Source organism: Burkholderia sp. AW33-5, from assembly GCF_053427615.1.
The window spans coordinates 1-55,995 of sequence record NZ_JBSAXA010000015.1 but is presented as its reverse complement, the minus strand read 5'-3'; the positions used below and the strand labels follow the sequence as shown (position 1 = coordinate 55,995).

Below are 55,995 nucleotides of genomic sequence, written 5' to 3'. Positions count from 1 at the left end.
CGTGGTCGCCGCGCTGAAGGGCGGGCCGGTCGCGCTGCTCGCCGCCATCGGCGCGGTCGCGATCTGCGCATGCTGCATCGCGGTACTCGTGCGCACGGGGCGCGACGACACGGCCTTCGCGGGCGTGCCGCAATTCGAACAACAGTGACGGAGGCCGCCATGCTGCAGATGCTCGAAAAAACCGTCGCCCACAACGGGCTCGTCGCGTCGTTCGCGCTGGTCGGCCTGATCATGTGGCTGTCGTCGATCGCGTCGCGCAAGCTCACCTTCGGCCGCGTGCACGGTTCCGCGATCGCGATCGTGATCGGCCTTGCGCTCGCGTATGTCGGCGGTGCGTTCACCGGGGGCGAGAAGGGAATCGCCGACGTGCCGCTGTTCGCGGGCATCGGCCTGATGGGCGGCGCGATGCTGCGCGATTTCGCGATCGTCGCGACCGCGTTCGAAGTGCAGCCGACCGAGGCGCGCAAGGCCGGTCTCGTCGGCGTCGTGTCGCTGCTGCTCGGCACGGTGCTGCCGTTCATCGTCGGCGCGTGCATCGCGCGCGCGTTCGGCTACACCGATGCGGTCAGCATGACGACCATCGGCGCGGGCGCCGTCACCTACATCGTCGGGCCCGTCACCGGCGCCGCGATCGGCGCGAGCTCCGACGTGATCGCGCTCAGCATCGCGACGGGCCTCGTGAAGGCGATCATCGTGATGATCGGCACGCCGGTCGCGGCCGGCTTCATGGGCCTGAAGACGCCGCGCTCCGCGATGATCTTCGGCGGCCTCGCCGGCACCGTGAGCGGCGTGAGCGCGGGCCTCGCCTCGACCGATCGCCGGCTCGTGCCGTATGGCGCGCTGGTCGCGACGTTCCATACCGGCGTCGGCTGCCTGCTCGGGCCGTCGGTGCTGTTCTTCACGACGCGCGCGCTGGTCGGCGCGTGACCGCGCATGGCGCGTCGCATGCGGCCGGCGCGCGCGGTGCCGCGGCGGCCCGCATCCATCGCGGTGTCCTCTGAGTCGGATTCGTCAACATCATCAATCGGCGGCGGCGCCAGGCTTAGAATGCCGCTGAACCATCGAAGCGGGAGAACTGTTCATGACGGGATGGAATCACGCGCGGCAGGCGCGCGATGCACGCCTCGCGGCCGGCGCGGCCTTCGCGCGCGGCAAGCGGGTCGATGCGCGCGACACCGTCGCGTTGCTCGAAGCGGTGCTGCGGCCCGGCGATCGCGTGTGCCTCGAAGGCGACAACCAGAAGCAGGCCGACCTGCTCGCGACGGCGCTCGCCGACGTCGACAGCGCGAAGATCCATGACCTGCACATGGTGCAGTCGGGTGTCGTGCTGCCGGAGCATCTCGACGTGTTCGAGCGCGGGATCGCGAAGCGCCTCGACTTCGCGTATTCGGGCCCGCAGTCGCAGCGGATCGCGAAGCTGCTGTTCGGCGGCAAGATCGCGCTCGGCGCGGTGCACACGTATCTCGAGCTGTTCGCGCGCTACTTCATCGATCTCACGCCGCAGGTCGCGCTGATCGCGGCGGTCAGCGCGGATGCCGACGGCAATCTGTATACCGGCCCGAACACGGAAGACACGCCGACCGTCGTCGAGGCCACCGCGTTCAAGGACGGCATCGTGATCGCGCAGGTCGACCGCATCGTCGACAAGGTGCCGCGCGTCGACATCCCGGGCGACCGCGTGCATTTCGTCGTCGAGGCCGGCCGGCCGTTCTACGTGGAGCCGTTGTTCACGCGCGACCCGGCCGCGATCACCGAGACCCAGATCCTGACCGCGATGCTCGCGATCAAGGGCATCTACGAACCGTACGGGATCAAGCGCCTGAATCACGGGATCGGCTTCAACACGGCCGCGATCGAGCTGCTGCTGCCGACCTACGGCGCGAAGCTCGGGCTGAAGGGCAAGGTCTGCACGCACTGGGCGCTCAATCCGCACCCGACGCTGATTCCCGCGATCGAATCGGGCTGGGTCGAGCAGATCCACTGCTTCGGCTCAGAAGTCGGAATGGACGACTACATCCGCGCGCGCTCCGACGTGTGGTTCACGGGCCCCGACGGGTCGCTTCGCTCGAACCGCGCGTTCTGTCAGACCGCCGGCCTTTACGCGTGCGACATGTTCATCGGCTCGACGCTGCAGATCGACCTGTCCGGCCATTCGTCGACGGTCACCGCCGAGCGCATCGCCGGTTTCGGCGGCGCGCCGAACATGGGCAGCGACGCGCGCGGCCGGCGTCACCCGAGCGAGCCGTGGCTGAAGGCCGGCGCGGAAGCCGACCCGGACACGCCGGCGGCGCTCAGGCGCGGCCGCAAGCTGGTCGTGCAGATCGGCGAGACCTTCGGCGACAAGAACGTGCCGATGTTCGTCGAGAAGCTCGATGCGCTGAAGCTCGCCGACAAGCTGCAGCTCGACCTCGCGCCGATCATGGTCTACGGCGACGACGTCACGCACATCGTCACCGAGGAAGGGATCGCGAACCTGCTGATGTGTCGCGACAAGGACGAACGCGAGCACGCGATCCGCGGCGTGGCCGGCTATACGGAAGTCGGCCGGGGCCGCGACCGCAGGATGGTCGAGCGGCTGCGCGAGCGCGGCGTGATCCGCCGCCCGGAGGATCTCGGCATCGATCCGCTCGACGCCGATCGCCGCTGGCTCGCCGCGCGCTCGATCAAGGATCTCGTGCACTGGTCGGGCGGCCTGTATGCGCCGCCGGCCCGGTTCCGCAACTGGTGAGGAAGAGGGCATGGAACAGTTGAACTATCGCTTCACCGCGCGCGGGCGTGCGCGGGGCGAACGGGCCACGGCGCTCGTCGGCGTGGTCGCGTCCGGCAATCTCGAAGTGCTCGTCGAGCGCGTGCTGCCGGGCAACGAATGCGAGATCGACATCCGCACCGCGGCGGTCGGTTTCGGCGCGGTGTGGCAGGCGGTCGTGTCGGACTTCGTCGAACGGCGCGCGCCGGGCGGCCTGAAGCTGTCGATCAACGACGGCGGCGCGCGGCCGGACATGGTGTCGCTGCGGCTCGCGCAGGCCGTGCGCGCGATCGAGGGGGAGGCGTGATGACCGACGCGATCCACGACGCACCGGCGTTCGTCGCGAACGCCGCGAGCTGGTACGAAGCGTCGGCGCGCCAGCGCGTCGACGGGCTGCTCGACGCGGGCAGCTTCACGGAGTTTCTCGGGCCGGGCGAGCGCGTGACGAGCCCGCACCTGCCGCTGTTCGACCTGCCGCAGCAGTTCGACGACGGGATGGTGGTCGGCCACGGCCGGCTCGACGGCAAGGCGGTGTTCGTCGCCGCGCAGGAAGGCCGCTTCATGGGCGGCGCGTTCGGCGAGGTGCACGGCGCGAAGCTCACGGGGCTGCTGCGTGCGGCGCGCGAACGCGGCACGCCGGTGCTGATCCTGTTCGACACCGGCGGCGTGCGGCTACAGGAAGCGAATGCGGGCGAGCTCGCGATCGCCGAGATCATGCGTGCGCTCGTCGAGGTGCGCGCGGCCGGCGTGCCGGTGATCGGGCTGATCGGCGGGCGCGCGGGCTGCTACGGCGGCGGCGGGCTGCTCGCCGCGTGCTGCTCGGCGCTCGCGGTGTCCGAGCAGGGGCGCATCAGCGTGTCGGGGCCCGAGGTGATCGAGACCAACCGCGGCGTCGAGGAGTTCGACGCGAAGGACCGCGCGCTGATCTGGCGCACGATGGGCGGCAAGCACCGTCGGCTGATCGGCGGCGCGGATCGCTACGTGGCCGATACGCCCGATGCGTTTCGCGCGGCCGCGCTCGACCTGATCGGCCGTGCGCCGACATTCGACACGGCGATGCTGCGCGCGGAGCAGGCGCGGCTCGAAGCGCGCGTCGCGCGGTTCGGCACGTGCAAGGATGCGCTCGACGTGTGGCGCGCGCTCGGCGCGAGCGAGCCGGAAGCGATTCCCGGCATGTCCGACGACGCATTCGCGAAGCTCGCCGACCAGTTACAGGAGCCGCAGCATGACGCTCGATGAAGTTCTGAACTCGCTGTTTCCCAAGGGCCATTCGATCGAGCGAAACGGCGGCCTGCTGACGGGCCACGCTGAACTGACCGGCACGCGCGTCGACGTGATCGGCGTCGCCGACCGCCTGCCGTTCGGCATCGACGAAGCCCTCACGCTCGCGTCGCACGTGCTCGACACGATCGAGCGCGGCGGCGGCACGCCGCTTCTCGTGCTCGTCGACAGCGACAGTCAGCGGATGAGCAAGCGCGACGAACTGCTCGGCCTGAACGAAGGGCTGTCGCATCTCGCGAAATGCCTGATGCATGCGGAGCTCGCCGGGCACCGGACGATCGGGCTGCTGTACGGCCATACGGCCGCGGGCGCGTTCATCGCGACCGCGCTCGCGACGCGCACGCTGCTCGCGGTGCCGGGCGCCGAGCCCGAGGTGATGGACCTGCCGTCGATGTCGCGCGTGACGAAGCTGCCGATCGACGTGCTGAAGGAGATGGCGCGCTCGACGCCGGTGTTCGCGCCGGGACTCGACAATCTCGTGAAGATGGGCGCCGTCGACGCCGTGCTCGATCCGGCCCGTGCGCTCGACGCGCAGGTCGGCGAATGGCTCGGCAAGCCGGCCGATCACACCGATGGTCGTGCAGCACGCGGCCGGCCGGTCGCGGCCGACGTCGCGCGGCGCGTCGAGGCACTCGCGCGTGCCGCACGCTGACACGCCGCTGCGCCGCCACACGCTCGTCACGCTGACGGCGGCCGGGTGGGGCGCCGCATGCGCGCGCGATCCCGCGCTGGCGGCCGATCCGCTCGTGCAAGCGTGGGCCGCTCGCGGCTGGCCGCTGATCGTGCGTCGCGCGTCGCCCGACGAGGCCGATGCGCGGCGCGTGCCGCTCGGCGTGCCGCTGCCGCCTTCCGCGGGCAAGCGGCGCATCGCCCTGAACGTCGCCGCTGACGCGGTCGAGTCGGTCGGCCCGCTGCCCACGCTGGCCGACGTGCTGGTCGCCGCGCCCGACGCCTGGCACGCGACGCTGCGCGAGCTGGACGCGCTCGGCACGCGCTGCGGCGTGCAGGGTCGCGTGTTCGGCAGTCTCGCGTGGCAGGCGCTGACGGGCGAGTGCTATCTGAGCCCGTCCTCCGATCTCGACATCGTGTTCCCGCTGCCGGCCGCCGCGTCGCTCGCTGCGCTGCTCGACGGCTTGGCGGCACTCGACGCGCGCGCACCGATGCGCATCGACGGCGAACTGCTGCGCGACGACGGCGCGGGCGTGAACTGGCGCGAATTGCATGCGCGGCTGCCTGAAGTCGCGGTCAAGACGGCGGTGGCGGTCGAATTGATGTCTGCCGACGCATTCACGGGAGGCACGCGATGAGTGCATGGGCCGCCTGCCGCGCGACGGCGCCGTCCGACGCCGAGCGCATCGCCGAACTCGCCGAGCGCAGCCTCGTGCTCGAAATCGAGACATATCCGAAACCGGGCCTCGTCAGTCACGTCGACACCGGCAGCCATGCGGACATGGATGCCGCGACGTTCGCGCGCAGCGCGGCCGTGCTGCGGCCGTACTTCGCGGAGCTCGCCGACGCCGGCGCGCGCGACGCGGGCATGGCCGTGCTGCGCAAGATCGGGCTGCGCGCGGAACACGCGATGCTCGCCGCGACCGGCGGCGTCAACACGCATCGCGGCGCGATCTTCGGGCTCGGGCTGCTGTGCGCGGCCGCCGGCCGCCGCGCGGCGCCCGGCACGGCGGCACGCACGATGACGCTCGGCGCGCTCGTCGCGCGGCGGTGGGGCGCCGAGATTCTCGGCGGCCCGCGGCTGCCCGACAGCCACGGCGAGCGCGCGAGCCGCCGCTACGGCGTTGGCGGCGCGCGTCGCGAGGCGGCCGACGGGTTCGCGACCGTGTACGGCGTCGGTTTGCCGGCACTGCGCCGCGCGCAGCGCCGCGTGCCGGACGATCCGGAGGCCGCGCGCGTCGACGCATGCTTCGCGCTGATCGCCGCGCTCGACGATACGAATCTGCTGCACCGGGGCGGGCAGGCCGGCCTCGATTTCGCGCGGGCCACGGCGCGCGCATTCGTCGCCCGCGGCGGCATACGCGCTCGCGACTGGCGATTGCGCGCGGCCGCCGCACACCATGCGTTCGTCGCTCGCCGGCTGAGCCCGGGCGGCGCGGCCGATCTGCTGGCGATGAGCGTGTTCGTCGACGCACTCGAAGCGGCCGGGGTGGGGCGATGACGCTGGCGATCCTGTGTTCGGGGCAAGGTGCGCAGCGGGCGGACATGTTCGAGTTGACCGGTGCCGCGCCACAGGCTGATGCGCTGTTCGAGCATGCCGGCCGGCTCCTTGGCGACGATCCGCGCGACTGGGTGCGGCACGCCGAACCGGACGCGCTGCGCGAGAACCGCGCCGCGCAGATCCTTTGCACGGTGCAGGCGCTCGCGGCGGCCGCGCTGCTCGAAGCGGTGTGGCCGCGCCGGCACTGCGTCGCCGGGTATAGCGTCGGCGAAGTCGCGTCGTGGAGCGTCGCGGGGATGATCGATCCGCACGACGCGCTGGATCTGGCCGACGCGCGCGCGCGCGCAATGGACGCCGCGAGCGGCGGCGACGAACGGATGGCGTTCGTGCGCGGGCTGACGCGCGCGCAGCTCGCGCAACTGTGCGACGGCCGCGATGCGGCGATCGCGATCGCCAATCCGGGCGACGCATTCGTGGTGGCCGGACGGCAGGCCGACGTCGCCGCGGTGGCCGACGACGCGGCACGCGACGGTGCGCTGCGCGTCGCGCCCGTGTGCGTGCGGATCGCGTCGCACACGCGCCGGCTCGCGACGGCGGTGCCCGCGTTTCGCGCGTCGCTGGCTGCCGTGAACGTGCGCCGGCCATTGCCCGGTACGCGGCTGTTTTCGGGGATCGACGGCGCGTCGGTGCTCGATGTCGGCGCAGGGCTCGACAAGCTCGCACGGCAGATCGCGGAGCCGGTCGAGTGGGCGGCCTGCCTGGCCGCATGCGTCGAGGCCGGCGCGACCGCGTTTCTCGAGCTCGGCCCGGGCCGCGCCCTGACCGAGATGGTGGGCGGCGCGTATCCGGCGCTGCCGGCACGCAGCGTCGCGGATTTTCGTTCCGTCGACGGTATCGCGAGCTGGCTCGCACGCGTCGCGGCCGGCTGACGGGCGGCCCGCGAGCGGCCCGGAAACGCTCCGAAATCCCGGCAACACCGATTCCGGAACCGGCCCGCCGGGCGCGCGTTGCGCATCGGGTGTTGCGCCGGCGCAGCAGCGTCGCAGCAGGCGCTTGCCACGCGAATTGGCGTCGCTACAATGGCGCCCGCCATGAGATCCGCCGCCTTCCTCCTCGCCGTGCTTTGCTGCGCGGCGACCGCCCACGCCAGCCCGATTCCGTCCGATGCCGCATCGGTCGGCACGTACTTTTCGTATGACAATGCGGCGGCCGACGCGACCGTCGACCTGATCGGTCAGGCGCAGCGCCGCGTGCTGCTGGCCGGCTACGCATACGTGCCGCCCGCGGTCGCGGCGGCGCTGCGTGACGCGCGTTCGCGCGGCATCGAAGTGCGCGTCGTGCTGGTGCGTTCGTCGCGTGCGGGCAAATACAGCGGCGCGGGCTATCTGAAATCGGCCGGCATCAACGTCGCGATCGATTCGCGGCACGGCGATCCCGCGCCGCGCTTCGTGATCGTCGACGACAGCGTCGCGTTGACGACGCTGTCCGACGGCGCGCCCGCGCACGCGGAAACGGTGAACGTGTTCCAGCGCGCACCGGAACTCGCGCAATCGTACGCGCAGTCGTTCTGGCGGCTGTACCGGCAGGCCGGCGGGCTTTGAGCGCCTGACGGCGGTTCGCTCGGGCGAACGCCATCCATCCTTTTTCCGCCACGATCCGCATGCCGCGCGCGCCGGTATGACCCCGCTTGCATCGGCGCGTCCGATGAACCATGCTCGTTGAACAGGGGCCGGTGCGGGTGTCGCGCATCCGGCGCAACGGCAGGGAGCCGATCGTGACCGAATGTTTTGTCGATCGCGCCGACGCGGGTCGCCGGCTTGCGCACGCGCTGCAGGATTATGCGGGGCGTCGCGACGTCGTCGTGCTCGCGCTGCCGCGTGGAGGCGTGCCGGTCGCATTCCCGGTCGCGCAGGCGCTGCGCGCGCCGCTCGACGTGCTGGTGGTGCGCAAGCTCGGCATGCCGTCCGATCCGGAATTCGCGATCGGTGCGATCGCGACCGGCGGAGCGATCCACCTGCAGCATTCGGCGATCCGCGCGATGGGCGTGACCGATGCGCAGCTGGCCGACGTGATCGCGCGCGAGACGGCCGAACTGCAGCGCCGCGAAGCGCTGTATCGCGGCGCCCGGCCGCCGCTGCCGGTCGACGGCCGTATCGCGATCATCGTCGACGACGGCGTCGCGACCGGCGCGTCGATGCGCGTCGCGCTGCAGGCGCTGCGCGAGCGCCATCCCGCGCGCATCGTGGCCGCCGTACCCGTCGCACCGGATGGTGCCGGGCGGGCGTTCGACGATCTGGCCGACGCGTTCGTGACGGTGTTGCAGCCGCTGTCGTTCTTCGGGATCAGCCAGTTCTACGCGCGTTTCGACCAGACCGGGGACGACGAGGTGCGTGCGCTCCTCGACGCGGCCCGTGCGCCGGACGACGGCGTCACGTCCGTCTGATACGGCGCCGGCGCGATCCCGGGCGTCCGGCTTCGGCCTGCGCGAATACGCGCTGCAGCGCCGGATGGACTTCGCTGCGCCAGCGCGCGCCCGTGAACAACCCGTAATGATCGCAGTCGTCGACATCGAGGCGCTGGCGCTCGCCGGCCTTGAGGCCGCGGCACATGGCGAGCGCCGCATGCGTCTGGCCGGTGCCCGTGACGGCGTCGCAACCGCCTTCGACCGTCAGCAGCGCGACGCCGCGCAGCGCGGCCGGCTCGACGCGCTGCCCGCCGACGTCCCACGTGCCGTTCGCGAGGCACATTCGCTGAAACACGATATCGACGGTATCCAGGAAATACTCGGCCGGCATGTCGAGCAGCGCCGTGTATTCGCGCAGCGCACGCCGCGCGTCCGCCAGCGCCGTCAGGTCGAAATGCGACGCCGCGCGCGCGTAGTCCTCGATCAGCGTCAGAAAGCGTTGCGGATACAGCAGCGCGATTTCGCCTTGCTGAAGATAGGTCGGGAACACGTGCCGGCCACGGCCGGGGAAGCGCGGCGGCACGATGTCGATCAGATGGCGGCGACACCACGCGAGCGACCGGGACGCGGCGGTGGTGCCGAGCGTGGTCGGGTTGACGCGCGCGTCGAGCGGCCCGCCGATCAGCGTGACGCTCGCGGGCGGTGCGAGGCCGCGCGCGGCGCGCAGCGCGAGTGCGCCGAGCGCGGGAACGGTGGCCTGGCACACGGCGACGACGTGCAGCGGCCGCGCGTCGCGGGCGAGCGCGTCGACGAAGCCGTCGAGCGTCGCCACGTATTCGTCGAGCCCGAAGCGACCCGCCGCGAGCGGGACGTCGCGCGCATTGACCCAGTCGGTCACGCAGACGTCGCCGTCCGCGAGCAGCGCCTCGACGGTCTCCCGCATCATCACGGCCGCATGTCCGGCGAGCGGCGCGCACAGCAGCACCGTGCGCCGCGCGTCGTCGCGCGCGAAGCGTCGCAGCTGGCAGAACGGCGTGCGCGCGACGATCCGCTCGTCGACCGCCGCGCGCCGAATCTCGAAGCGCGGCGGCCCGGCGGCGGGCCCGAGCAGCGGCTCGAACAGGTCGTCGTAGCACGATGACGCGGCGTGCGCCAGCGTCGCGGCTGGCCACACGTCGAACGCGTGGCACGTCGCCGCGCGCCAGGCGCGCATCCATTCCCGCTGCTGCTCGACGACGGCATACCACATGGCGAACCTTGGGCGGAGGGAGCGTGAATCTGCATTATGGTCACTCTGGCCGCGCAGCGGGTGTCGGAAACGTGACCGGGCCCTAGGCGTCGACATATGGCGCTGCTACAGTCGTCGATTCCATTCCCTCAAGTGGAGCGTTCGCGATGAAGCTGATCGGCATGCTGGATTCCCCGTTCGTGCGCCGTGCCGCCATTTCGGCGAAGCTGCTCGACCTGCCGTTCGAACACGAGTCGATCTCGGTGTTCCGTCAGTTCGACCAGTTCCAGACATTCAACCCGGTCGTGAAGGCGCCGACGCTCGTGACCGACGACGGTGCGACGCTGATCGATTCGTCGCTGATCGTCGACTATCTCGACCATCGCGTCGCGCCTGAGCGGCGTCTGCTGCCCGACGCCGTCGACGCGCGGCTGCGCACGCTCGTGCCGGTCGGATTCGCGCTGGCGGCGGCGGAGAAGACCGTGCAGGTGGTGTACGAGCACGCGCTGCGGCCGGCCGAGAAGCTGCACGCGCCATGGCTCGAGCGGGTGCTGGGCCAGATCGAGGCCGCGTATGACAAGCTCGAGCCGCTCGTCGCGGCCGCGAATGGCTGGCTCGGCGGCGCGCGCCTGCTGCAATCCGACGTGACCGTCGCCGTCGCGTGGCGCTTCACGCAATTCACGAGCGCCGAGTACCCGGCGCTCGCGCGGATCGATCCGGCCCGTTATCCGGCGCTCGCCGCACATTCGGCGCGGGCGGAAGCGCTGCCGGCGTTTGTCGAGACGCCGCTCGACTGAAGCCCGGCGGCTGTCGCGTCGGCACGGGAGCGAGGGCGGCGGGCGATGCAACCGGCGTGCGATGTCGTCGCGACTCGGGCCGGCATCCGGCACGGATCGACTCGGCCGCCATCGGCCGCGTGGTCACTCGTTTTCGCCTGGTGCGGCGTCCGCAAGACCCCGTCGCGCACCGTCCGCCTTGCGTTCCCGGGCCGTCCGCCGCCGCCCGCTCGGCCCTGTCCGCCAAAGGCGCGGCCGATTGTTATCCGCCGCTGACAAGTGACTTCGCATTCGCGCTGTTTATCCGGTTGCGGCCGATCCCTAGAATCCACTCCATCGAATATGCATTGCCTGATGGAGCCGATGATGAGAGCGCTGATCGAATCGAGTCTGTACCACCCGTCCGTCGTGTTGCCGCTTGCCGCGTTGACGCAGCTGATGGTCGAGCGCGATTTCAATCTCGGCCAGGTCGGACTGATCGTCGCGGCGCGCGGTGCGCAGGCTGCGGTGTCGCGTTCGCGGGCGCTGATCTTCTGCCGCCACTGCGAAGCGCACGCATGATCGCGCTTCCAGCCAACAGATGAAAAAAAGCCCGGCCGGCGCAAGCCGGTCGGGCGGATCGGGTTCGATCGAGCCCCGGCTTGTGCCGGGGCTTTTTCTTGGGCGATGCTCAGGCGCGTGCAGTCGACACGACGCCGTAGATTTCCGCGTCGTCGTCGTTCTCGCGCATCTCGCGCACCAGCTGGTGCGCCTCGCGGCGCGTCGCGACGGCCGGCGGCGAGCCCTTGAGCGGCTGGCGTGCGGTTTCGGCAAGCGCGACGACCGACACGATGCCGATCACGGCGGCGCCCATCATGTAGTACGCGGGCATCATCAGGTTGTGGGTCACGTCGACGAGCCATGCCGTGACGAGCGGCGTCGTGCCGCCGAACAGCGACACCGACACGTTGAAGCCGATCGCGAGCGCGCCGTAGCGGATCTCGGTCGGGAACAGCGCCGGCAGCGCCGACGGCATCACGCCGGTAAAGCACGACAGCAGCACGCCGAGAATCAGCAGGCCGCCGAACACCGACGCGGTGGTGCCCGCGTGGATCAGCATCATCGACGGGATCGACAGCACCAGCAGGCCGACGCAGCCGGCCAGCATCACGGGCTTGCGACCGATCTTGTCCGACAGGCGGCCGGCGGCGAGCGTCAGCGGCATCATCAGCACCATCACGATCAGCACCAGCACGAGGCTGTGCGACTCGTCGAAGTGCAGCGTCGACGACATGAAGCTCGGCAGGTACGACAGCACCATGTAGTCGGTCACGTTGAAGATCAGCACGAGGCCGACACAGAGCAGCAGCGCGCGCCAGTTGCGCATCAGCGTTTCGCGGAAGCGTGCCTTCGGCACGGCCTTGTCCTGCGCTTCGCGCTCTTCGGCCTGGCGCTTGAACGCCGGCGTTTCCTCGAGCTTCATCCGGATGTACAGGCCGATCAGGCCGAGCGGGCCCGCGATCAGGAACGGCACGCGCCAGCCCCACGACAGCAGCGCTTCCTGCGACAGCGACGCGGTGAGCAGCGCGACGACGCCGGCGCCCATCACATAGCCGATCAGCGTGCCGAATTCGAGGAAGCTGCCCATGAAGCCGCGGCGCTTGTCGGTCGAGAATTCGGCGATGAAGGTGGCGGCGCCGCCGTATTCGCCGCCGGTCGAGAAGCCCTGCACGAGGCGGGCGACGAGCAGCAGCACGGGCGCCATGATGCCGATCGACGCATAGCTGGGGATCAGGCCGATCGCGAAGGTGCCGACGGCCATCATGATCATGGTGGCGGCGAGCACGCGCTGGCGGCCGATGCGGTCGCCAAGCGGGCCGAACACCATGCCGCCGAGGGGGCGCACGAGGAACGCGGCGGCGAACGTGCCGAAGGTCGCGAGCAGCTGCGCGGACGGGCTGCTGGACGGGAAGAATACCTTGCCGAGCGTGACGGCGATATAGCTGTAGACGCCGAAGTCGAACCATTCCATCGCATTGCCGATGGCCATCGCGCTGACGGCGCGCTTGAGCAGGCTCTGGTCGACGACGGTAATGTCGTCCGCGGCGAGCGGGGCCTCGCCGGACGAGGTGGAGGAAGAAGCAGCGGTCGGGCTGACGTGTGTTGCGGTCAAGGTCATGCACTCCTTTGACTGCGCCGGAACGGGCGGGCCGTCCGACACGGTTTGCCGGCGAGCGCGATGTCGCGTGCTGCGCGTCGGGGCAGGCCATTTAAGCGCTTACTGCACATGAGGCGGTAAAGGGCCGTAAGGGACTGCTTCGACGCGGGCCCAATGGGCCATCACGACGGTGCGCTCATGAAGAATGGGCCGCGTGATGCGAGCGGCAGATGCCGGCGCGGACGTGTCCGGCGATCCGGCAAGCGCCCCGGAGGGGCAACGAAACGAGAAAAGCGGGCCTGTCGGGCGGGCTTTCCTGTGGATGCAATTTCGGCCGAAGCACCGGCCCGCAACGCGCGGACGGACTTCTTTCGAAATTGAGTAGACAGAGATTGAATGTTGAAACAGGCGACATGATAGCACGATGACAGACGATCGTGCAAATTGCCCGGAATCCCCGGTCTGGCGGCGGTTCCGGCGAGGCCGGCTCCGGTATGATCGGCGGCGCGCGGCGGGGTCGCGCGGCCCGCCGGACGGGGGCCGAATCTGCGAGGAACCGGATGACCGAACTGATCAGGATTGCGGCGCTGTTCGCCGTCACTGCACTGGCCGAAATCGTCGGCTGCTACCTGCCGTGGCTCGTGCTGAAGGGCGGCCGGCCCGTATGGCTGCTGGTGCCGGCCGCGCTGTCGCTGGCCTTGTTCGCGTGGCTGCTGACGCTGCATCCGAGCGCGGCGGGGCGCACGTATGCGGCGTACGGCGGCGTGTATATCGCGGTGGCGCTGATCTGGCTGCGGGTGGTCGACGGGATCGCGCTGTCCCGCTGGGACGTGGCGGGCGCGGTGCTCGCGCTTGGCGGGATGGCCATCATCGCGCTGCAGCCGCGCGCGTGAGCGCGGCTGCAGGCGCCGGTCGGGAGACGCCGCGTCAGGCGGCCTCGGCGGCGTCCGCGTCGGCGGACTTGCGCCACACGCAGGTTCCCTTGACCGATTTGTCGAGTTCGTCGAGCTGGGTCTGGTGGGCGGCGAGTTCGTCGTCGCTCGCCGCGAGAACCGGCAGGTCGAGCGACGCGAGCGACACGCGCTGGCCGTTCGCCGCGCCGCCGTCGGCGCCTGCGTCGTCGAGCATGTCGATCACGAGGCTGTCCTGGCCGCGCGTCATCGCGAGATAGACTTCGGCGAGCAGTTCCGAGTCGAGCAGTGCGCCGTGCAGCGTACGGTGCGCGTTGCTGATGCCGAACCGGTCGCACAGCGCGTCGAGCGAATTGCGCTTGCCGGGGAACATCTGCTTGGCCTGCACGAGCGTGTCGATCACGCCGCCGCAATGCTCGGTGAACGGCGGCAGGTCGAGCCGCGCGAATTCCGCGTCGAGAAACCCGAGGTCGAACGGCGCGTTGTGGATGATCAGCTCGGCGTCCTTCACGAAGTCGCGGATCTGGTCGACGACTTCCGCGAACTTCGGCTTGTCGCTCAGGAATTCGGTCGTGAGGCCGTGCACGGCCAGTGCGCCCGGATCGCTGTCGCGCTCGGGGTTCACGTAGATGTGCAGGTTGTTGCCGGTGAGCCGCCGGTTCAGCAGCTCGACGCAGCCGATTTCGATCAGGCGGTCGCCCGTGCGGGGATTCAGGCCGGTGGTTTCGGTATCGAGAATGATCTGGCGCATGTCGGATAAATCGGGAAAGACAGTGGGGCGGCCTGCGTTCAGGCCACGAGCGATTCGACGCCGCGATTCGCGAGCGCGTCCGCGCGTTCGTTTTCGGGGTGGCCCGCGTGGCCCTTCACCCAGCGCCACTCGACCTCGTGCTGCGCGACGAGCGCGTCGAGGCGCTTCCACAGGTCGGCGTTCTTCACCGGGGTTTTCGCCGCGGTGACCCAGCCCTTCTTCTTCCAGCCGTGGATCCACTCGCTGATGCCTTTCTGCACGTATTGCGAGTCGGTATGGACGATCACGCGGCACGGCCGCTTCAGCGCCTCGAGCGCGGCGATCACGCCCATCAGCTCCATGCGGTTGTTGGTCGTGTCGGGCTCGCCGCCGAACAGCTCCTTTTCGCGGTCGCCGTAGCGCAACAGTGCGCCCCAGCCGCCGGGGCCGGGATTGCCCTTGCAGGCGCCGTCGGTATAGATGTCGATGGTGTCGGTGGTCATGAGTGTTCTTGGTGGGTGGTCGGGGTGGCCGCCGGCGTGAGGCCCGGCGCGAGCACGGGCTTCTTCATCTTGATCGGGCCCACCAGGCGCATGCCGCGCACGCGCTTGACGGCCGTGACCATGTAGACGGCGCCGAAGATCGGCCACCAGCGGTCGCCGGCGGCTTCCATGAAGCCGTAGCGGGCAAGCCATTTGTCGGTGACGAGCGGCGGCCGGTAGCAGCCGAAGCGGCCGCGCTCGAGATCGAAGCCGAGCAGCTTGATCCAGTCCTTGAGTCGGATGAACGCGATCTGGTCGCGCGCGGCCGGCACGAACGGACGGTTCGCCATGCGTCCGAACGATTGCCGCATGCCCCACAGGCTCAGCGAATTGAAGCCGGTGATCACGAGCTGGCCTTCCGGCATCAGCACGCGCTCGGCTTCGCGCAGCAGGCGGTGAGGGTCCGACGTGAATTCGAGCGTATGCGGCATCACGATCAGGTCGACGCTCTGCGACTCGAACGGCAGGTCGAGCAGATCGCTCCACGTCGTGCTGCGACCGGCCGGCGCATGTTCGGGCGCGTGCGCCTCGCGCGCCCACGGATACTGGTAGGGCGCGCTCGCGCCGCTCGCCGGATCGAGCACGAGGCCGCGATACGGCATGCGGTTCTCGCGCAGCGCATCGAGCTGCGGCAGGCCGAGCTGCAGCGCGTGAAACCCGAAGACGTCGGACACGATCCGGTCGAGCTGCGCCTGCTCCCAGTCCAGCACGTAGCGGCCGGGCGGCGAGTCGGTCCAGGCGGGCCAGTCTATAATTTGACGATCGGACATAACGATGATTGCGCGCCCATGAACGAGCTGGAATACGTGCCGGTTCCGGCATTCGAAGACAACTATATCTGGCTCGTCTCGGACGGCCGCGATGCGATCGCCGTCGATCCGGGTGAAGCCGCGCCCGTACGCCGTGTTCTTGCCGAACGCGGCTGGCGGTTGACCGCTATTTTACTCACGCACCATCACGCCGACCATGTCGGCGGTGTCGCCGCGCTGCGCGATGGCCAACCGGACGATGTACCGCTGGTCGTCTACGGCCCGGCGGCCGAGGCGATCGGCGTGGTCATGCGGCCGCTCGCGGGCGGCGATCGCGTGACGCTCGACGCACTGGCGCTCACGTTCGACGTGCTCGACGTGCCGGGGCATACGCGCGGTCACATCGCCTATTTCCAGGCGGCCGGGCAGGGCGCCGCGACCCCTCATGTGTTCTGCGGCGACACGCTGTTCTCGTGCGGCTGCGGCCGCCTGTTCGAAGGCACGCCCGCGCAGATGCTCGCGTCGCTCGACGCGCTCGCGGCGCTGCCCGGCGACACCCGCGTGCATTGCGCACACGAATATACGCTGTCGAACATCCGCTTCGCGCTCGCGTGCGAACCGGGCAATGCCGCGCTCGCCGCCTGGCGCGACGACGCGCAGGCGCTGCGCGCGCGCGGCGTGCCGACGCTGCCCACCACGATCGCGCACGAACGTGCCGTCAACCCGTTCATGCGGTCGGACAGCCCGGCCATCCATGCGACGCTCGAGGCCGAGCTGCACGAAACGGTGTCGGATCGCCTCGCGGCGTTTACGCTGATGCGGGAGTGGAAAAACCGGTTCCGATGACGATTTCCGGAGGACTCCAAAAGCTCAAGCGGAGTCTGTAAAAATTGCTCCAAATGTAGGATTTGGCTGAGTTTTCGGTGTTTTTATTGACGTGAAGCACGCACTTCCGTAGTATCGCCAGCAATTTCCAGCCGTCGGAAGCCGAGATTTTCATGCGACTTATATTGAGTGCGATGGTGGTCCTGCTGCTCGCCGCTTGTGCGAGCCAGGCTCCTGTCGCCAACAACGCCGCCGATTCGCAGGCGGCGTCCAACTACCTCCGTAAATCAGCCACCGCCAAAGAAACTGTCGACGTCGACAAGCAATCCGTCGGCGACCTGACCAGTGCAGATTCCGATCTCTGGGGCCGCATCCGTCGCGGCTTCCAGATGCCCGATCTGCAAAGCGACCTCGTCGACATGCAGACGACCTGGTACACGCAGCGTCCCGATTACGTGCAGCGCATGACCGAGCGCTCGCAGAAGTACCTGTATCACATCGTCGAGGAACTCGAGGCGCGTCATATGCCGACCGAGCTCGCGCTGCTGCCGTTCATCGAATCCGCGTTCAACCCGCAGGCGCTGTCGGTCGCGAAGGCGGCCGGCATGTGGCAGTTCATGCCGGGCACGGGCCGCACGTACAACCTGAAGCGCAACATGTGGCAGGACGAGCGCCGCGACGTGCTCGCGTCGACGAGCGCCGCGCTCGACTACCTGTCGCGCCTGCATGACATGTTCGGCGACTGGTATCTGGCGCTGGCCGCGTACAACTGGGGCGAGGGCAACGTGCAGCGCGCGATCGCGCGCAACCAGGCGGCCGGCCTGCCGACCGACTACCAGAGCCTGCGGATGCCGAACGAGACGCGCAACTACGTGCCGAAGCTGCAGGCTGTGAAGAACATCATCGCGAATCCGCAGCAGTTCGGCCTGGCGCTGCCGGAGATCCCGAACCACCCGTATTTCGTGACGGTCACGACGTCGCGCGACATCGACGTGGCGGTGGCCGCGAAGCTCGCGAACCTGTCGCTCGACGAGTTCCGTTCGCTGAACCCGTCGTTCTCGAAGCCGGTGATCCTCGGCGCGACCGAGCCGCAGATCCTGCTGCCGTTCGACAACGCGTCAGCGTTCGAGAAGAACCTGAAGGCCTACAACGGCCAGTTGTCGACGTGGACCACCTATACGGTCAGCGAGCGCGCGCGCCCGGCCGCGATCGCCGAGAAGATCGGTGTCGACGCCGACACGCTGATGTCGGTCAACAAGATTCCCGCCGGCATGCGCCTGAAGCCGGGCTCGACGATCGTCGTGCCGCGCGGCGATGACGACGACGAGGACATCAGCGCGGACGTTGCGGAAAACGGCGTGCTCGCGATGGAGCCCGACGTGCCCGACACGCGCAAGATGCTGATCCGCGTGCGCCGCAAGCAGTCGATGGCGGCGATCGCCGGCCGCTACGGCGTGTCGGTCGGCCAGCTGAAGGCATGGAACCGCACGCATCGCGATCTCGCGATGCCGGGCCAGGCGCTCGTGCTGCACGTGCCGGTCGGCCGCGCGGTGCCGGCCGAGCCGGGTCCGGAGCGGATCGCGACGTCGACCGCCGGCGCGCGTATCGAGCGCGCGAGCCTGTCCGTCGGCGGCAAGTCGCGTGGTGCGAAGCACGGTGCCGCGAAGCCGGCGGCCCGCGCGACGAAGGCTGCTTCCGCGAAGGCGGCGCCGGCCAAGGCCGCGCCGAAGGCCGCTGCAAACAAGGGCAAGAAGAAGTAACGCGGTCGCGACTGCAGCGCGGCGGTCCGGCCGGATCGTGCGCTTGCGTTATCATCCGATGAAACACGAAGCAACGCCGTCACCGAGGTGACGGCGTTTTCGTTTGTGCGCGGCAGCGGCGGCGCTGCTTCGCGCGGCCGGGATCGGATCACGAGGAGGAGCGATGTCGTCGGTGCAGGTGAGGGTGCTCGCGCTGTTTGCGGTCGGATATTTCGTGTCGTACGTGTTCCGCGGCGTCAATCTCGGCTTCGCGCCGTTCGTCACGCACGAGCTCGGGCTCTCGGCCGCCGATCTCGGGCTGCTCACCAGTCTCTATTTTCTCGGCTTTGCCGGCGGGCAGATTCCGGTCGGCGTGCTGCTCGATCATTTCGGCCCGCGCCGCGTGACGGCCGGAATGCTGCTGTTCGCGGCTGCCGGTGCCGCCGTGTTCGGCGTCGCGCACGACCTTGGCACGATGATGGTCGGCCGGCTGCTGATCGGCGTTGGCGTATCGGTCTGTCTCGGTGCGGCATTCAAGGCGCTCGCGCAGCATTTTCCGGTCGGCCGGTTGCCGCTCGTCAACGGTCTCGTGATGGCCGTCGGCGGCCTGGGCGGCGTCGCGGTCGGCTCGCCGTTGACCTGGCTGCTCGGCGTGACGAGCTGGCGCGTGATCTGCGGCGGCCTCGCGGTGCTGACGATCGTCGTCGCGGCCGCGATCGGCTTCGGCGCGCCGGAAGCCGAGCGGCCGCGCCATCAGGGCGGACTCGTCAGCCAGTTCAAGGGCACGTGGCACATCCTCGGCAGCCGTGCGTTCTGGAAGATCTCATCGTTCTCGATCGTCACGCAGGGCGTGTTCTACGCGATGCAGTCGCTGTGGGTCGGTCCGTACCTGCGCGACGTCGCGGGGTTCGATGCGCAGCACGCCGCACGGCTCGTGTCGGTGCTCGGCTTCGCGATGATGGCCGGCTGTGTCGGTTTCGGCGCGGCGGCGCGCGTGCTTGAGCGCCGCGGCGTGTCCGTCCAGGCGTTTTGCGGCGTCGGCATGGTGCTGTTCGTCGTCACGCAAATCGCGATCGTCGCGCGCGTGCCGCTGCCGCCGGCCGTGCTGTGGGCGGCCTACGGCATGTTCGGCGGCGTCGGGATCCTCACCTATGCCGTGCTGGCCGGCCACTTCCCGGCCCAACTGATCGGCCGCGCGAACACGACATTGACGCTCGTGATCTTCGTGCTGATCTTTGCGTTCCAGATCGGTATCGGCGCGGTGCTGTCGCACTGGCCGGCCGTCGACGGCCATTACCCCGCTGCCGCGCACGTCACGGCGTGGAGCATGCTGCTCGTGCTGCAACTCGCAAGCGCGGTCTGGTACGTTTGGCCTGCGCGCAGCGCTGGCAAGCATATTGATCCGGCGGTACGCTGAGGGGTAAGGCGGCTGCGGAAACGGGGCCGCAGCAACGAATGGCGCGTGTGACGCCACGGCATCGCGCGCGCCGCATGCGTGATCGGACGGCCATATCGATTGAAGATAAGGCCATTTTCGGGCTATAATTTGAAAGTTTGTGCTGATCAACCTCGCACCCTAGCGCCTACCTCACTCATCCCGTTCATCCGCCGCACGCCGCCTGTCGGGCGATGCCGCGAAGCCTCGTGCGCCACGCGCCGGGTTCGCGTGCCGACACCGCAGGTCGCGTCCAGCTAGCGACTCCGCGCGCCTACGCAGCGCGGCGCTCGCGCGGCAGGGTAAACAGGTCGGCAGCAGGGTGTTCCCCAAGGAGCCTCCCGTGTTGCCGTCTTTTTCTCCCGCCTTGCTTGCACTCGCCGACGGCACGGTCTTTCGTGGTTATTCGATCGGGGCCGAAGGCCACACGATCGGTGAAGTCGTGTTCAATACCGCGATTACCGGCTATCAGGAAATCCTGACTGATCCGAGCTACGCGCGTCAGATCGTCACGCTCACCTACCCGCATATCGGCAACGTCGGCGTCAACGCCGAAGACGTCGAAGCCACGAAAGTCCATGCCGCCGGCCTGATCATCCGTGATCTGCCGACGCTCGCATCGAATTTCCGCATGGACCGCACGCTCGGCGACTACCTGCGCGACGAAGGCGTCGTCGCGATCGCCGGCATCGATACCCGCAAGCTGACCCGCATCCTGCGCGACAAGGGCGCGCAGAACGGCTGCATCCTGGCCGGCTCGAACGACGAGGCGAAGGCGATCGAACTCGCGCGCTCGTTCCCGGGCCTCGCGGGCATGGATCTCGCAAAGGTCGTGTCGACCACGAAGCCGTTCGAGTGGAAGCAGACCGAATGGCGCCTCGGCAGCGGCTACGGCATGCAGGAAGCGCCGAAGTACCGCGTCGTCGCGTACGACTTCGGCGTCAAGTACAACATCCTGCGCATGCTCGCGGAGCGCGGCTGCCACGTGACGGTGCTGCCGGCCGAGGCGAGCGCGGCCGACGCGCTGGCACTGAATCCGGACGGCATCTTCCTGTCGAACGGCCCCGGCGATCCGGAGCCGTGCGACTACGCGATCGCGGCGGCCAAGGAATTCATCGAGCGCGGCGTGCCGACCTTCGGCATCTGCCTCGGCCACCAGATCATGGGCCTCGCGGTCGGCGCGAAGACGCTGAAGATGAAGACGGGCCACCACGGCGCGAACCACCCGGTGAAGGATCTCGGCGACGGTCGCGTGGTGATCACGTCGCAGAACCACGGTTTCGCGGTCGACGCGGATTCGCTGCCGGCCAACGCGCGCGTGACGCACGTGTCGCTGTTCGACGGCACGCTGCAGGGCTTCGAGCTGACCGACAAGCCGGCATTCTGCTTCCAGGGCCACCCGGAAGCGTCGCCCGGCCCGCACGACATCGCGTATCTGTTCGACCGCTTCACCGCACTGATGGACGCGGCGAAGCAGCGCAACGCCTGACGCAACTGAAGCAACCGAAGAACGGGAGATTCGCATCATGTTCGGCCACGCACTCGGCATCACGGATATCTGGACCTACGTGTTCGGCGTGATCTTCATCATCCTGCTGCCGGGGCCGAACTCGATGTACGTGCTGTCGCTCGCGGCGCAGCGCGGCGTGAAGGCCGGTTATCGCGCGGCCTGCGGCGTGTTCCTCGGCGACACGGTGCTGATGGTGCTGTCCGCCGCGGGCGTCGCGTCGCTGCTGAAGGCGAACCCGCTGCTGTTCTCCGTCGTCAAGTACGGCGGCGCCGCGTACCTGCTGTACATCGGTGCAGGGATGCTGCGCGGCGCGTGGCGGAAGCTGCGCGCGCGCGCCGATGCGCCGGCCGATGCACCGCGTGCGGTCGACGGCGAGCGGCCGTTCCGCAAGGCGCTGATCGTGAGCCTCCTGAATCCGAAGGCGATCCTGTTCTTCATCTCGTTCTTCATCCAGTTCGTCGACCCGGCGTTCCCGCATCCCGCGCTGTCGTTCGTCGTGCTCGGGGCGATCGCGCAATGCGCGAGCTTCCTGTATCTGAGCACGCTGATCTTCGCGGGCGCGCGGCTCGCCGAGCATTTCCGCCGCCGCCGCAAGCTCGCGGCGGGCGCGGCGAGCAGCGTGGGCGGCCTGTTCATCGGTTTCTCGGTGAAGCTCGCGCTCGCCACCATGAGCTGAGCGCAGCCGCCGATCCGCGACAACGCCACGACAAAGATTACTTACTGAATTCACAAGCCATGCCAAAACGCACAGACATCAAAAGCATCCTCATCATCGGCGCCGGCCCGATCATCATCGGCCAGGCTTGCGAGTTCGACTATTCGGGCGCGCAGGCTTGCAAGGCGCTGCGTGAAGAGGGCTACAAGGTCGTCCTCGTGAACAGCAACCCGGCGACGATCATGACCGACCCGAACACGGCCGACGTCACCTACATCGAGCCGATCACGTGGGAAGTCGTCGCACGCATCATCGAGAAGGAGCGCCCGGACGCGATCCTGCCGACGATGGGCGGCCAGACCGCGCTGAACTGCGCGCTCGACCTGCACCATCACGGCGTGCTCGAGAAGTTCGGCGTCGAGCTGATCGGCGCGTCGCCGGAAGCGATCGACAAGGCGGAAGACCGCCAGAAGTTCAAGGAAGCGATGACCAAGATCGGTCTCGGCTCCGCGAAGTCGGGCATCGCGCACTCGATGGAAGAAGCGACCCAGGTGCATGCCGAGATCATGGCCGGCACCGGTGGCAGCGGCTATCCGGTCGTGATCCGTCCGTCGTTCACGCTCGGCGGCTCGGGCGGCGGCATTGCGTACAACCGCGAAGAGTTTGAAGAGATCTGCAAGCGCGGTCTCGACCTGTCGCCCACGCGCGAGTTGCTGATCGAAGAGTCGCTGCTCGGCTGGAAGGAATACGAGATGGAAGTCGTGCGCGACCGCGCCGACAACTGCATCATCGTGTGCTCGATCGAAAACCTCGACCCGATGGGCGTGCACACCGGCGACTCGATCACGGTCGCGCCGGCGCAGACGCTCACCGACAAGGAATACCAGATCCTGCGTAACGCATCGCTCGCGGTGCTGCGCGAGATCGGCGTCGACACCGGCGGCTCGAATGTGCAGTTCTCGATCAACCCGAAGGACGGCCGCATGGTCGTCATCGAGATGAACCCGCGCGTGTCGCGTTCGTCGGCGCTCGCATCGAAGGCGACCGGCTTCCCGATCGCGAAGGTCGCGGCGAAGCTGGCGGTCGGCTACACGCTCGACGAGCTGAAGAACGAAATCACCGGCGGCCAGACGCCGGCATCGTTCGAGCCGACGATCGACTACGTCGTCACGAAGATCCCGCGTTTCGCGTTCGAGAAGTTCCGCGAAGCCGATTCGCGCCTGACCACGCAGATGAAGTCGGTCGGCGAAGTGATGGCGATCGGCCGTACGTTCCAGGAATCGTTCCAGAAGGCGCTGCGCGGCCTCGAAGTCGGCGTCGACGGTCTCGACGAGAAGTCGACCGACCGCGACGAGATCGCGATCGAGATCCACGAGCCGGGCCCGGACCGCATCTGGTACGTCGGCGATGCATTCCGCATCGGCATGACGGCCGAGGAAATCTTCGCGGAAACCGCGATCGACCCGTGGTTCCTCGAGCAGATCGAGCAGATCATCCTGAAGGAAAAGGCGCTCGCGGGCCGCACGCTCGCGTCGCTGACGTTCGACGAGCTGCGCTTCCTGAAGCAGAGCGGCTTCTCCGACCGCCGACTCGCGAAGCTGCTCGGCGCGACGCCGGAAGACGTCCGCCGCCGCCGCGTCGAACTGAACGTGCGCCCGGTCTACAAGCGCGTCGATACCTGCGCGGCCGAGTTCGCGACCAAGACGGCCTACATGTACTCGACCTACGAGGAAGAGTGCGAGGCGCAGCCGACCACCAACAAGAAGATCATGGTGCTGGGCGGCGGCCCGAACCGGATCGGCCAGGGCATCGAGTTCGACTACTGCTGCGTGCACGCGGCGCTCGCGATGCGCGAGGACGGCTACGAAACGATCATGGTCAACTGCAACCCGGAAACGGTGTCGACCGACTATGACACGTCCGACCGCCTGTACTTCGAGCCGCTGACGCTGGAAGACGTGCTCGAGATCGTCGACAAGGAAAAGCCGGTCGGCGTGATCGTCCAGTACGGCGGCCAGACGCCGCTGAAGCTCGCGCTCGACCTCGAGGCGCACGGCGTGCCGATCGTCGGCACGTCGCCGGACATGATCGACGCGGCCGAAGACCGCGAACGCTTCCAGAAGCTGCTGCAGGACCTCGGCCTGCGCCAGCCGCCGAACCGCACCGCACGCGCCGAAGACGAAGCGCTCGCGCTGGCGGCCGAAATCGGCTACCCGCTCGTCGTGCGCCCGTCGTACGTGCTGGGTGGCCGCGCGATGGAAATCGTCCATGAGCCGCGCGACCTCGAGCGCTACATGCGCGAGGCCGTGAAGGTGTCGAACGATTCGCCGGTGCTGCTCGACCGCTTCCTGAACGACGCGATCGAATGCGACGTCGACTGCATCTGCGACGGCGAGTCGGTGTTCATCGGCGGCGTGATGGAGCACATCGAGCAGGCGGGCGTCCACTCGGGCGACTCGGCATGCTCGCTGCCGCCGTACTCGCTGTCGAAAGAAACGGTTGCCGAACTGAAGCGCCAGACGGGCGCGATGGCGAAGGCGCTGAACGTGGTCGGCCTGATGAACGTGCAGTTCGCGATCCAGCAAGTGCCGCAGGCAGACGGTTCGAAGCAGGACATCATCTACGTGCTCGAAGTGAACCCGCGCGCATCGCGCACGGTGCCGTACGTGTCGAAGGCGACCAGCCTGCCGCTCGCGAAGATCGCGGCGCGCGCGATGGTCGGCCAGAAGCTCGCGCAGCAGGGCGTGACGAAGGAAGTCGAACCGCCGTACTTCAGCGTGAAGGAAGCGGTGTTCCCGTTCGTCAAGTTCCCGACCGTCGATCCGGTCCTCGGGCCTGAAATGCGTTCGACCGGCGAAGTGATGGGTGTCGGCCAGACGTTCGGCGAGGCGCTGTTCAAGTCGCAGCTCGCGGCGGGCTCGCGCCTGCCGGAGTCGGGCACGGTGCTGCTGACCGTGATGGACGCCGACAAGCCGAAGGCGGTCGAAGTCGCGCGCATGCTGCACGACCTCGGCTACCCGATCGTCGCGACCAAGGGCACGGCTGCCGCGATCGAAGCGGCCGGCGTGCCGGTGAAGGTCGTCAACAAGGTGAAGGACGGCCGTCCGCACATCGTCGACATGATCAAGAACGGCGAGATCGCACTCGTGTTCACGACGGTCGACGAGACGCGTCAGGCGATCGCCGATTCGCGTTCGATCCGCATGAGCGCGCAGGCGCACAAGGTCACGTACTACACGACGATGTCGGGCGCGCGCGCGGCCGTCGAAGGCTTGCGCTACCTGAAGGATCTGGAAGTCTATGATTTACAAGGTCTTCATGCTCGCCTAAACTAAGCGTTCAGTTACCTGTCGAAGCAACACGTGCCGCGATTAAGCGGTGTTTCCGGTTCGCCGGAAATGCGCTTAATCGCGGTGATTTTTTTTATAGCCGTTTTTAGCGATTGAGCCGTTTATGAGCACCATTCCGTTGACAAAGCGTGGCGCAGAGCAACTGCGCGATGAATTGCAGCGCCTCAAGTCCGTCGAGCGGCCGGCCGTGATCAACGCGATCGCGGAGGCCCGCGCACAGGGCGATCTGTCCGAAAACGCCGAATACGACGCTGCGAAAGAAAAGCAGGGCTTCATCGAGGGTCGCATCGCGGAAATCGAATCGAAGCTTTCGGCCGCGCAGGTCATCGATCCCACCGTGCTCGACGCCGAAGGCCGCGTGGTCTTCGCATCGACGGTCGAACTCGAGGATCTCGAGTCCGGCGATACCGTCAAGTACCAGATCGTCGGCGACGACGAAGCCGACATCGATCACGGCCTGATCTCGGTCAGCTCGCCGATCGCACGCGCGCTGATCGGCAAGTCCGAAGGCGACGTCGCGGCCGTGCAGGCGCCGAGCGGCGTGCGCGAATACGAAATCATCTCGGTCAGCTACATCTGAAGCGGGGCGACGTGATGCCGCATCGCGTGTTCCGTCTGCTGTCGGCCGTGTGGGTCGGCAGCCTGCTGACGATCGGGTATGCGGTCGCGCCCGTGCTGTTCAAGACGCTGGAGCGGATGACGGCCGGCTCGGTCGCCGCCCAGTTGTTTCGCATCGAGGCGATCCTCGGTGTCGTATGCGGCGTGTTGCTGCTCGCGCTGTCGAACCAGCAGGTGCGGCGCGGCAGCGGCGATTACCGGCGCGTGCGCTGGATCGTCGCGGCGATGGTCGCGTGCGTGCTGGTCGGGTATTTTGCGCTGCAGCCGTTCATGAACGCGCTGCGGGTGGCCGCGATGGAGGCGGGCACCGATATCGCGAACTCGCCGTATGCGAGCCGCTTCGGGATGCTGCACGGCGTTTCGAGCCTGTTCTATCTCGTCGAGAGCGTGCTGGGGCTGATGCTGATCTGGCGTTTGCCGGCGCGAGACGCCTGAACGGCGTGTGCGCCGCACCGGCAGGGCGGCACGGGGTGCCCCGTGCCGCGCGGCAGGATTACTTGCCCTGGTGCGGCCGCTTCGTGCTGGCCTGACGCTTTTTCGCACGCTTCACGGTGCCGCCCGCCGTCACGCGCTCGTTGCCGCGCACCGTGACCTTTACCGGCCTCGGACGGCGCACGGGGCTCGCGTTCGGCGACACCTTGACGACCTTGACGGTGCGCGGCGCACGGCCTTTCTTGTCGTCGACGGCTTCGGCCGCGCTCGGCAGCGCGCCGGCACGACGGCCGCGGGCCGGGGCCGCCACGGCAGCCTCGGGCTTCCAGATCACCAGCAGCTTGCCGATGTGCTGGATCGGCGCCGCATCCAGGCGGTCGCAGATCTCGTCGTAAATGGCGACGCGCTCATCGCGCTCGTCACCGAATACACGAATCTTGATCAACTGGTGCGCGGCAAGGTGCACCTTGATTTCCTTCAGCACGGCGTCGGTCAGCCCGTCGGCGCCGATCAGCACGACGGGCTTGAGCGCATGGGCCTGGGAGCGCAGCGCGGAGCGCTCGGCGGGGGAAAGCGAAAGGGCGGGCATGGAAATGTCGAAATCTAAATAGGGGCGCGCTGCATCACAAGCGAATCGCGGGAAGTTACCGCATCAGCCGCGCGCCGAAACCACGTAAAATCGCGGCTTGGGCCCGGAAGGGGCCACAGCCGCGCGAAGAAGACGCGTATTATCCGCCAAAAGCACGGCTTCACGAAGCAAATAGCAGCAATCTCTCTCTCGAATGGCAAAAAACCGCTTTAACCAGCACTGGCTGCACGACCACATCAACGACCCGTACGTCAAAATGGCGCAGCGGGAGGGCTATCGCGCGCGTGCCGCGTACAAGCTGAAGGAAATCGACGAGCAGGACAAGCTGATCCGCCCGGGCCAGGTGATCGTCGATCTCGGCGCGACGCCGGGCAGCTGGAGCCAGTATGCCCGCAACAAGCTCGCGCAGGGCAAGAAGCGTGACGCGGAGCGCGAAGGCGGCATCGACGGCACGATCGTCGCGCTCGACATCCTGCCGATGGAACCGATCGCCGACGTCCACTTCCTCCAGGGCGACTTCCGCGAGGACGAGGTCCTTCACCGGCTCGAGGAAGTGCTCGAAGGCCGCTCGGTGGACCTTGTTATTTCGGACATGGCCCCCAACCTCTCGGGCGTGGCCTCGGCGGACGCGGCGCGCATCGAGCATCTGTGCGATCTGGCGCTCGAATTTGCGCAGAATCATCTGAAGCCGGAAGGTGCGCTGCTCGTGAAGTGTTTCCACGGCAGCGGCTACAGCCAGATCGTCGAAAAGTTCAAACAGCAGTTTAAGATCGTCGCGCCGCGCAAGCCGAAGGCGTCCCGCGACAAATCGTCCGAAACGTTCATTTTGGGCCGGCAACTGAAGCATCCGCGGTGACGCGGGGCGCGGTGCCGCAAACGGGCTCCGGCCCTTGCCAGACAAGCGAAGCGCTATCGCGACGGTTGTCAATGCTTATGGCAGGGGTGGTCGGACTGGATTAGAATGACCGAGGAGCGCCGCAAGGAAAATGTAGGCGCTCGTCTACGAGTGAAGGAGTGGTGCTTTGAACAACAATATGTTTTCGAAGGCAGCAGTGTGGCTGGTGATCGCACTGGTGCTGTTTACGGTGTTCAAGCAGTTCGACAAGCCCCGCGTCCAGGAAGGTGTGTCCTATTCGCAGTTCATGGACGACGCCAAGAACGGCAAGGTCAAGAACGTCATCGTGCAGGGGCGCAACCTCACCGTCACTCCGGCTGATGGCCAGAAATACCAGATCGTGTCGCCCGGCGACATCTGGATGGTCGGCGATCTGATGAAGTACGGCGTGCAGGTCAGCGGCAAGGCCGATGACGAGCCGAACGCGCTGATGTCCGCGTTGTACTACCTCGGGCCGACGATCCTGATCATCGTGTTCTGGTTCTACATGATGAGGCAGATGCAGGGAGGTGGCAAAGGCGGCGCATTTTCGTTCGGGAAATCGCGTGCGCGGCTGATCGACGAGAACAACAACGCGGTGAACTTCTCCGACGTCGCAGGCTGCGACGAAGCGAAGGAAGAAGTGTCCGAGCTCGTCGACTTCCTGCGCGACCCGCAGAAATTCCAGAAGCTGGGCGGTCGCATTCCGCGCGGCGTGCTGCTCGTCGGTCCTCCGGGTACCGGCAAGACGCTGCTCGCCCGCGCGATCGCCGGCGAAGCGAAGGTGCCGTTCTTCAGCATTTCGGGTTCCGACTTCGTCGAAATGTTCGTCGGCGTCGGCGCGGCCCGTGTGCGCGACATGTTCGAGCAGGCGAAGAAGCACGCACCGTGCATCGTGTTCATCGACGAAATCGACGCGGTCGGCCGTCATCGCGGCGCCGGCATGGGCGGCGGCAACGACGAGCGTGAGCAGACGCTGAACCAGATGCTGGTCGAGATGGACGGCTTCGAAGCGAACTCGGGCGTGATCGTGATCGCCGCGACCAACCGTTCCGACGTGCTCGACAAGGCGCTGCTGCGTCCGGGCCGTTTCGACCGTCAGGTCTATGTCGGCCTGCCGGACATTCGCGGCCGCGAGCAGATCATGCGCGTGCACCTGCGCAAGGTGCCGATCGCGAACGACGTCGACGCAGCGGTCATCGCGCGCGGCACGCCGGGCTTCTCGGGCGCCGATCTCGCGAACCTCGTGAACGAAGCGGCGCTGTTCGCCGCCCGCCGCGGCAAGCGCATCGTCGAGATGCAGGATTTCGAGGACGCGAAGGACAAGATCTTCATGGGTCCGGAGCGCAAGTCGGCGGTGATTCGCGAAGAAGCGAAGCGTGCGACGGCTTACCACGAGTCGGGCCATGCGGTGATCGCGAAGCTGCTGCCGAAGGCCGACCCGGTGCACAAGGTCACGATCATCCCGCGCGGTCGCGCGCTGGGCGTCACGTGGCAGCTGCCGGAGCATGACAACGAGACGTACTCGAAGGACTACCTGCTCGACCGCCTGGCGATCCTGTTCGGCGGCCGCGTGGCCGAAGAGCTGTTCCTGAACCTGATCAGCACCGGCGCGTCGGACGACTTCAACAAGGCGACGCAGACGGCGCGTGCGATGGTGGCGCGTTTCGGCATGACCGACGCGCTCGGACCGATGGTCTACGTCGACGACGAGAACGACAGCGGCCCGTTCGGCCGCGGCTTCACCCGCACGATCTCGGAAGCGACGCAGCAGAAGGTCGACGGCGAAATCCGCCGCGTGCTCGACGAGCAGTACGGCCTTGCGCGTCGCCTGCTCGAAGAGAACCGCGACAAGGTCGAGGCAATGACGGCCGCGCTGATGGAGTGGGAGACGATCGACGCCGATCAGATCAACGACATCATGGAAGGGCGTCCGCCGCGCTCGCCGAAGAGCTCGCCGGCCGTTGGCGGCGATTCCTCGGGTGGCGGCACGGCCGCCGAAGTGAAGCCCGGCAACGCGCCGGCGCCTGCTTCGCCGGCCTGACCTTCGCCGTAGCACCGTTCACGGGCTGGTGTGGCTTCACACCGGCCCGTTTTGTATTCATCAACACCTCCCGCCCGTGCCCGAATCCGCAGTTTCAGCCTCCATTCCCGCGCCGCTCCAGTGCGGCCGTTTCTCGCTGACGTTCGAACGCCCGCTCGTGATGGGCATTCTCAACGCCACCCCCGATTCGTTTTCCGACGGCGGCCGCTTCCTCGCGCGCGACGATGCGTTGCGCCAGGCCGAGCGGATGATCGCCGAAGGCGTCGACCTGATCGACATCGGCGGCGAGTCGACGCGTCCCGGTGCGCCGCCCGTGCCGCTCGACGAGGAACTCGCGCGCGTGATCCCGCTCGTCGAAGCGTTGCGGCCGCTGAACGTGCCGCTGTCGATCGACACCTACAAGCCTGCCGTGATGCGTGCGGCGCTCGCTGCCGGCGCGGATATGATCAACGACATATGGGGGTTCCGCCAGCCGGGGGCGATCGACGCGGTGCGTGAAGGCAACAGCGGGCTGTGCGCGATGCACATGCTCGGCGAGCCGCAGACGATGCAGGTGGGCGAGCCCGACTACGGCGACGTCGTGACCGACGTGCGCGACTTTCTCGCAGCACGCGCGCAGGCGCTGCGCGACGCGGGCGTCGCAGCGGAACGGATCTGCGTCGATCCCGGGTTTGGATTCGGCAAGGCGGTGGTCGACGACAACTACGCGCTGCTGGCCGCGTTGCCCGACACGGCGCCCGCGCGGCCCGACGGGCGCGCGTATCCGATTCTCGCGGGCATGTCGCGCAAGTCGATGCTCGGCGCGGTGATCGGCGGCAAGCCGCCGATCGAACGCGTCGCGGCGAGCGTGGCGGCCGCATTGTGCGCAGTCGGGCGCGGCGCGGCGATCGTGCGTGTGCACGACGTCGCGGCGACGGTCGATGCGTTGAAGGTCTGGAACGCCGTGCGCGAAGCCGCGCGGCAACGATAAGTCAGAAGTCAGAAAAACGAAGGAGGAAGGTTCGCCATGGGACGTCGATATTTCGGCACGGACGGCATTCGCGGCACGGTGGGCGAGGCGCCCATCACGCCTGATTTCGTGTTGCGTCTCGGCTATGCGGCCGGCAAGGTGCTGGCCGGCGCGGCCGACGTCGCGGCGGGTGCGCGTCCGACGGTGCTGATCGGCAAGGACACGCGCGTGTCGGGCTACATGCTCGAGGCCGCGCTCGAGGCCGGTTTTTCGGCGGCTGGCGTGGACGTGATGCTGGCAGGCCCGATGCCGACGCCGGGCGTCGCGTACCTGACGCGCGCGCTGCGCCTGTCGGCCGGTGTCGTGATCAGCGCATCGCACAACCCGTATCAGGACAACGGGATCAAGTTCTTCTCCGCCGACGGCAACAAGCTGCCGGACGATACCGAGGCCGAGATCGAGGCATGGCTCGACAAGCCGCTCGAATGCGCGTCGTCGGACCGGCTCGGCAAGGCGCGTCGCCTCGACGACGCGGCCGGCCGCTACATCGAGTTCTGCAAGAGCACGTTCCCGGCCGCATACGACCTGCGCGGGCTGAAGCTCGTGATCGACTGCGCCCACGGCGCCGCGTACCAGATCGCGCCGCACGTATTCCACGAACTCGGCGCGGACGTGATTCCGATCGGTGTCGCGCCGAACGGCTTCAACATCAACGACGGTGTCGGCGCAACGGCGCCAGACGCACTGGTGCGTGCGGTGCGGGCGAACCATGCGGATCTCGGCATCGCGCTCGACGGCGATGCGGACCGCCTGCAGGTCGTGGATGCGACGGGCCGGCTGTACAACGGCGACGAATTGCTCTACGTGCTCGTCAAGGACCGGATTGCGACCGCCGGCAAGGTCGACGGCGCGGTCGGCACGCTGATGACGAACCTCGCGGTCGAGGTCGCGCTGCAGCGCGAGGGCGTGCAGTTCGTGCGTGCGGCCGTCGGCGACCGCTACGTGCTCGAACAGTTGCGCGAGCGCGGCTGGCAGCTCGGTGCGGAAGGCTCGGGCCACATCCTGTCGCTCGACCGCCATTCGACCGGCGACGGCATCGTGTCGGCGCTGCTCGTGCTGGCCGCGCTCAAGCGCAGCGGCCGCACGCTTGCGCAGATGCTGGACGGCGTCACGCTGTTCCCGCAGAAGCTGATCAACGTGCGGATGAAGCCGGGTGCCGACTGGAAGGGCAGCGCATCGATTCGCGCGGCGATCGACGCAGCCGAAAGCGCGCTCGCCGGCCGCGGCCGAGTGCTGATCCGCGCATCGGGCACCGAGCCCGTGCTGCGCGTGATGGTCGAGGCGCAGCATGCGGCCGACGCGACCCGTCACGCGGAAGCGATCGCCGACGCGGTGCGCGCGGCGACGAGCTGAGCCGAATCGGTGACGGCGCGCGACGGTCCGGTGCCGTGCGCGCGCCGCCTTCCCGGTGATTCGACAAGCGGCGCCTTCGGGCGCCGCAATTCGTCAGACGCAAAGGTTTGCGCTATTAAATAGAGGATGACGTCGGCGCGGGTTTCGTCTGACGCAAGAAAACATCCGACCCTGAATCGCGATGACCGCCGCAAAGGGTTTTCCTGCACCTTGTGCGGTGAACACGATTCGCTCCGGACCTCGCATCGGCGGGTGCCGAACAGCCCTTCCTGACCGGCAATTCTTGCCGCCATTTCGCGCCGCGCTGCCCCTGCGCGGCCGCCCGCACAGGGCCCGATACACCCTTTCAACCAGTCATGTTACTGTCACGCCAGTTTCATCGATTGTCACATTATCGTCATGAGGAGCCCCTAACCTTCGCGGTGCCGTAGTCATCCGCTCACACACTGGAGGTCTCATGAAATTGATGCAAACCGCGATTGCCGGCCTGGCTGGCGCGCTTTTCGCAGTCGCCGCGCAAGCTGCCGACATCACGGGCGCAGGCAGCACGTTCGCGATGCCGATTTATACGAAATGGGCTGCCGACTACCAGCAGGCCGGCGGCGCGAAGGTGAACTACCAGGGTATCGGCTCGTCGGGCGGCCTCAAGCAGATCAACGCGAAGACGGTCGATTTTGCCGGTTCGGACGCTCCGCTGAAGGATGAAGAACTCGCGAAGGAAGGCCTGTTCCAGTTCCCGACGGTGGTCGGCGGCGTGGTGCCGGTCGTCAACGTGCCGGGTGTGAAGGCCGGCGAACTGACGCTGTCGGGCCCGGTGCTCGGCGACATCTACCTCGGCAAGATCAAGAAGTGGAACGACCCGGCGATCGCCGCGCTGAACCCGAAGGTCAAGCTGCCGGATACGGACATCGCGGTCGTTCGTCGTGCTGACGGCTCGGGCACGAGCTTCATCTGGACGAACTACCTGTCGAAGGTCAACGACGAGTGGAAGTCGAAGATCGGCGAAGGCACGACGGTCAACTGGCCGACGGGCACGGGCGGCAAGGGCAACGACGGCGTCGCGGCCTTCGTGCAGCGCCTGCCGGGCGCAATCGGCTACGTCGAGTGGGCGTATGCCAAGAAGAACAACATGACCTACACGGCCCTGAAGAACTCGACGGGCACGGTGGTCGAGCCGAAGACCGAAACGTTCAAGGCCGCGGCTGCCGGCGCGAACTGGTCGAAGTCGTTCTACCAGATCCTGACGAACCAGCCGGGCAAGGACGCATGGCCGGTCGTCGGCGCGACGTTCGTGCTGCTGCACGCGAAGCAGGACAAGCCGGAGCAGGGCGCCGAAACGCTGAAGTTCTTCAGCTGGGCGTTCAAGAACGGCGAGAAGGCAGCCGACAGCCTCGACTACATCTCGCTGCCGGCGACGGTCGAGACGGAAATCCGCAAGCAGTGGAAGACGAAGGTGACGGACGCATCGGGCAAGCCGGTCGCCACGGAGTAAGCAATCCAGCGGTTCGCTGCCCGGCCGTGCCGGCCGGGCAGTGTGTGCGGTAAGGCCGGGCGTCACGGCGCCCGGCGATCCAGAACAGGCGCCCATGTCTGATATTTCCTACACGTCTTCCCGGTCCGATGCCGCGCAGCAACGCGCGCCGAGCCGTCTCGGAGACGTTCTGTTCGGCGGCCTCGCACGGCTGGCCGCGATCGTGACCCTGCTGCTGCTGGGCGGGATCATCGTTTCCCTGATCATTGCGTCGATGCCGACCATCCAGAAGTTCGGCATCGGCTTCTTGTTGCAAACCGAGTGGGATCCGAACTCGGATATTTACGGCGCGGTCGTGCCGATCTACGGCACGATCGTGACGTCGCTCATCGCGCTCGTCATCGCGGTGCCCGTCAGCTTCGGCATCGCACTGTTCCTCACCGAATTGTCGCCCGTGTGGCTGCGTCGCCCGCTCGGCATCGCGATCGAGCTGCTCGCCGCGATTCCGTCGATCGTGTACGGCATGTGGGGCCTGCTCGTGTTCGCGCCGATCTTCGCCGAATACTTCCAGAAGCCGATCGGCCGTCTCTTCAAGGACGTGTGGGTGCTCGGTCCGCTGACGTCGGGCCCGCCGATCGGCATCGGCATTCTCGCGGCCGGCGTGATCCTCGCGATCATGATCATCCCGTACATCGCGTCGGTGATGCGCGACGTGTTCGAAGTCACGCCCGTGCTGCTGAAGGAATCGGCTTACGGGATCGGCTGCACGACGTGGGAAGTGATGTGGAAAGTCGTGCTGCCCTACACGAAGACCGGCGTGATCGGCGGCGTGATGCTCGGCCTCGGCCGCGCGCTCGGCGAAACGATGGCCGTGACCTTCGTGATCGGCAACACCAACCTGCTCGACAGCGTGTCGCTGTTCGCGCCGGGCAACAGCATCACGTCGGCGCTCGCGAACGAATTCGCGGAAGCGCAACCGGGCCTGCATACGTCCGCGCTGATGGAACTGGGCCTGATCCTGTTCGTGATCACGTTCATCGTGCTGTCCATCTCCAAACTGCTGCTGCTTCGTCTCGAGAAGGGAGAGGGCAAGAAATGAGCGAGCCCGTCATGAATTTCCCGGGGCCGAATGGCGCCGCGCTCGACGCGATGCGCAACCGCTTGCAGCGCAAGCGCAAGCTGACCAACGCGATCGCGCTGACCGCGTCGCTCGCCGCAATGGCGTTCGGCCTGTTGTGGCTCGTGTGGATTCTCTACACCACGGTGCATCTCGGCGTCGGCGGTCTGTCGCTGCAGCTGTTCACCGAATCGACGCCGGCACCGAACACGGAAGGCGGCGGCCTGGCGAACGCGATCGTCGGCAGCCTGCTGCTGTGCGGTTTCGGCACGCTGGTCGGCACGCCGATCGGCATCCTCGCGGGCGTCTATCTTGCCGAATACGGCCAGAAGAACCTGCTGGCGAGCACGATCCGCTTCATCAACGACATCCTGCTGTCGGCGCCGTCGATCGTCATCGGGCTGTTCGTCTACGCGATCGTCGTCGCGAAGTCGGGGCGCTTCTCGGGCTGGGCCGGCGTGATCGCGCTGGCGCTGCTGCAGATTCCGATCGTGATCCGCACGACCGAGAACATGCTGAAGCTGGTGCCGAACGCGCTGCGCGAAGCAGCCGTCGCGCTCGGCACGCCGAAGTGGCGGATGGTGTTGAAGATCACGCTGCGCGCGTCGGTCGGCGGGATCGTGACGGGCGTGCTGCTCGCGGTCGCGCGGATCGCCGGCGAAACGGCGCCGCTGCTGTTCACCGCGCTGTCGAACCAGTTCTTCTCGTGGGACATGAGCCAACCGATGGCGAACCTGCCCGTCACGATCTACAAGTTCGCGATGAGCCCGTTCGCCGAATGGCAGTCGCTCGCATGGGCGGGCGTGTTCCTGATCACGCTCGGGGTGCTCGGACTCAACATCCTGGCGCGTTCGATCTTCTCGAAAAAGTAACGGCGGAGCAATCCGATGAATATGGCAGAAAGCCACCTGAATCCCGTCGAGCGCACCGCTGCGCCCGCCGGCACGCAAGATGCGGCACATGGCCGTCCGCTGGCGCCGCTGAACGCGAAGATCGAGGTCAACAACCTCAACTTCTTCTACAACAAGTTCCACGCGCTGAAGAACATCAACCTGCGCATTCCCGAAGGGAAGGTGACGGCGTTCATCGGTCCGTCGGGTTGCGGCAAGTCGACGCTCCTGCGCACGTTCAACAAGATGTACGCGCTCTATCCGGAGCAGCGCGCCGAGGGCGAAATCCTGATGGACGGCGAGAACCTGCTGACCACCAAGCGCGACATCTCGCTGCTGCGCGCGCGGATCGGCATGGTGTTCCAGAAGCCGACCCCGTTCCCGATGTCGATCTACGACAACATCGCGTTCGGCGTGAAGATGTTCGAGAAGCTCACGCGCTCGGAGATGGACGATCGCGTCGAGTGGGCGCTGACGAAGGCCGCGCTGTGGAACGAAGTGAAGGACAAGCTGAACCAGAGCGGCTACGGGCTGTCCGGCGGCCAGCAACAGCGTCTGTGCATCGCGCGCGGTATCGCGATCCGTCCGGAAGTGCTGCTGCTCGACGAGCCGTGCTCGGCGCTCGACCCGATCTCGACGGGCCGCATCGAGGAGCTGATCGCGGAGCTGAAGAGCGACTACACGGTCGTGATCGTCACGCACAACATGCAGCAGGCCGCGCGCTGCTCGGACTACACGGCCTACATGTACCTGGGCGAGCTGATCGAATTCGGCGAAACCGAAAAGATCTTCATCAAGCCGGTGCGCAAGGAAACGGAAGACTACATCACCGGCCGTTTCGGCTGATGACGGAGAATCACAACCATGTCGGATAAACATCTGTCGAGCCAGTTCGACGCGGACCTGAATGCCGTGTCGTCGAAAGTGCTGGAAATGGGCGGGCTCGTCGAGTCGCAGATCGTCGGCGCGATGCATGCGCTGAACGAATTCGACCGCGAGACGGCCGAGAAGGTGATCGCGGCCGAGGAAACGCTGAACGCGATGGAAGTCGACATCGACCAGGAGTGCGGCAACATCATCGCGCGGAGGCAGCCGGCCGCGCGCGACCTGCGTCTTCTGATGTCGATTTCGAAAACGATTACGAACCTCGAGCGTGCCGGCGACGAGGCCGAGAAGATCGCGAAGCGCGTGCGTCGCCTGATCGACGAGCCGGCCGCGCGTGCGGTGAACATCGCCGAGATCAAGGTGTCGGGCGAGATGGCCGTGACGATCCTGCGCCGCGCGCTCGACGCGTTCGCGCGCCTCGATACGGTGGCGGCCGCGCAGATCGTCAAGGACGACAAGGAAATCGACCTCGAATTCCGCGCGTTCGTGCGCAAGCTCGTGTCGTACATGCAGGAAGACCCGCGCACGATCTCGGTCGGCCTCGAGTACCTGTTCATCGCGAAGGCGATCGAACGGATCGGCGACCACGCGAAGAACATCGCCGAATTCATCATCTACATCGTGAAGGGCACCGACGTGCGGCACCAGCCGCGCGACACGCTCGATCGCGAAGCCAACAGTTAATCGACTCCGTAAGGAAGAACAGAGGTGCCGATGCCCAGCAACATTCTCGTCGTCGAAGATGAGCCCGCGATTTCCGAACTGATCTCGGTGAATCTCCAGCATGCCGGTCACTGCCCGATCCGCGCGTACAACGCCGAGCAGGCGCAGAACCTGATCAGCGACGTGCTGCCCGATCTCGTGCTGCTCGACTGGATGCTGCCGGGCAAGTCCGGCATTGCGTTCGCGCGCGACCTGCGCAACAACGAACGGACCAAGCACATCCCGATCATCATGCTGACCGCGCGCGGCGACGAGCAGGACAAGGTGCTCGGCCTCGAAATCGGCGCGGACGACTACGTGACGAAGCCGTTCTCGCCGAAGGAACTGATGGCGCGCATCAAGGCCGTGCTGCGCCGCCGCGCGCCGCAGCTGACCGAGGACGTCGTGTCGATCAACGGGCTGCGCCTCGATCCGGCCACGCATCGGGTCGCCGCGCACGGCGACGGCAGCGAGATCAAGCTCGATCTCGGCCCGACCGAATTCCGCCTGCTGCATTTCTTCATGACGCATCCGGAGCGCGTGCACAGCCGCACGCAACTGCTCGACCAGGTCTGGGGCGATCACGTGTTCGTCGAGGAGCGCACCGTCGACGTCCACATCAAACGATTGCGCGCGGCCTTGAAACCGGCCGGTTGCGATGCGATGATCGAGACCGTGCGCGGCAGCGGCTACCGGCTCGCCAAGCACGCGTAACGTATCCGGACATGCCGTGTGCCACGGCATGCCGTTCATTCTTTCGGGCGCTGAATCATGAACATCATCTGGGCGCGCTTTCTCGTGTCGCTCGTGCTGCTCGTGCTGATCAGCGTATTGGTCGGCGTGTTCGCCGGCCCGATCGCAGGCCTCGGGTTCGCGGTCGTGATGCTGGTCGCGCAGGGCTTCTTCAGCACCTTCCATACGCAACGCCTCTGGCGTCTGCTCGATGCGCCCGTCTACGGCGAGGTGCCGAGCGCACCGGGCATCTGGGGTGAAATCTACTACCGGCTGCACAAGCTCGCGAAGCAGTGGCATGCGCAGGTGCGGCAGGTCGAGCAGCAGCATTCGCGCTTCATCCAGGCGATCCAGGCGTCGCCGAACGGCGTCGCGATGCTCGACGACCATGACCAGATCGAGTGGTGCAACGCGATCGCCGAGGTGCATTTCGGCCTCGACGCGAAGCGCGACCTGCGCCAGCACATCACGAATCTGGTTCGTCATCCTGATTTCGTCCGCTACCTGAACGCGCAGCATTACGACGAGACGCTCGTGATGCGCGGGATGGGCGACTCGCGGCAGAACGTGCTCGAAGTGCAGGTGTTTCCGTACGGCGAGAACCGCAAGCTGCTGCTCACGCAGGACATCACGGAGCTCGAGCGGACCGACGCGATGCGGCGCGACTTCGTCGCGAACGTGTCGCACGAACTGAAGACGCCGCTCACCGTGCTGTCGGGCTTCCTCGAGACGATGCGCGAACTGCCGCTGAACGAGGAGGATCGCGCGCGCTATCTCGAGATGATGGAGCAGCAGGCGTCGCGGATGCGGCACATCGTCACCGATCTGCTGGTGCTCGCGAAGCTCGAGGGCGAAAGCAAGCCGCCGATGGATCACGCGATCGACATGCGTGCCGTGTTCGACCATCTGAAGGAAGATGCGCAGACGCTGTCGAACGGGCATCACGAAATCACGTTCACGATCGACGAGACGCTCGGCGTCACGGGCGCGCAGACCGAAGTGTTCAGTGCGTTCGCGAATCTCGTGACCAACGCGATCCGCTATACGCCGGACGGCGGCAAGATCCTCGTGTCGTGGCGGCGCGAGGGCGCGCAAGGCGTGTTTTCCGTCACCGACAGCGGCTTCGGCATCCCGGCGGCCGACCTGCCGCGGCTGACCGAACGCTTCTATCGCGTCGACCGCAGCCGCTCGCGCGATACGGGCGGCACGGGGCTCGGCCTCGCGATCGTCAAGCACGTGCTGCAGCGGCATGACTCGCACCTGTACGTGCAGAGCGAGGAAGGGCGCGGCAGCACGTTCACCGCACGCTTCCCGGCGTCGCGGATCATCGCGATCCGGCCGGCGACGTTCGAAGCGTGAGCGCATGACGCGAATCGGGTGCCTCACGCAGGCATCCCGCCGCAAATAAAAAAGCACAGCCCTCGGGCTGTGCTTTTTCGTTTGGTGAAGCGGCACGCGAACCCGCGCGCCGCCCCATGTCTACGAACAGAACTTCGCGAGCAGCCCGAGCTGCGCATTGCGGATCGTCTTGCCCGCACGACGCCGGCGGTAGTGGCCGTCGCTGAGCATCTGCCAGGCCGACTGGTTGTCGCCGAGACAGACCGACAGCCCTTCGGCGATCACGCGGCGCTTCAGCTTGCGCTCGCGGATCGGGAACGCGACTTCGACGCGGCGGAACAGATTGCGGTCCATCCAGTCGGCGCTCGACAGATAGACGTCCTCGGCGCCGTCCGCGTGGAAATAGTAGATGCGGTGGTGTTCGAGGAAGCGCCCGACGATCGAGCGCACCGTGATGTTTTCCGACAGCCCCGGCACGCCGGGCTTCAGCGCGCACACGCCGCGCACGATCAGGTCGACCTTGACGCCGGCCTGCGACGCTTCGTACAGCGCGGCGATCACCGACGGCTCCAGCAGCGCGTTCATCTTCGCGACCACGCGCGCGCGCTTGCCGGCACGCGCGTTGTCGATTTCCGCGCGGATCGATTCGATGATGCGCGGATGCAGCGAGAACGGTGACTGCCACAGCTCGTGCAGCGTGAGCTCGCCGCCGATCCCGGTCAGTTGCTGGAAGACGTGGTGAACGTCCTCGCAGATCTTCTGGTCGGCCGTCATCAGCCCGAAGTCGGTGTAGAGGCGGGCGGTGCGCGGGTGATAGTTGCCGGTGCCGAGGTGCACGTAGCGGCGCAGCGACGCCTTGCCGTTCTGCACGACGCGCCGCACGATCAGCATCATCTTCGCATGGCACTTGTGGCCGACCACGCCGTACACGACGTGCGCGCCGACGGCTTCGAGCTGCGACGCCCAGTTGATGTTGGTTTCCTCGTCGAAGCGCGCGAGCAGCTCGACGACGACGGTCACTTCCTTGCCGTTGCGTGCGGCTTCCATCAGCGCGTCCATCAGCGGGGAATCGGTGCCGGTGCGGTAGATCGTCTGCTTGATCGCGACGACGCTCGGGTCTTTCGCGGCCTGCTGCAGCAGTTCGAGCACCGGCTGGAAACTTTCGTACGGGTGGTGCAGCAGGATGTCGCCGTCGTCGATCGCGTCGAACATCGTCGGCGTGTTGACGATCGCGGGCGGGATCGATGCGGTGAACGGCGAGAACTTCAGGTCGGGTCGATCGACGAGATCGGGAATCTGCATCAGCCGCACGAGGTTCACGGAGCCGGCCACGCGATAGCAGTCCTTCTCGCCGAGCAGGCTTTCCTCGAGCAGGCGCCGCACGATATGCGCCGGCGTGTCGGCCGACACTTCGAGCCGTACCGCGTTGCCGAGGTGGCGCGCGGGCAGTTCGCCCTGCAGCGCGACGCGCAGGTTGGTGATTTCGTCCTCGTCGACGAACAGCTCGCTGTTGCGCGTGATGCGAAACTGGTTGCAGCTCTTCACGACCAGTTGCGGGAACAGTTCGCCGACGAAGCGCTGCATGAACGAGCTGAGCAGCACGAAGCCGTGCTCGAAACCCGACAGCGCCTGCGGCATGCGCACGACGCGCGGCAGCGCGCGCGGCGCCTGCACGATGCCCATCACCGCCTGGCGGCCGAACGCGTCGCGGCCCTCGAGCTCGACGACGAAGTTCAGGCTCTTGTTCAGCACGCGCGGGAACGGGTGCGCGGGGTCGAGGCCGATCGGCGTCAGCACCGGCAGCAGTTCATCGAGGAAGTAGCGGCGCGCCCATTCGAGCTGTTCTTCGTTCCACGTGTCGCTCGCGTGGAAGTAGATGCCTTCCTGTTCGAGCGCGGGCAGCACGGTCTCGTGCAGCATCGTGTACTGGCGGTGCACGAGCCGTTGCGCGCGCTCGACGACGAGGTCATAGGCGTGCTGCAACGACATGCCGTCGGGCGTCAGTGCGCCGGGGTTGTCGCGGATCTGTTCCTGAAGGCCGGCCATCCGGACTTCGAAAAATTCGTCGAGGTTGCTGCTCGTGATGCAGATGAAGCGCAGGCGCTCGAGCAACGGAATCTGCGGGTCAGCCGCCTGGGCCAGCACGCGCTCGTTGAAACCGAGGATGCCGAGTTCACGATTGAGAAGCGGATAACGGACGGACATCGGCAGAGTAGGGGATGATTCGGGCGATGATTCGAAAGGACGCTCGGAAACTCTCACGGTACGATGACGTGCTGATGACGATAATGTATTTATATCGGGAAATTCTACGCCTGAACCGTTTCGTCTCATAAATGTTTCGGCCATATACAATCTACCCGTGTACATGCCCGTGAAGCGTGGCAACGGCAAGCGTTCCACGCTTAAAATGTCGCCTTTGATTGATCGTCCAGCGTGGCCGGACCGGCTGCCGCGGGCGAACGCGCACGGAGCCCCCTTCTGATGGTTACATCCCCCCACTTGCTGGCTGCCGTCGATCTCGGCTCGAACAGCTTTCGGCTGATCGTCGGGCGCGTCGAGGAAACGCCGGCGGGCAGCCAGATCTATCCCGTCGATGCGCTGCGCGAGCCCGTTCGACTGGCCGCGGGCCTGTCGAGCGACAAGATGCTCGATCGCGCGTCGCAGGAGCGTGGCTGGGAGGCGCTCAAGCGGTTCGGCGAACGCCTGCGCGATTTCCATCCCGATCATGTGCGCGCGGTGGCGACCAACACGCTGCGCGTCGCGAAGAATGCGGGCGAATTTCTCGGCGAGGCCGAAGCGGCGCTCGGTTTTCCGATCGAAGTGATCGCGGGCCGCGAAGAGGCGCGCCTGATCTATGCGGGCGCCGCGCATTCGGTGCCGGCGAGCGCGGGCAAGCGGCTCGTCGTCGACATCGGCGGCGGCTCGACAGAATTCATCATCGGCTCGCACTACACGCCGATCGTGATGGAGAGCCTCTACATCGGCTGCGTGAGCCATAGCCGCGCGTTCTTCCCGGCCGGCAACGTCGACGAATACACGATGCGGCAAGCCGAACTCGCGGCCAAGCGCGAGATCCAGATCATTTCCAGCGAATACAAGAAGGCCGGATGGGACCAAGCGATCGGTTCGTCCGGCACCGCGCGCGCGCTCGCGGAACTCGTCGAGGCGAACGGCTTCAACGACGCGGGCATCACGCACGGCATTTCGCGCGGCGGGCTCGAACGCCTGAAGCGCGCGCTGATCAAGTCCGAGAACGTGAACCGGCTGAAGCTGATCGCGCTGAAGCCCGATCGCGTGCCGGTGCTCGCCGGCGGCCTCGCGATCATGCTCGCGGTATTCGAGGAACTGGGCGTCGACTACGTCGATACCACCGACGGCGCATTGCGTCTCGGCGTGCTGTACGACCTGCTCGGCCGGACCCAGCACGAGGACATGCGCGCGGTGACCGTCGAGGGCTTCACGCGCCGCTACGGCGTCGATCGCGCGCAGGCCGAGCGCATCGGCGCGCTCGCGGTGCGGTTCTACGACGAGCTCGACGATTCCGACGACGAAGAACGCGAGGAAGGCCGGATGTTCCTCGGTTGGGCCGCCGCGTTGCACGAGATCGGCCTGTCGATCTCGCACAGCTCGTATCACAAGCATTCGGCCTATATCGCGAGCAACGCCGACATGCCGGGCTTCTCGCGCACCGACCAGGCGCGCCTTGCCGCGCTCGTGCTCGGGCATGCGGGCAAGCTCGGCAAGCTGTCGCAGGCGCGCGACGTCGAATGGCCGCTGCTGTTCTGCCTGCGGCTCGCGGCGCTGCTTTGCCGGCGCCGGACCGATGCCGGGCTGCCGGACATTTCCGTGTCGCAGATGAAGAAGGGCGGGTATGAAGTGCGCCTGCCGAGCGCATGGGTCGAGCAGAACCCGCTGACCGATTACAGCCTCAGCCAGGAAGCGGCCGAGTGGGAGAAGGTCGGCATTCCGTACCGCGTGGTTTATACGGGCGCGTAACGCGCCGGCACGGCGGCGGCGCGCCCGCGCCGCCGGGTTGCCTTGGACGCGCTCAGTCCGAGCACACGATCGCGGTCAGGAACGGGAATGCCTGCTTGACGGTCGCATCGCTGCCGGCCTTGCGCACGGCCTGTTCGACCGCGCTCTTCGTGCCCCGCACCACGACGCCGTATGCCCAGTCGCCGATCGGCGTGCCGTCGCCGGGCTGGAAAATCGGATCGTTCGCCTGGTAGCCGAGCACGACATAGACGCCGAAGCCGTAGGCGGTCAGCGGATGGTTCGTGCGGAATGCGTTCACCGAATTCGATTCGACGTGCATCGGCTCCGACTGGATGTCGCCTGCCGCGAGCAGCGGCGCGACGAACTTGTGGCCGTTCGAATGGCAGTCGAGCGCGTCGTCGAGCGACTTCGCCGATGCGACGCCGGGCGCGCCGAGGGTGCCGATTGCGAGCAGCGCGCCGAGCATGGCGGTCTTGAAAACGTGATTTTTCATGCGCAATTGCGGGTTGGTCGCGGACATTATCGCGTGTTCCCGCAATTTTCGTGCGCGGGCTGCGGGCGGTGGCCCCGGTGGCCGAAGCGGGCGGCGGACCAAACGAAAAAGGGCTGCAAGCGCGATGGCTTGCAACCCTTGTCGTGTATCTCGTGGTCGGAGCGATAGGATTCGAACCTACGACCCTCTGATCCCAAATCAGATGCGCTACCAGGCTGCGCTACGCTCCGACGAGCCAAAGATTCTATCGTCTAATGGGTAACCGGGTCAATCGCGTTTTTGCGTACGGCGCATATCATCACGAACCGCTGACGATTGGCGACAATTCGAAGCGTGATCGTCCGGCCCGCGGGTGTGCGGCCGGATCATTCGTCGAAGCATGGAGAGACATCATGATGAACCTGATCCTGTGGCGCCACGCCGAAGCCGAAGACTACGCGGCAAGCGACCTCGCGCGCCAGCTGACGGCCCGCGGGCGCAAGGATGCGCAAGCGATGGCCAAATGGCTGCGCGGCCGGCTCGAGTCGAGCAGCGTGATCCTCGCGAGCCCGGCGGCGCGCACCGTGCAGACCGTCGAGGCGCTGACCGACCAGTACCGGACCATCGATGCGCTCGCGCCGGGCGGCAGCGTCGACGACGTGCTGGCGGCCGCCGGGTGGCCCGACGGCATCGCGCCCACGGTCGTGATCGTCGGGCACCAGCCGACGCTCGGCTGCGTCGCGGCGCAGCTGATCGCCGGCAACGACGATAGCTGGAGCGTCAAGAAGGGCGGTATCGTGTGGCTCGCGAGCCGCACGCGCGACGGCAACCGTCAGGCCGTCCTGCGCGCGGTATTGACGCCGGACCTTGTCTGAAGCGGTTTGAAGGCATTGATCATACGGTTTCGCAGGCTTTCTGCTAAAGTCAATTCGGCGACACGTCATTGAAAGGACACGGTCGTGCCACAGAACGGTAACGACCGGTTACTACATTGGCTGGCATGTCGTCCTATTCCTTACGACCAGGAAAGCCTAATGCGAGAACTGCCGACGCCTACGCTCCCCTTTGCCTCGCTTCCCCTCGACACGTCGCGGCGTCACCTGCCGCGCGCTGCTGAAACCGTCACATCCGAGTACCGTCTGCGTGCCGCCTGGGCACGCACGGAAGATGAATTGCGCGAGGCCCAGCGCCTGCGTTACACCGTGTTCGCCGACGAGATGGGCGCGCAGGTCAGCGGTCCGTCCGGTCTCGACGTCGACCCGTTCGACGCCTATTGCGATCATCTGCTGGTGCGCGACCTCGATACGCTGAAGGTGGTCGGCACGTACCGCGTGCTGCCGCCGCACCAGGCCGCGCGTGTCGGCCGTCTGTACGCCGAAGGCGAATTCGACCTGTCGCGCCTTACGCACCTGCGCGGCAAGATGGTCGAGGTCGGCCGCTCGTGCGTGCACAGCGACTACCGCAGCGGCGCCGTCATCATGGCGCTCTGGGGCGGTCTCGGCGCGTACATGATGCAGAACGGCTACGAGACGATGCTCGGCTGCGCGAGCGTGTCGATGGCCGACGGCGGGCACTATGCGGCGAATCTGTATCAGTCGCTGCCGGCCAACTCGCTGACGGCGCCGGAATATCGCGCGTTCCCTCATACGGCGCTGCCGGTCGACGAACTGCAGACGGGCACCGTCGTTGCGCCGCCGCCGCTGATCAAGGGCTACCTGCGTCTCGGTGCGAAGATTTGCGGCGCGCCGGCGTGGGATCCCGACTTCAACTGCGCGGACTTCCTGACGCTGTTCCGGCTGTCGGACATCAACGCGCGCTACGCCCGGCACTTCCTGGGCTGAGCCATCCCGATCGCGGCGCGCTGCTCAGGCGCGCACGCAAGCGAACGCCGTCGCGCGGCAGATTGCCGCGCGACGGCGTTTGTTCGTTCCGCGGAAAGCGTTCTATCCGGCCCTGTTAATTTGGGCGATGCGCACTGCCCACCGTGCCGGCAGACGCACGTTCGGCGCGGGCCGCGCGGGCGGCCCGGACAACGGGGCGGGCTTGCCTAGTGCTTGCGCCGCCAGTCGAGCAGGTGATGTTCGGCCATCCAGTGATGGATCATTCCTTCGCCGCCGTGGCTGCGCTTGTATTCGCGCGACTCGAAATAGGACAGGGCGACGAGCACCATCAGACCGATGAACAGGCCGATCAGGCCGGCGATCTCTTCAGATGACATGGCAGCCTCCTTTCAACGGCACAGCGCCATCTGCTACATGGTAGAACATGCGCGGGACAACCCCTAACCCGGAATTCGGCTAGACTCGGCGCGGTCCTGGCGCGCGATGGGCGCGCCGTTTTCCGGAGCCTCACCGATGACCCGTTTCATGCTGGCCGTGCTGGCCGCGTCCATTCTCGCCGGCTGTTCCAGCGATCCCCGCCAGGCTCGTCGCGGCCACCCGCCGCAAGATCCGGCCGATTATCACGGCGTGCCGACCGACATGACGCCGCCGTCGATGCTCGGTGAGCCGGCGCCGTCGGCACCCGCATCCGCGCAATAACGAAACCGGCCGGCGTGCGCGGCCGTCAGGTGCCGGCTGCGGGTGCGTCGGCGCCGATCCGCCGCGTCAGCGCCGGCAAGTAGCGCGCGAGCGTCGCGCCACGCGCGACCATGAACAGCAGCAGCGCGAACCACAGCCCGTGGTTGCCGAACGGGCCGACTGCCGCCAGCGTCGCGGCAATGAAGATCGCGAACGACGCGACCATCGCGCGCATCAGCGACTGCGTCTGCGTCGCGCCGATGAACACGCCGTCGAGCAGGAACCCCCACACGGACACGATCGGCGAGATTGCCGCCCACGGCAGGTATTGCAGCGCGACCGCGCGGATCCCCGCCTGGTCGGTCAGCCGTGCGACGATCCAGCCGCCGGCCGCCCAGTAGACGAGCGCGAACAGCAGCGCGCCGAGCGCGGACCACAGCAGCGTGACCCGCACGGCCTGCCGGAATGCGGTGCGGTCGCGCGCGCCGGCCGCGGCGCCGACGAGCGCCTCGGCCGCATGCGCGAAGCCGTCGAGCCCGTAAGCCATGAAGGTCTGGAAATTCAGCAGCAGTGCGTTGGCCGCGAGCGTCGCGTCACCCTGCGTGGCGCCCAGGTGCGCGAACCAGCCGAATGCGCCGAGCAGGCACAGCGTGCGCAGGAAGATGTCGCGATTGAGCGCGATCAGCCGCTTGAGCGCCGCACGATCCGCCAATGCACCCGCGGCCAGCGGTGCGAGGCCGCGCGGGCGCAGCCGCCACAGCATCCATGCGCCGAGCGCGAAGCCGCACGCGTCCGCGGTCGCGGTTGCCGCGCCGATCCCGGCGATGCCCCAGCCGAAGCCGTACACGTACAACAGCACGGCACCGATGTTCACTGCGTTGATGAAGACCTGCGTGACGAGCGCGAGCCGCACGCGCTGCGCGCCGAGCAGGTAGCCGAGCACGACGTAGTTCGCGAGCGCGAACGGCGCGCTCCAGATGCGTGCGTGGCCATAGGCCAGCGCCGTCGCGCGGACGGCGTCGCTTCCGCCCAGCGCGGTCAGCGCGAACGACAGCAGCGGGACCTGCAGCGCGAGCACGGCGGCGCCGAGCGCGAACGCGACGATCAGCGCGCGCAGCACGTTGAGCCGGATGCCGGCGGCGTCGCCGGCGCCGTGCGCCTGCGCGACGACGCCGGTCGTGCCCATGCGCAGGAAGCCGAAGCCCCAGAACACGAAGTTGAAGAACAGTCCGCCGAGCGCGACGCCGCCGAGATACTGCGCGCCGTCGAGGTGGCCGGCGACGGCCGTGTCGACCGCGCCGAGGATCGGCTGGGTCAGGTTCGCAAGGACGATCGGGAAGGCGAGCGCGAGGACGCGCCGGTGCGAGACGGCGGCCGATCCGGTGCCGGCCCCCTGCGGTAATGCGGATTCGGACATGGCGAACGCGTCAGGCGCGTTCCTGCACGCAGACCCACGGCGACACGACGACCGCCCACAGCTCCGGATTGCGGGCCGCGAAATCGGCGGCGGTTTCCGCCGGCATGCGCGCGACGAGACCGGACGACAGCCAGCGCGTGACCTGGTCGGCGTCGTCGCCGGCGATCGCTTCCGCGACGCTGACGAGATCGAGATCGCGTGCGACCGACAGCAGCTTGCCCTGTGCGAAGAAGCGCTCGAGATCGCACCAGTCGATCTTGGCGGTTTCGCCGAGGAGTTTGGCGTAGAGCGGGCTGTGCGACGCGCCCGCGGCGGATTCGTGTTGGTCGGAGGACATCGGTGGTGTGCTGAAAAGACTGCGTGGGCGCCACTATAAACCATCCGGGCGCGCGGCCGGCCGTCCGACGCGGCGGGGCGCGCCCGGTTCACGCGTCGCGCAGCGCGCGGCGCACGATCTTGCCGGTTGCCGTCATCGGCAGGCCGTCGACGAACGCGATCGCGCGCGGGTACTCGTGCGCGGCCAGGCGCGTCCGCACGTGGGCCTGCAGCGCCTGCACGAGCGCGTCGTCGCCGACATGGCCGGGGTTCAGCACGACGAACGCCTTGACGATTTCGGTGCGCGTCGGGTCGGGCACGCCGACGACGGCCGCCATCCGCACCGCCGGGTGCGTGAGCAGGCAGTCCTCGATCGGCCCCGGGCCGATCCGGTAGCCGGCGCTCGTGATCACGTCGTCGTCGCGGCCGACGAAGCGCACGAAGCCGTCGGCGTCGATCGTGCCGGTGTCGCCGGTGAGGAGGTAGTCGCCCGCGAACTTGTCGCGCGTCGCGGCGGGATTGCGCCAGTATTCGAGGAACATCACCGGGTCCGGGCGGCGCACCGCGATGCGCCCCTCGACGCCGGGCGGCAGCGGCGTGCCGTGCTCGTCGACGATCGCGACCGCATGGCCGGGCACGGCCTTGCCGATCGCACCGGGCTGCGCATCGAACAGCGCCGCGCATGACGACAGCACCATGTTGCATTCGGTCTGTCCGTAGAACTCGTTGATCGTCACGCCGAGCGCGTCGCGTCCCCACGCCGTCAGCTCGGTGCCGAGCGATTCTCCGCCGCTCGCGACCGATTTCAGCGCCAGCGCGTGGCGCTCGCGCGGCGCGGGCACCGCGCGCATCAGCTTCAACGCGGTCGGCGGCAGGAACGCGTGGGTCACGCCATGCCGCGCCATCAGCGCGAACGCGGCTTCGCCGTCGAACTTCTCGAAGCGGCGCGCGAGCACCGGCACGCCGTGGTGCCATGACGGCAGCAGCACGTCGAGGAGCCCGCCGATCCATGCCCAGTCGGCGGGTGTCCAGAACAGGCGCGCGTCGCGCGGGAAGCATTGCTGCGACATCTCGACGCCCGGCAGGTGGCCCAGCAGCACGCGATGCGCATGGAGTGCGCCTTTCGGCTTTCCGGTCGTTCCGGACGTGTAGATGATGACCGCCGGGTCGTCGGCGGCGGTGTCCGCCGGCACGAAATCCGGCGATTCGGCGGCGAGTGCGGCGTCGAATCGCAGCACGCCGGGCGCATCGGGCGCATCGTCGCCGATGCAGTAGCACGTGCGCAGCCCCGGCAATTGTGCGCGCAGCGGCGCGATCTTCGCGTAACCGGCCGCGTCGGTGACGAGCGCGGCGGCTTCGCTGTTCGCGAGCCGGTATTCGAGCGCGTCGGCGCCGAACAGCGTGAACAGCGGCACCGCGATCGCGCCGAGCTTGTACGCGGCGAGATGGGCGATCGCCGTTTCCGGACCTTGCGCGAGGAAGATCGCGATGCGGTCGCCACGTTGCAGACCCGCCCGCGCGAGGCTGTTCGCGAAACGGTTAGAAACATTCCTCAGGTAGTCGAACGTGAGGCGGGACACGTCGCCTTGCGCCGTCTCGTGAATCAGCGCGAGCCGTCCGCTGCCGTCGGCCCACTTGTCGCAGACATCCACGCCGATGTTGTAGCGGGGCGGAACGTCCCACGCGAAGCGGGAGAGGAGGTTGTCGTAGCGGTCGGCGGCGGGCAGCATCGCAAGTCTCCTTGGCGTCCATCGTCGGCATCGGTCGCTGGATTACATCGGCATTTCACGCGACCGAAACCACAATGGCGCCTGATGGATAGGGGAATGTGCGGACTCGTGCAACGGGGGCGGCTCAGTGCACGATTCCGCTATGACGCATAAGATCATGACAAAACAGTGATATGACCATGGATTTGCTTCTGATAGCTGCGGGGTTCAGCCTGTTCGGAATCGGTGCGCTGGTGGCGTTTGCCAGCCGCGTCGATCCGTTGTCCGGCCGGTTCACCGGCCGTCTGCGCAAGCGCTGACACGACCTTCCCGATCTCCCTCGCGACGACATGCGATGCATGCCGGCATCGCGTGTCGTCCTCCTTCGGCGGTGGCGCGCTCAGCGCGCCGGCAGGTAGCGCGCCGGATCGATCGAGCGGCCGCCGTAGCGCAGCTCGAAGTGCAGCGCGACGCGATCGCTGTCGCTGTTGCCCATCTCCGCGATCGTCTGCCCCTGCGTGACCGACTGGCCTTCCTTCACGAGCAGCGCACGGTTGTGCGCGTAGGCCGTCAGGTAATCGGCGTTGTGCTTGAGGATGATCAGGTTGCCGTAGCCGCGCAATCCGTTGCCCGCATAGACGACGGTGCCCGGCGCGGCGGCCAGCACCGGCGTGCCTGTGGCGTTCGCGATATCGATGCCCTTGGATTTCGAGCCGTCGAAGCTGCGCACCACGTTGCCGGCGGCCGGCCAGATCAGCGCGATGCTGGTGGCCGGCTTGACGGCCGATTCGACCGGCGCGGAAGGCGCGGGGCGGCTGCGGCCCGCACTGCCGGTGCCGGTGGTCGACGCGGTCGTCGTGCCGGGCGGCGGCGCGATGCGCAGCACCTGGCCGACCTCGATCGCGTCGGGATTCGCGATCTGGTTCCAGCGCACGATGTTCGCCATCGACGTGCGATTCTCGCGCGCGATCTTGTAGAGCGTGTCGCCGCGCTCGACGCGGTAGTAACCCGGGCCGACGGGCGCGGAGCCGCACGCGACGAGCAGCGCGGCGCAGGCGGCCGCGAAGAGCCGCTTCGTTGTTGTTCCGAACATTGAACCTCGCAAAACCCCGCCGCGCGGGACGCGGCAGGCGATACAAAACGTCCGATTTTAACGGGTTCGACCCGAGCACCGCAGTTTCGGGCCGCGGGCGCGGCCGGCGCGCCCCGGTTCGCCGGTGCGGCCGACGTCAGCCGGCGAGCGGCAGCACGCGAATCCGCAGCGTCGCCGTTTCGGTCGCGCCCGGTGCAAGCATGCGAAGCCCGAGGCCGTTGTGGATCGCGTCCGGCAGGCCGAGCCACGGCTCGACGCAGTAGAAGTCCGATTCCGGCTTTTCCGTCCAGGTCGTGACCGCGTACCACGGGATCGAGCCCGGGACGTCGAGCGCGATTTCGATCGTGCGGCGGCGGCCCGGCATCACGATGCGCACCGGTGCGGCGGGCGCGCCGTCGAGGCAGTGGAAGCGGTCGAGAATGTCCGGATCGCCGAGGCTGTACGATGCTTCGCCGGGCTCCAGCGGGCTGATCGAGCCATCGGCGCGCTGCATGCAGCGGCGCGTCGGCGGCAGTTCGAGCGTGGTTTGCGCGCGCTCGCCGTGCGGCAGCGCGAAGTAGAAATGGTGGCCCGCGTAGTAGGGCAGCGGCGTGTCGCCGCGGTTGGTCGTGGTGAGCGCGACGTCGAGCGTGTGGGCGTCGGCGAGCCGGTAGGTCGTCTCGAACCGGAAATCGAACGGATAGCCGTCGCGCAGCGCGTCGTTCGCATCGAGCGTCATCGACAGCGCGGCGCCGTCGGCCGACGGTTGTGCCGCGAACGGCAGGTCGCGCGCGAAACCGTGCATCGGCAGGTCGCGAACCACGCCGGCGGCATCGCGCCAGCGGCCCAGTTCGCCGTCGACGCGATGGCGGCCGAGGAACGGGAACAGCAGCGGGTTGCCGCCGCGCACGCGTGCGAGGTTGCTCCAGTCGGCGGCTTCCGGCCAGAAAATGACCGGCTCGCCGTCGACGTGCCACGACAGCAGGCGGCCGCCGAATTGCGGGGCGACCCGGACGAGTGACGAGCCGGCGTGAAGTTCATGAATGTCGTGCTGCTGGAAGATCGGCATGGCGAATCGGTATGAACGGGTGGGCGGGGTGCGCGATGGCGCGCTCCATTATCGGGCCGCGACGCGGTCGGGGAAAACCCTTCTCGGGAAATCGCGAGTTTTTCAGACTGCCGACGGTCTGGATAATGCCTGTAAACCGGTGATGTTGCCGGGTCATGACACTTCGTGGAGGGGGCCATGGATCTGGCAATGGCAATGGGAATCGCACTGTTCGGCATGTTCACCGGCAGCACGGTATTGTTTTTCTATCAGCTCGGCCGCTGACGGCAATTTCTGCCGGAATCGAAAGGCCCGCCATGCAAATGGCGGGCTTTTTGCTTTCTGCGCGCTTACAAGTTGCAAGCGTTTGTGTGCATTGCCGCAATAACCAGCCAAATGCCTTGGCGCAGTAATCCTGGCTGGGCATAATCGGGGCGCGTTTTTCGGACGCGCGATGCGTCGTCCGCTTTTCTACCCGATTGATCACCACTAAAAGGACCGACGCGTGAGTCTCTGGTTTCTGGTATTCCTGAGCGTCCTGCAGGGCGTCACCGAACTCTTCCCCGTCAGCAGCCTCGGCCACACGCTGCTCGTGCCCGCGCTGTTCGGCATGCACATCGACAAGCACGCGCCGCAGTTGCTGCCGTTCCTCGTCGCGCTGCACCTCGGCACCGCGCTTGCGCTGCTGTGGTATTTCCGCGCGCGCTGGATCGCGCTGATCAGCGGCTTCTTCGCGCAGCTCGGCGGCCGCAAGAACGACGACGGGCACCTGATGTGGGCGCTGATCATCGGCACGATCCCGACCGGGATCGTCGGTCTGCTGCTCGAGAAGCGCATCGAGCGCGTGTTTCACGACCTGCGGATCGTCGCGATCGCACTGATCATCAACGGCGTGCTGCTGTGGATCGGCGATCGGATCCAGCGCAGCCGTGCACACCAGCCGCCCGAAAAGATGACGTTCAAGCAGGCGTTCTTCGTGGGCCTCGCGCAGATCGGCGCGCTGATTCCGGGTTTCTCGCGCAGCGGGCTGACGATGATCGCCGGTAACGCGGCCGGGCTGACGGCGGAGAAGGCGGCGGAGTTTTCGTTCCTGCTCGGCACGCCGATCATTTTTGCGGCGGGCGTGCTCGAACTGCCGAAGCTGTTCCATGCGCGCGACCAGCTCGCGGACGCACTGCTCGGTGGCGTGCTGACGGCGATTGCCGCTTATCTGAGTGTGCGGTTCTTGATGCGCTATTTCGAAGGGCGCGGGCGGCTGGCTTCGTTCGGCCTGTATTGCGTGATTGCCGGGGTGTTTTGCCTTGGGTGGTTCATGCTGCATCCGCAGCCGGTTTGACGGTTGCGGCGCCGGTCGCGCGTCGCGCATGATATGACGCGATGATCGGGTATAATTTCGGGCTCGGCTTCATGCCGGGCCCGTTTCGTTTCGGGGCTTTGAGTGCGGTTTGTGTGGTTTGTGCTCGAAGCCTTTCGCGTCAAATGCGGCCCGGGTCGTGTGGCCGTGTCTTTTCCCCTCGACCGCCCTTAGCTCAGTTGGATAGAGCAACGGCCTTCTAAGCCGTAGGTCACACGTTCGAATCGTGTAGGGCGGGCCAGTAAAATCAAGCATTTAGAGCGATTCTGCTTGTTTCCTGATTGGCTTAATCCAATCCATGTAACCCCAATGTAACCCGATTTCGCTAACGCGCGATTGAGGTCCAGGTTCTAGAGTGGCGGCTTAGACGCTGTAACGTCGCACCCGGATTGGCACTCTTTAGCGATGGATTTGTCCCTCCGGATCGCGATCCGTTTCGCACCCGGATTGGCACCGAAACAACCCGTCCAGCGCCTCGCCCCCCCGGTTCGCATGATGTAGACTTGCGTCTTTGTTCAAAAATCGTTATGGCAAGGACGGATGCACGACAAAATGCCCGACTACCCCTCACTGAAGTCACTAGAGGACCCGGGAAAGCCCTGCCGTTGGAGGGCTTGCGCGGTGTCGCGGCTCTAGCCGTCGTGTTTTCGCACTGTTTTTACACATTCTTCCCGTATTTGCAAACGGGGGAAGCGATTGATCTCAAGTACGCGTGGGAGCGTTGGCTCCTAAATAGTCCGTTGCGAGCTTTCTACAACGGAACGTTCGCCGTTACGATCTTCTTCGTGATGAGTGGTTACGTGTTAACCCGCAAGTTTTTCGAAAATGGTGACCTTCGAAGCTTGCAGGACGGGGCGTCGAAGCGTTACCTTCGACTCGGCATTCCAGTTGCGGCGTCCGTGTTGCTTTGTTACGCGCTGATGTCCCTAAACGCATTCCCGTCCGATTTCTCGGATCTTGGGTCGTTTATTCAGTCGTTCTACCGGTTCCAGCCAAGCATTAGCACCACCATGCGCGACGCGATATATGGCTCTTTGGTGTTCGGCCAGTCTCGCTACAACTACGTGCTGTGGACAATCGGTGTTGAGTTTCTGGGATCACTCCTGCTCTTCGCCTATCTCGCGCTTTTCGGTTACTCGCGCTTCCGGTCTTGGATCGCTGCCGCCATTAGCATTTTGCTGATGATAGCGAATCCGACAAACGGAATCTTGTTCGCATTATTCTTCGTCGGCGCGTTTATGCATACTTGGCGCGTGCCTGAATCGCCATGGTCGGTAGCTGCGTGTGTGCTGGTCGGGCTCTATCTTGGCGGATACCACTGGTACAGCATTCCCTATCAACCGATCGTGGCAGGTGCCGAATGGATCGCGTCAGCAGGAATTCGCATCGAATGGCCGGTTGCGGTACCTGCCGTTGGCTCAGTTCTGCTGGTTTATGCGGTGCTGGGTAAAAACAAGGTATCGGCACTACTTTCAACACGTCCAGCGGTCTGGTTGGGCGATAAGTCTTTCTCGTTATATCTCACGCATACATTCGTCCTGTCCTCCCTTGGAATTCATGTATATCTGTGGACGACGGGCCACCCCCACATCCTCAGAGCGTCGGCCGCGACGGCAGCCGTCGCAGTTGCGAGCATGGTATTTTCATCGGTCTTCGCATGTTTCGTCGATGCCCCGTCGGTTAAGTTGGCTCAGCAATTCGGCAAGGCGTTCAGAGCGTCGATATCGCGCGGGGAGCGGCCCAAGACACCATCGCCCAGAGAGGCGCGCGAATGAACCGGCTCGCATGATCTACGAGCTTGCCGGCTCTTCAGGCCACACGGGGTCCACAAGGTCAACTCGATTCAGCGAGACCCTGTACTGCTTCCAGATGATCAGGCGTGCCTTTTCTTCGTCCGTAGCAACGCCGAGGTCTACGGCATCTTGTAATGGCGCGATCTGAGCTGCGGCTTCTTCGAGTCTCCGGCGCTGCACTTCGGCGTTGAAGTTCTTCGCATCCTGGGGGGGGTAGTGGCGGCTGGTCAACGTTACACGGCACGCCGTTCTCGTCGAGAGCAACTGCTTTGCCCGCCTGAACGCCACGCATCAAAGACTCATATACCTCATTAGTCAGCAATACTGCATCCGCTGGGATCTTGCAGTCCGGGTTCGGAGCTTCAATCAGACGAACGCCGTTCTCATCAATATCATCCGCCGATTGCGACGAATCAGGAATCAGGATCGTACGGCACCCGTGCAGCGCTTCACTATAGAATGCCGGAACAGGGGTGGACGAAAAGTAATTTCGCATTTTCAATTTCCGATAATCAAGTATCCGACTGACTCAGATGAAGATCCATAATTTTGAATCTGAATCTGTGATTTCCCTACAGGGTTCGCGTTAACAGAGGCGTTTGACCCGCCCGCGAATCTGCTCGCCACACACGAAAATGCCCCGTTCGCGAAGGTAGTCGCAAGGCTATACGAATTATTCGAGTTCGCCGGTGCGACGATGACACCCCACTGAATAACGATCGTTCTATAGATGCCCGATGTGTTGGGGAAGCTCACCCATCCGTTGGTCGTGAGCGCGCCTTGGAACTGATCGAGGCGCACCGCCTGATTATTCGAGGTTCCTTGAGCGACATTGAAGGCCTGCGAAGCATTACCTGCTAGTCCGGCGTACAGCGCATCTGCCTGATTGCGGGGGACTACCTGAGCAGTGCCTGCCCCCGACCATCCCGCAGAGAACACCTGCGACGAGCTTCCCGCAATCTGTGCATATCGAGCATCGGCAAATCGACCATTGATCGCCTGGGTACCGATGAAAGTGGGGTTGGCGACATCGAACGTTTGCGTTCCGCTTCCCG

55 protein-coding genes and 2 tRNA genes (1 of these 57 only partly in view) are annotated in these 55,995 nt (G+C 66.7%); 40 read left to right on the top strand and 17 right to left on the bottom strand.

What is annotated here, in order from left to right; translation table 11 throughout:
• The 11 genes from madL to ACV22V_RS22420 all read left to right on the top strand — a co-directional run.
• Positions 1 to 148, top strand: the end of a protein-coding gene (gene madL, locus ACV22V_RS22470; RefSeq protein ID WP_059449382.1) for a malonate transporter subunit MadL. It extends 248 nt beyond the left edge of the window; 148 of the gene's 396 nt are visible here — the last part of the coding sequence; its start codon lies off the left edge, out of view; its stop codon occupies positions 146 to 148.
• Positions 149 to 159: 11 nt separating this feature from the next.
• Positions 160 to 927, top strand: coding sequence for a malonate transporter subunit MadM (gene madM, locus ACV22V_RS22465; protein WP_448015581.1), 768 nt, complete (start codon positions 160 to 162; stop codon positions 925 to 927).
• Between the two features lie 154 nt (positions 928 to 1,081).
• A complete protein-coding gene (gene mdcA / locus ACV22V_RS22460; RefSeq protein ID WP_059691157.1) occupies positions 1,082 to 2,728 on the top strand; it encodes a malonate decarboxylase subunit alpha in 1,647 nt (548 codons plus the stop codon).
• 10 nt (positions 2,729 to 2,738) lie between these two features.
• Complete coding sequence (mdcC, locus tag ACV22V_RS22455) at positions 2,739 to 3,053, top strand: malonate decarboxylase acyl carrier protein (protein ID WP_059523506.1); 315 nt, start codon at positions 2,739 to 2,741, stop codon at positions 3,051 to 3,053.
• A complete protein-coding gene (locus tag ACV22V_RS22450; RefSeq protein ID WP_448015580.1) occupies positions 3,050 to 3,985 on the top strand; it encodes a biotin-independent malonate decarboxylase subunit beta in 936 nt (311 codons plus the stop codon). Before mdcC ends, ACV22V_RS22450 begins: the two co-directional genes overlap by 4 nt.
• On the top strand, positions 3,972 to 4,679 hold the full coding sequence (mdcE, locus tag ACV22V_RS22445) for a biotin-independent malonate decarboxylase subunit gamma (RefSeq protein WP_448015579.1): 708 nt from the start codon (positions 3,972 to 3,974) through the stop codon (positions 4,677 to 4,679). The genes ACV22V_RS22450 and mdcE overlap by 14 nt, the downstream gene beginning before the upstream one ends.
• Positions 4,666 to 5,334: a malonate decarboxylase holo-[acyl-carrier-protein] synthase gene (gene mdcG, locus ACV22V_RS22440; protein WP_448015578.1), complete on the top strand. Its 669-nt coding sequence runs from the start codon at positions 4,666 to 4,668 to the stop codon at positions 5,332 to 5,334. The genes mdcE and mdcG overlap by 14 nt, the downstream gene beginning before the upstream one ends.
• Positions 5,331 to 6,197, top strand: a complete 867-nt coding sequence (mdcB, locus tag ACV22V_RS22435; protein WP_448015577.1) for a triphosphoribosyl-dephospho-CoA synthase MdcB — start codon at positions 5,331 to 5,333, stop codon at positions 6,195 to 6,197. Before mdcG ends, mdcB begins: the two co-directional genes overlap by 4 nt.
• On the top strand, positions 6,194 to 7,126 hold the full coding sequence (mdcH, locus tag ACV22V_RS22430; RefSeq protein WP_448015576.1) for a malonate decarboxylase subunit epsilon: 933 nt from the start codon (positions 6,194 to 6,196) through the stop codon (positions 7,124 to 7,126). Before mdcB ends, mdcH begins: the two co-directional genes overlap by 4 nt.
• 150 nt (positions 7,127 to 7,276) lie before the next feature.
• Positions 7,277 to 7,798, top strand: a complete 522-nt coding sequence (locus tag ACV22V_RS22425) for a phospholipase D-like domain-containing protein (protein WP_448015575.1) — start codon at positions 7,277 to 7,279, stop codon at positions 7,796 to 7,798.
• Between the two features lie 173 nt (positions 7,799 to 7,971).
• Positions 7,972 to 8,640: a phosphoribosyltransferase gene (locus ACV22V_RS22420; RefSeq protein ID WP_448015617.1), complete on the top strand. Its 669-nt coding sequence runs from the start codon at positions 7,972 to 7,974 to the stop codon at positions 8,638 to 8,640.
• Here ACV22V_RS22420 and phaZ read toward each other — a convergent pair.
• Positions 8,627 to 9,850, bottom strand: a complete 1,224-nt coding sequence (gene phaZ, locus ACV22V_RS22415; protein WP_448015574.1) for a polyhydroxyalkanoate depolymerase — start codon at positions 9,848 to 9,850, stop codon at positions 8,627 to 8,629. The genes ACV22V_RS22420 and phaZ overlap by 14 nt on opposite strands.
• 146 nt (positions 9,851 to 9,996) lie before the next feature.
• On the opposite strand from phaZ, the gene ACV22V_RS22410 reads away from it, so the two are divergent.
• Complete coding sequence (locus tag ACV22V_RS22410) at positions 9,997 to 10,626, top strand: glutathione S-transferase family protein (RefSeq protein ID WP_448015573.1); 630 nt, start codon at positions 9,997 to 9,999, stop codon at positions 10,624 to 10,626.
• A gap of 342 nt (positions 10,627 to 10,968) precedes the next feature.
• Positions 10,969 to 11,166, top strand: coding sequence for a hypothetical protein (locus tag ACV22V_RS22405; RefSeq protein WP_044844954.1), 198 nt, complete (start codon positions 10,969 to 10,971; stop codon positions 11,164 to 11,166).
• Positions 11,167 to 11,275: 109 nt separating this feature from the next.
• Here the strand turns inward: ACV22V_RS22405 and proP are convergent, their stop codons facing one another.
• The gene (proP, locus tag ACV22V_RS22400) at positions 11,276 to 12,763 is read right to left on the bottom strand and encodes a glycine betaine/L-proline transporter ProP (RefSeq protein WP_059523491.1); all 1,488 of its coding nucleotides are present in this window, start codon (positions 12,761 to 12,763) and stop codon (positions 11,276 to 11,278) included.
• Between the two features lie 539 nt (positions 12,764 to 13,302).
• On the opposite strand from proP, the gene ACV22V_RS22395 reads away from it, so the two are divergent.
• A complete protein-coding gene (locus ACV22V_RS22395) occupies positions 13,303 to 13,635 on the top strand; it encodes a YnfA family protein (RefSeq protein ID WP_059523489.1) in 333 nt (110 codons plus the stop codon).
• 34 nt (positions 13,636 to 13,669) lie between these two features.
• Here the strand turns inward: ACV22V_RS22395 and dnaQ are convergent, their stop codons facing one another.
• Genes dnaQ through ACV22V_RS22380 form a run of 3 tightly spaced genes read right to left on the bottom strand, consistent with a single transcriptional unit; the run spans position 13,670 to position 15,695 of the window.
• Positions 13,670 to 14,404 carry a DNA polymerase III subunit epsilon gene (dnaQ, locus tag ACV22V_RS22390; protein WP_059523485.1) on the bottom strand — a complete coding sequence of 245 codons (735 nt, stop codon included), beginning with the start codon at positions 14,402 to 14,404 and terminating at the stop codon, positions 13,670 to 13,672.
• Between the two features lie 38 nt (positions 14,405 to 14,442).
• Positions 14,443 to 14,886 carry a ribonuclease HI gene (rnhA, locus tag ACV22V_RS22385; RefSeq protein ID WP_059523484.1) on the bottom strand — a complete coding sequence of 148 codons (444 nt, stop codon included), beginning with the start codon at positions 14,884 to 14,886 and terminating at the stop codon, positions 14,443 to 14,445.
• Positions 14,883 to 15,695, bottom strand: a complete 813-nt coding sequence (locus ACV22V_RS22380; protein WP_059523482.1) for a class I SAM-dependent methyltransferase — start codon at positions 15,693 to 15,695, stop codon at positions 14,883 to 14,885. Before ACV22V_RS22380 ends, rnhA begins: the two co-directional genes overlap by 4 nt.
• Positions 15,696 to 15,713: 18 nt before the next feature.
• On the opposite strand from ACV22V_RS22380, the gene gloB reads away from it, so the two are divergent.
• The 8 genes from gloB (at position 15,714) to ACV22V_RS22340 (ending at position 26,241) form a co-directional block, all read left to right on the top strand.
• Positions 15,714 to 16,520 (top strand): hydroxyacylglutathione hydrolase, encoded by an 807-nt coding sequence (gloB, locus tag ACV22V_RS22375; protein WP_448015572.1) that lies wholly within the window; start codon positions 15,714 to 15,716, stop codon positions 16,518 to 16,520.
• Positions 16,521 to 16,672: 152 nt separating this feature from the next.
• Positions 16,673 to 18,259, top strand: coding sequence for a transglycosylase SLT domain-containing protein (locus ACV22V_RS22370; RefSeq protein ID WP_059523478.1), 1,587 nt, complete (start codon positions 16,673 to 16,675; stop codon positions 18,257 to 18,259).
• A gap of 163 nt (positions 18,260 to 18,422) precedes the next feature.
• Positions 18,423 to 19,655 carry an MFS transporter gene (locus ACV22V_RS22365; RefSeq protein WP_448015571.1) on the top strand — a complete coding sequence of 411 codons (1,233 nt, stop codon included), beginning with the start codon at positions 18,423 to 18,425 and terminating at the stop codon, positions 19,653 to 19,655.
• Between the two features lie 361 nt (positions 19,656 to 20,016).
• The gene (carA, locus tag ACV22V_RS22360) at positions 20,017 to 21,162 is read left to right on the top strand and encodes a glutamine-hydrolyzing carbamoyl-phosphate synthase small subunit (protein WP_059523474.1); all 1,146 of its coding nucleotides are present in this window, start codon (positions 20,017 to 20,019) and stop codon (positions 21,160 to 21,162) included.
• A 37-nt stretch (positions 21,163 to 21,199) separates the two neighbouring features.
• Positions 21,200 to 21,859, top strand: coding sequence for a leucine efflux protein LeuE (gene leuE / locus ACV22V_RS22355; RefSeq protein ID WP_059523472.1), 660 nt, complete (start codon positions 21,200 to 21,202; stop codon positions 21,857 to 21,859).
• Positions 21,860 to 21,918: 59 nt separating this feature from the next.
• Positions 21,919 to 25,173: a carbamoyl-phosphate synthase large subunit gene (gene carB / locus ACV22V_RS22350; protein WP_124667607.1), complete on the top strand. Its 3,255-nt coding sequence runs from the start codon at positions 21,919 to 21,921 to the stop codon at positions 25,171 to 25,173.
• A 118-nt stretch (positions 25,174 to 25,291) separates the two neighbouring features.
• On the top strand, positions 25,292 to 25,768 hold the full coding sequence (gene greA / locus ACV22V_RS22345) for a transcription elongation factor GreA (protein WP_021163362.1): 477 nt from the start codon (positions 25,292 to 25,294) through the stop codon (positions 25,766 to 25,768).
• Between the two features lie 14 nt (positions 25,769 to 25,782).
• Entirely contained in the window at positions 25,783 to 26,241 is a 459-nt protein-coding gene (locus tag ACV22V_RS22340) for a DUF4149 domain-containing protein (protein ID WP_059523468.1), read from the top strand.
• A 58-nt stretch (positions 26,242 to 26,299) separates the two neighbouring features.
• On the opposite strand, the gene ACV22V_RS22335 is transcribed toward ACV22V_RS22340, so the two are convergent.
• Positions 26,300 to 26,827, bottom strand: a complete 528-nt coding sequence (locus ACV22V_RS22335) for a YhbY family RNA-binding protein (RefSeq protein WP_448015570.1) — start codon at positions 26,825 to 26,827, stop codon at positions 26,300 to 26,302.
• A 193-nt stretch (positions 26,828 to 27,020) separates the two neighbouring features.
• On the opposite strand from ACV22V_RS22335, the gene ACV22V_RS22330 reads away from it, so the two are divergent.
• The 11 genes from ACV22V_RS22330 (at position 27,021) to phoR (ending at position 39,263) form a co-directional block, all read left to right on the top strand.
• Complete coding sequence (locus tag ACV22V_RS22330; protein ID WP_059523464.1) at positions 27,021 to 27,683, top strand: RlmE family RNA methyltransferase; 663 nt, start codon at positions 27,021 to 27,023, stop codon at positions 27,681 to 27,683.
• A gap of 166 nt (positions 27,684 to 27,849) precedes the next feature.
• A complete protein-coding gene (ftsH, locus tag ACV22V_RS22325; RefSeq protein ID WP_059465595.1) occupies positions 27,850 to 29,745 on the top strand; it encodes an ATP-dependent zinc metalloprotease FtsH in 1,896 nt (631 codons plus the stop codon).
• 76 nt (positions 29,746 to 29,821) lie between these two features.
• Positions 29,822 to 30,715, top strand: coding sequence for a dihydropteroate synthase (folP, locus tag ACV22V_RS22320; protein WP_156437262.1), 894 nt, complete (start codon positions 29,822 to 29,824; stop codon positions 30,713 to 30,715).
• A 36-nt stretch (positions 30,716 to 30,751) separates the two neighbouring features.
• On the top strand, positions 30,752 to 32,107 hold the full coding sequence (gene glmM / locus ACV22V_RS22315; RefSeq protein ID WP_059523459.1) for a phosphoglucosamine mutase: 1,356 nt from the start codon (positions 30,752 to 30,754) through the stop codon (positions 32,105 to 32,107).
• A gap of 457 nt (positions 32,108 to 32,564) precedes the next feature.
• On the top strand, positions 32,565 to 33,599 hold the full coding sequence (gene pstS, locus ACV22V_RS22310; RefSeq protein WP_059523450.1) for a phosphate ABC transporter substrate-binding protein PstS: 1,035 nt from the start codon (positions 32,565 to 32,567) through the stop codon (positions 33,597 to 33,599).
• Positions 33,600 to 33,693: 94 nt separating this feature from the next.
• The gene (gene pstC, locus ACV22V_RS22305) at positions 33,694 to 34,677 is read left to right on the top strand and encodes a phosphate ABC transporter permease PstC (protein WP_059523448.1); all 984 of its coding nucleotides are present in this window, start codon (positions 33,694 to 33,696) and stop codon (positions 34,675 to 34,677) included.
• The gene (pstA, locus tag ACV22V_RS22300; protein WP_059691171.1) at positions 34,674 to 35,567 is read left to right on the top strand and encodes a phosphate ABC transporter permease PstA; all 894 of its coding nucleotides are present in this window, start codon (positions 34,674 to 34,676) and stop codon (positions 35,565 to 35,567) included. Before pstC ends, pstA begins: the two co-directional genes overlap by 4 nt.
• Positions 35,568 to 35,582: 15 nt before the next feature.
• Positions 35,583 to 36,431, top strand: coding sequence for a phosphate ABC transporter ATP-binding protein PstB (pstB, locus tag ACV22V_RS22295; protein ID WP_059523444.1), 849 nt, complete (start codon positions 35,583 to 35,585; stop codon positions 36,429 to 36,431).
• Between the two features lie 18 nt (positions 36,432 to 36,449).
• The gene (gene phoU / locus ACV22V_RS22290) at positions 36,450 to 37,154 is read left to right on the top strand and encodes a phosphate signaling complex protein PhoU (RefSeq protein ID WP_059523442.1); all 705 of its coding nucleotides are present in this window, start codon (positions 36,450 to 36,452) and stop codon (positions 37,152 to 37,154) included.
• A gap of 30 nt (positions 37,155 to 37,184) precedes the next feature.
• The gene (gene phoB, locus ACV22V_RS22285; protein ID WP_006750313.1) at positions 37,185 to 37,886 is read left to right on the top strand and encodes a phosphate regulon transcriptional regulator PhoB; all 702 of its coding nucleotides are present in this window, start codon (positions 37,185 to 37,187) and stop codon (positions 37,884 to 37,886) included.
• Positions 37,887 to 37,943: 57 nt separating this feature from the next.
• The gene (gene phoR, locus ACV22V_RS22280) at positions 37,944 to 39,263 is read left to right on the top strand and encodes a phosphate regulon sensor histidine kinase PhoR (protein WP_059523440.1); all 1,320 of its coding nucleotides are present in this window, start codon (positions 37,944 to 37,946) and stop codon (positions 39,261 to 39,263) included.
• 120 nt (positions 39,264 to 39,383) lie between these two features.
• On the opposite strand, the gene ppk1 is transcribed toward phoR, so the two are convergent.
• Positions 39,384 to 41,447, bottom strand: a complete 2,064-nt coding sequence (gene ppk1 / locus ACV22V_RS22275; RefSeq protein WP_059523438.1) for a polyphosphate kinase 1 — start codon at positions 41,445 to 41,447, stop codon at positions 39,384 to 39,386.
• A gap of 279 nt (positions 41,448 to 41,726) precedes the next feature.
• On the opposite strand from ppk1, the gene ppx reads away from it, so the two are divergent.
• A complete protein-coding gene (ppx, locus tag ACV22V_RS22270; RefSeq protein ID WP_059523436.1) occupies positions 41,727 to 43,241 on the top strand; it encodes an exopolyphosphatase in 1,515 nt (504 codons plus the stop codon).
• A 52-nt stretch (positions 43,242 to 43,293) separates the two neighbouring features.
• Here the strand turns inward: ppx and ACV22V_RS22265 are convergent, their stop codons facing one another.
• Together ACV22V_RS22265 and ACV22V_RS22260 are read right to left on the bottom strand one after the other, a co-directional pair.
• Positions 43,294 to 43,734, bottom strand: a complete 441-nt coding sequence (locus ACV22V_RS22265; RefSeq protein ID WP_448015569.1) for a hypothetical protein — start codon at positions 43,732 to 43,734, stop codon at positions 43,294 to 43,296.
• A gap of 153 nt (positions 43,735 to 43,887) precedes the next feature.
• Positions 43,888 to 43,964, bottom strand: a tRNA-Pro gene (locus ACV22V_RS22260).
• Positions 43,965 to 44,126: 162 nt separating this feature from the next.
• On the opposite strand from ACV22V_RS22260, the gene sixA reads away from it, so the two are divergent.
• Both sixA and ACV22V_RS22250 read left to right on the top strand, forming a co-directional pair.
• Positions 44,127 to 44,588, top strand: coding sequence for a phosphohistidine phosphatase SixA (gene sixA / locus ACV22V_RS22255; RefSeq protein ID WP_059523831.1), 462 nt, complete (start codon positions 44,127 to 44,129; stop codon positions 44,586 to 44,588).
• Between the two features lie 159 nt (positions 44,589 to 44,747).
• On the top strand, positions 44,748 to 45,554 hold the full coding sequence (locus ACV22V_RS22250) for a GNAT family N-acetyltransferase (protein WP_059523434.1): 807 nt from the start codon (positions 44,748 to 44,750) through the stop codon (positions 45,552 to 45,554).
• Positions 45,555 to 45,760: 206 nt separating this feature from the next.
• On the opposite strand, the gene ACV22V_RS22245 is transcribed toward ACV22V_RS22250, so the two are convergent.
• On the bottom strand, positions 45,761 to 45,931 hold the full coding sequence (locus ACV22V_RS22245; RefSeq protein WP_162840567.1) for a hypothetical protein: 171 nt from the start codon (positions 45,929 to 45,931) through the stop codon (positions 45,761 to 45,763).
• Positions 45,932 to 46,067: 136 nt separating this feature from the next.
• On the opposite strand from ACV22V_RS22245, the gene ACV22V_RS22240 reads away from it, so the two are divergent.
• Positions 46,068 to 46,253: a hypothetical protein gene (locus ACV22V_RS22240; protein WP_059523432.1), complete on the top strand. Its 186-nt coding sequence runs from the start codon at positions 46,068 to 46,070 to the stop codon at positions 46,251 to 46,253.
• Between the two features lie 25 nt (positions 46,254 to 46,278).
• On the opposite strand, the gene ACV22V_RS22235 is transcribed toward ACV22V_RS22240, so the two are convergent.
• From ACV22V_RS22235 to ACV22V_RS22215, 5 genes are all read right to left on the bottom strand, one after another.
• Positions 46,279 to 47,649, bottom strand: a complete 1,371-nt coding sequence (locus tag ACV22V_RS22235; RefSeq protein WP_448015568.1) for an MATE family efflux transporter — start codon at positions 47,647 to 47,649, stop codon at positions 46,279 to 46,281.
• A 10-nt stretch (positions 47,650 to 47,659) separates the two neighbouring features.
• Positions 47,660 to 47,986, bottom strand: a complete 327-nt coding sequence (locus tag ACV22V_RS22230; protein ID WP_059523428.1) for a DUF2288 domain-containing protein — start codon at positions 47,984 to 47,986, stop codon at positions 47,660 to 47,662.
• 88 nt (positions 47,987 to 48,074) lie between these two features.
• Positions 48,075 to 49,694, bottom strand: a complete 1,620-nt coding sequence (locus tag ACV22V_RS22225) for an acyl-CoA synthetase (protein ID WP_448015567.1) — start codon at positions 49,692 to 49,694, stop codon at positions 48,075 to 48,077.
• 379 nt (positions 49,695 to 50,073) lie between these two features.
• On the bottom strand, positions 50,074 to 50,766 hold the full coding sequence (locus tag ACV22V_RS22220) for a peptidoglycan DD-metalloendopeptidase family protein (RefSeq protein ID WP_059691175.1): 693 nt from the start codon (positions 50,764 to 50,766) through the stop codon (positions 50,074 to 50,076).
• 136 nt (positions 50,767 to 50,902) lie between these two features.
• Positions 50,903 to 51,814, bottom strand: a complete 912-nt coding sequence (locus ACV22V_RS22215) for an aldose epimerase family protein (protein WP_448015566.1) — start codon at positions 51,812 to 51,814, stop codon at positions 50,903 to 50,905.
• A gap of 484 nt (positions 51,815 to 52,298) precedes the next feature.
• On the opposite strand from ACV22V_RS22215, the gene ACV22V_RS22210 reads away from it, so the two are divergent.
• The 3 genes from ACV22V_RS22210 to ACV22V_RS22200 all read left to right on the top strand — a co-directional run bounded on the left by ACV22V_RS22210 (position 52,299) and on the right by ACV22V_RS22200 (position 54,922).
• A complete protein-coding gene (locus ACV22V_RS22210) occupies positions 52,299 to 53,129 on the top strand; it encodes an undecaprenyl-diphosphate phosphatase (protein WP_059506104.1) in 831 nt (276 codons plus the stop codon).
• A gap of 182 nt (positions 53,130 to 53,311) precedes the next feature.
• A tRNA-Arg gene (locus ACV22V_RS22205) sits at positions 53,312 to 53,388 on the top strand.
• 364 nt (positions 53,389 to 53,752) lie between these two features.
• On the top strand, positions 53,753 to 54,922 hold the full coding sequence (locus ACV22V_RS22200; RefSeq protein ID WP_448015565.1) for an acyltransferase family protein: 1,170 nt from the start codon (positions 53,753 to 53,755) through the stop codon (positions 54,920 to 54,922).
• 15 nt (positions 54,923 to 54,937) lie between these two features.
• On the opposite strand, the gene ACV22V_RS22195 is transcribed toward ACV22V_RS22200, so the two are convergent.
• Both ACV22V_RS22195 and ACV22V_RS22190 read right to left on the bottom strand, forming a co-directional pair.
• Positions 54,938 to 55,228: a tail fiber assembly protein gene (locus ACV22V_RS22195; RefSeq protein ID WP_448015564.1), complete on the bottom strand. Its 291-nt coding sequence runs from the start codon at positions 55,226 to 55,228 to the stop codon at positions 54,938 to 54,940.
• A gap of 210 nt (positions 55,229 to 55,438) precedes the next feature.
• Positions 55,439 to 55,995 (bottom strand): gp53-like domain-containing protein (locus ACV22V_RS22190; RefSeq protein ID WP_448015563.1); only part of this gene is annotated, 557 nt, incomplete at its 5' end.

Excerpts from the sequence above, each read along its gene's own strand:
- madM (WP_448015581.1), top strand. The coding sequence starts at position 160 with ATGCTGCAGATGCTCGAAAAAACCGTCGCCCACAACGGGCTCGTCGCG.
- mdcA (WP_059691157.1), top strand. The coding sequence starts at position 1,082 with ATGACGGGATGGAATCACGCGCGGCAGGCGCGCGATGCACGCCTCGCG.
- mdcC (WP_059523506.1), top strand. The coding sequence starts at position 2,739 with ATGGAACAGTTGAACTATCGCTTCACCGCGCGCGGGCGTGCGCGGGGC.
- mdcE (WP_448015579.1), top strand. The coding sequence starts at position 3,972 with ATGACGCTCGATGAAGTTCTGAACTCGCTGTTTCCCAAGGGCCATTCG.
- mdcB (WP_448015577.1), top strand. The coding sequence starts at position 5,331 with ATGAGTGCATGGGCCGCCTGCCGCGCGACGGCGCCGTCCGACGCCGAG.
- mdcH (WP_448015576.1), top strand. The coding sequence starts at position 6,194 with ATGACGCTGGCGATCCTGTGTTCGGGGCAAGGTGCGCAGCGGGCGGAC.
- ACV22V_RS22425 (WP_448015575.1), top strand. The coding sequence starts at position 7,277 with ATGGCGCCCGCCATGAGATCCGCCGCCTTCCTCCTCGCCGTGCTTTGC.
- phaZ (WP_448015574.1), bottom strand. The coding sequence starts at position 9,850 with ATGTGGTATGCCGTCGTCGAGCAGCAGCGGGAATGGATGCGCGCCTGG.
- ACV22V_RS22410 (WP_448015573.1), top strand. The coding sequence starts at position 9,997 with ATGAAGCTGATCGGCATGCTGGATTCCCCGTTCGTGCGCCGTGCCGCC.
- ACV22V_RS22405 (WP_044844954.1), top strand. The coding sequence starts at position 10,969 with ATGATGAGAGCGCTGATCGAATCGAGTCTGTACCACCCGTCCGTCGTG.
- proP (WP_059523491.1), bottom strand. The coding sequence starts at position 12,763 with ATGACCTTGACCGCAACACACGTCAGCCCGACCGCTGCTTCTTCCTCC.
- ACV22V_RS22395 (WP_059523489.1), top strand. The coding sequence starts at position 13,303 with ATGACCGAACTGATCAGGATTGCGGCGCTGTTCGCCGTCACTGCACTG.
- dnaQ (WP_059523485.1), bottom strand. The coding sequence starts at position 14,404 with ATGCGCCAGATCATTCTCGATACCGAAACCACCGGCCTGAATCCCCGC.
- rnhA (WP_059523484.1), bottom strand. The coding sequence starts at position 14,886 with ATGACCACCGACACCATCGACATCTATACCGACGGCGCCTGCAAGGGC.
- ACV22V_RS22380 (WP_059523482.1), bottom strand. The coding sequence starts at position 15,695 with ATGTCCGATCGTCAAATTATAGACTGGCCCGCCTGGACCGACTCGCCG.
- gloB (WP_448015572.1), top strand. The coding sequence starts at position 15,714 with ATGAACGAGCTGGAATACGTGCCGGTTCCGGCATTCGAAGACAACTAT.
- ACV22V_RS22370 (WP_059523478.1), top strand. The coding sequence starts at position 16,673 with ATGCGACTTATATTGAGTGCGATGGTGGTCCTGCTGCTCGCCGCTTGT.
- ACV22V_RS22365 (WP_448015571.1), top strand. The coding sequence starts at position 18,423 with ATGTCGTCGGTGCAGGTGAGGGTGCTCGCGCTGTTTGCGGTCGGATAT.
- leuE (WP_059523472.1), top strand. The coding sequence starts at position 21,200 with ATGTTCGGCCACGCACTCGGCATCACGGATATCTGGACCTACGTGTTC.
- carB (WP_124667607.1), top strand. The coding sequence starts at position 21,919 with ATGCCAAAACGCACAGACATCAAAAGCATCCTCATCATCGGCGCCGGC.
- greA (WP_021163362.1), top strand. The coding sequence starts at position 25,292 with ATGAGCACCATTCCGTTGACAAAGCGTGGCGCAGAGCAACTGCGCGAT.
- ACV22V_RS22340 (WP_059523468.1), top strand. The coding sequence starts at position 25,783 with ATGCCGCATCGCGTGTTCCGTCTGCTGTCGGCCGTGTGGGTCGGCAGC.
- ACV22V_RS22335 (WP_448015570.1), bottom strand. The coding sequence starts at position 26,827 with ATGCCCGCCCTTTCGCTTTCCCCCGCCGAGCGCTCCGCGCTGCGCTCC.
- ACV22V_RS22330 (WP_059523464.1), top strand. The coding sequence starts at position 27,021 with ATGGCAAAAAACCGCTTTAACCAGCACTGGCTGCACGACCACATCAAC.
- glmM (WP_059523459.1), top strand. The coding sequence starts at position 30,752 with ATGGGACGTCGATATTTCGGCACGGACGGCATTCGCGGCACGGTGGGC.
- pstS (WP_059523450.1), top strand. The coding sequence starts at position 32,565 with ATGAAATTGATGCAAACCGCGATTGCCGGCCTGGCTGGCGCGCTTTTC.
- pstC (WP_059523448.1), top strand. The coding sequence starts at position 33,694 with ATGTCTGATATTTCCTACACGTCTTCCCGGTCCGATGCCGCGCAGCAA.
- pstA (WP_059691171.1), top strand. The coding sequence starts at position 34,674 with ATGAGCGAGCCCGTCATGAATTTCCCGGGGCCGAATGGCGCCGCGCTC.
- pstB (WP_059523444.1), top strand. The coding sequence starts at position 35,583 with ATGAATATGGCAGAAAGCCACCTGAATCCCGTCGAGCGCACCGCTGCG.
- phoU (WP_059523442.1), top strand. The coding sequence starts at position 36,450 with ATGTCGGATAAACATCTGTCGAGCCAGTTCGACGCGGACCTGAATGCC.
- phoB (WP_006750313.1), top strand. The coding sequence starts at position 37,185 with ATGCCCAGCAACATTCTCGTCGTCGAAGATGAGCCCGCGATTTCCGAA.
- phoR (WP_059523440.1), top strand. The coding sequence starts at position 37,944 with ATGAACATCATCTGGGCGCGCTTTCTCGTGTCGCTCGTGCTGCTCGTG.
- ppk1 (WP_059523438.1), bottom strand. The coding sequence starts at position 41,447 with ATGTCCGTCCGTTATCCGCTTCTCAATCGTGAACTCGGCATCCTCGGT.
- ppx (WP_059523436.1), top strand. The coding sequence starts at position 41,727 with ATGGTTACATCCCCCCACTTGCTGGCTGCCGTCGATCTCGGCTCGAAC.
- ACV22V_RS22265 (WP_448015569.1), bottom strand. The coding sequence starts at position 43,734 with ATGAAAAATCACGTTTTCAAGACCGCCATGCTCGGCGCGCTGCTCGCA.
- sixA (WP_059523831.1), top strand. The coding sequence starts at position 44,127 with ATGATGAACCTGATCCTGTGGCGCCACGCCGAAGCCGAAGACTACGCG.
- ACV22V_RS22250 (WP_059523434.1), top strand. The coding sequence starts at position 44,748 with ATGCGAGAACTGCCGACGCCTACGCTCCCCTTTGCCTCGCTTCCCCTC.
- ACV22V_RS22245 (WP_162840567.1), bottom strand. The coding sequence starts at position 45,931 with ATGTCATCTGAAGAGATCGCCGGCCTGATCGGCCTGTTCATCGGTCTG.
- ACV22V_RS22240 (WP_059523432.1), top strand. The coding sequence starts at position 46,068 with ATGACCCGTTTCATGCTGGCCGTGCTGGCCGCGTCCATTCTCGCCGGC.
- ACV22V_RS22235 (WP_448015568.1), bottom strand. The coding sequence starts at position 47,649 with ATGTCCGAATCCGCATTACCGCAGGGGGCCGGCACCGGATCGGCCGCC.
- ACV22V_RS22230 (WP_059523428.1), bottom strand. The coding sequence starts at position 47,986 with ATGTCCTCCGACCAACACGAATCCGCCGCGGGCGCGTCGCACAGCCCG.
- ACV22V_RS22225 (WP_448015567.1), bottom strand. The coding sequence starts at position 49,694 with ATGCTGCCCGCCGCCGACCGCTACGACAACCTCCTCTCCCGCTTCGCG.
- ACV22V_RS22220 (WP_059691175.1), bottom strand. The coding sequence starts at position 50,766 with ATGTTCGGAACAACAACGAAGCGGCTCTTCGCGGCCGCCTGCGCCGCG.
- ACV22V_RS22215 (WP_448015566.1), bottom strand. The coding sequence starts at position 51,814 with ATGCCGATCTTCCAGCAGCACGACATTCATGAACTTCACGCCGGCTCG.